Source organism: Pseudomonas sp. NBRC 111124 (assembly GCF_001320245.1).
Lineage (GTDB): Bacteria > Pseudomonadota > Gammaproteobacteria > Pseudomonadales > Pseudomonadaceae > Aquipseudomonas.
This window is the reverse complement of the sequence record NZ_BCBA01000028.1, coordinates 1-54,159: the sequence shown is the minus strand read 5'-3', so window position 1 is coordinate 54,159 and position 54,159 is coordinate 1. Positions and strand designations below refer to the sequence as shown.

The 54,159-nt window shown below is 62.3% G+C and carries 66 protein-coding genes and 1 tRNA gene (1 of these 67 only partly in view); 52 read left to right on the top strand and 15 right to left on the bottom strand.

Annotated elements, in window-relative coordinates:
- The 26 genes from rplB to bfr all read left to right on the top strand — a co-directional run.
- A protein-coding gene (gene rplB, locus APH28_RS12375) for a 50S ribosomal protein L2 (protein ID WP_003255483.1) crosses the window boundary here: on the top strand, positions 1-428 show its 3' portion. 397 nt of this gene lie to the left of the window's left edge; only the last 428 of its 825 coding nucleotides appear in the window; its start codon lies beyond the left edge, outside the window; the stop codon is at positions 426-428.
- 16 nt (positions 429-444) lie between these two features.
- Positions 445-720 (top strand): 30S ribosomal protein S19, encoded by a 276-nt coding sequence (gene rpsS, locus APH28_RS12370; protein ID WP_003255482.1) that lies wholly within the window; start codon positions 445-447, stop codon positions 718-720.
- Positions 721-731: 11 nt separating this feature from the next.
- Positions 732-1,064 (top strand): 50S ribosomal protein L22, encoded by a 333-nt coding sequence (rplV, locus tag APH28_RS12365; protein ID WP_003103908.1) that lies wholly within the window; start codon positions 732-734, stop codon positions 1,062-1,064.
- A 13-nt stretch (positions 1,065-1,077) separates the two neighbouring features.
- The gene (gene rpsC / locus APH28_RS12360; protein WP_003255481.1) at positions 1,078-1,764 is read left to right on the top strand and encodes a 30S ribosomal protein S3; all 687 of its coding nucleotides are present in this window, start codon (positions 1,078-1,080) and stop codon (positions 1,762-1,764) included.
- Between the two features lie 12 nt (positions 1,765-1,776).
- A complete protein-coding gene (gene rplP, locus APH28_RS12355; protein WP_003255479.1) occupies positions 1,777-2,190 on the top strand; it encodes a 50S ribosomal protein L16 in 414 nt (137 codons plus the stop codon).
- Entirely contained in the window at positions 2,190-2,381 is a 192-nt protein-coding gene (gene rpmC, locus APH28_RS12350) for a 50S ribosomal protein L29 (protein ID WP_002555481.1), read from the top strand. Before rplP ends, rpmC begins: the two co-directional genes overlap by 1 nt.
- Positions 2,382-2,383: 2 nt before the next feature.
- Entirely contained in the window at positions 2,384-2,650 is a 267-nt protein-coding gene (gene rpsQ / locus APH28_RS12345) for a 30S ribosomal protein S17 (protein ID WP_008089812.1), read from the top strand.
- 23 nt (positions 2,651-2,673) lie between these two features.
- On the top strand, positions 2,674-3,042 hold the full coding sequence (gene rplN / locus APH28_RS12340) for a 50S ribosomal protein L14 (protein ID WP_008089810.1): 369 nt from the start codon (positions 2,674-2,676) through the stop codon (positions 3,040-3,042).
- An 11-nt stretch (positions 3,043-3,053) separates the two neighbouring features.
- Complete coding sequence (gene rplX, locus APH28_RS12335) at positions 3,054-3,368, top strand: 50S ribosomal protein L24 (protein WP_003255476.1); 315 nt, start codon at positions 3,054-3,056, stop codon at positions 3,366-3,368.
- A gap of 20 nt (positions 3,369-3,388) precedes the next feature.
- Positions 3,389-3,928 (top strand): 50S ribosomal protein L5, encoded by a 540-nt coding sequence (rplE, locus tag APH28_RS12330; RefSeq protein ID WP_003255474.1) that lies wholly within the window; start codon positions 3,389-3,391, stop codon positions 3,926-3,928.
- A gap of 13 nt (positions 3,929-3,941) precedes the next feature.
- Positions 3,942-4,247, top strand: a complete 306-nt coding sequence (gene rpsN, locus APH28_RS12325; protein WP_008089807.1) for a 30S ribosomal protein S14 — start codon at positions 3,942-3,944, stop codon at positions 4,245-4,247.
- 209 nt (positions 4,248-4,456) lie between these two features.
- Positions 4,457-4,849 (top strand): 30S ribosomal protein S8, encoded by a 393-nt coding sequence (gene rpsH, locus APH28_RS12320; RefSeq protein WP_019097628.1) that lies wholly within the window; start codon positions 4,457-4,459, stop codon positions 4,847-4,849.
- A gap of 12 nt (positions 4,850-4,861) precedes the next feature.
- Complete coding sequence (gene rplF / locus APH28_RS12315) at positions 4,862-5,395, top strand: 50S ribosomal protein L6 (RefSeq protein ID WP_054887033.1); 534 nt, start codon at positions 4,862-4,864, stop codon at positions 5,393-5,395.
- Between the two features lie 10 nt (positions 5,396-5,405).
- Positions 5,406-5,756, top strand: a complete 351-nt coding sequence (rplR, locus tag APH28_RS12310) for a 50S ribosomal protein L18 (protein ID WP_003255467.1) — start codon at positions 5,406-5,408, stop codon at positions 5,754-5,756.
- Between the two features lie 3 nt (positions 5,757-5,759).
- On the top strand, positions 5,760-6,260 hold the full coding sequence (gene rpsE / locus APH28_RS12305) for a 30S ribosomal protein S5 (RefSeq protein WP_003255465.1): 501 nt from the start codon (positions 5,760-5,762) through the stop codon (positions 6,258-6,260).
- A 2-nt stretch (positions 6,261-6,262) separates the two neighbouring features.
- Positions 6,263-6,439, top strand: a complete 177-nt coding sequence (rpmD, locus tag APH28_RS12300) for a 50S ribosomal protein L30 (RefSeq protein ID WP_003255463.1) — start codon at positions 6,263-6,265, stop codon at positions 6,437-6,439.
- 3 nt (positions 6,440-6,442) lie between these two features.
- Positions 6,443-6,877, top strand: a complete 435-nt coding sequence (gene rplO / locus APH28_RS12295) for a 50S ribosomal protein L15 (RefSeq protein ID WP_003255461.1) — start codon at positions 6,443-6,445, stop codon at positions 6,875-6,877.
- Complete coding sequence (secY, locus tag APH28_RS12290) at positions 6,878-8,209, top strand: preprotein translocase subunit SecY (protein WP_016393394.1); 1,332 nt, start codon at positions 6,878-6,880, stop codon at positions 8,207-8,209. It abuts the gene before it with no gap.
- 28 nt (positions 8,210-8,237) lie between these two features.
- Positions 8,238-8,354: a 50S ribosomal protein L36 gene (gene rpmJ / locus APH28_RS12285; RefSeq protein ID WP_002555468.1), complete on the top strand. Its 117-nt coding sequence runs from the start codon at positions 8,238-8,240 to the stop codon at positions 8,352-8,354.
- 131 nt (positions 8,355-8,485) lie between these two features.
- Positions 8,486-8,842: a 30S ribosomal protein S13 gene (gene rpsM, locus APH28_RS12280; protein ID WP_003255457.1), complete on the top strand. Its 357-nt coding sequence runs from the start codon at positions 8,486-8,488 to the stop codon at positions 8,840-8,842.
- Positions 8,843-8,860: 18 nt separating this feature from the next.
- A complete protein-coding gene (rpsK, locus tag APH28_RS12275) occupies positions 8,861-9,250 on the top strand; it encodes a 30S ribosomal protein S11 (RefSeq protein ID WP_003255454.1) in 390 nt (129 codons plus the stop codon).
- 15 nt (positions 9,251-9,265) lie between these two features.
- Positions 9,266-9,886 carry a 30S ribosomal protein S4 gene (gene rpsD / locus APH28_RS12270; protein ID WP_027917844.1) on the top strand — a complete coding sequence of 207 codons (621 nt, stop codon included), beginning with the start codon at positions 9,266-9,268 and terminating at the stop codon, positions 9,884-9,886.
- 22 nt (positions 9,887-9,908) lie between these two features.
- Positions 9,909-10,910 carry a DNA-directed RNA polymerase subunit alpha gene (gene rpoA, locus APH28_RS12265; protein WP_003255452.1) on the top strand — a complete coding sequence of 334 codons (1,002 nt, stop codon included), beginning with the start codon at positions 9,909-9,911 and terminating at the stop codon, positions 10,908-10,910.
- A gap of 42 nt (positions 10,911-10,952) precedes the next feature.
- Complete coding sequence (gene rplQ, locus APH28_RS12260; RefSeq protein ID WP_003255451.1) at positions 10,953-11,339, top strand: 50S ribosomal protein L17; 387 nt, start codon at positions 10,953-10,955, stop codon at positions 11,337-11,339.
- A gap of 171 nt (positions 11,340-11,510) precedes the next feature.
- Complete coding sequence (locus APH28_RS12255; RefSeq protein WP_060509676.1) at positions 11,511-12,950, top strand: catalase; 1,440 nt, start codon at positions 11,511-11,513, stop codon at positions 12,948-12,950.
- Between the two features lie 164 nt (positions 12,951-13,114).
- Positions 13,115-13,579, top strand: a complete 465-nt coding sequence (bfr, locus tag APH28_RS12250) for a bacterioferritin (protein WP_003257116.1) — start codon at positions 13,115-13,117, stop codon at positions 13,577-13,579.
- A gap of 74 nt (positions 13,580-13,653) precedes the next feature.
- Here the strand turns inward: bfr and uvrA are convergent, their stop codons facing one another.
- A complete protein-coding gene (uvrA, locus tag APH28_RS12245) occupies positions 13,654-16,488 on the bottom strand; it encodes an excinuclease ABC subunit UvrA (protein ID WP_060509675.1) in 2,835 nt (944 codons plus the stop codon).
- Between the two features lie 129 nt (positions 16,489-16,617).
- On the opposite strand from uvrA, the gene APH28_RS12240 reads away from it, so the two are divergent.
- The 9 genes from APH28_RS12240 (at position 16,618) to APH28_RS12195 (ending at position 28,149) form a co-directional block, all read left to right on the top strand.
- Positions 16,618-18,012: an MFS transporter gene (locus APH28_RS12240; protein ID WP_060509674.1), complete on the top strand. Its 1,395-nt coding sequence runs from the start codon at positions 16,618-16,620 to the stop codon at positions 18,010-18,012.
- A gap of 9 nt (positions 18,013-18,021) precedes the next feature.
- The gene (locus APH28_RS12235; protein ID WP_060509671.1) at positions 18,022-18,570 is read left to right on the top strand and encodes a single-stranded DNA-binding protein; all 549 of its coding nucleotides are present in this window, start codon (positions 18,022-18,024) and stop codon (positions 18,568-18,570) included.
- Between the two features lie 381 nt (positions 18,571-18,951).
- On the top strand, positions 18,952-22,020 hold the full coding sequence (gene fdnG / locus APH28_RS12225; protein ID WP_156340879.1) for a formate dehydrogenase-N subunit alpha: 3,069 nt from the start codon (positions 18,952-18,954) through the stop codon (positions 22,018-22,020).
- A complete protein-coding gene (fdxH, locus tag APH28_RS12220) occupies positions 22,020-22,970 on the top strand; it encodes a formate dehydrogenase subunit beta (protein WP_060509668.1) in 951 nt (316 codons plus the stop codon). Before fdnG ends, fdxH begins: the two co-directional genes overlap by 1 nt.
- Positions 22,967-23,623, top strand: coding sequence for a formate dehydrogenase subunit gamma (locus APH28_RS12215; protein ID WP_060509667.1), 657 nt, complete (start codon positions 22,967-22,969; stop codon positions 23,621-23,623). The genes fdxH and APH28_RS12215 overlap by 4 nt, the downstream gene beginning before the upstream one ends.
- 4 nt (positions 23,624-23,627) lie before the next feature.
- On the top strand, positions 23,628-24,548 hold the full coding sequence (gene fdhE / locus APH28_RS12210; protein WP_060509665.1) for a formate dehydrogenase accessory protein FdhE: 921 nt from the start codon (positions 23,628-23,630) through the stop codon (positions 24,546-24,548).
- A 152-nt stretch (positions 24,549-24,700) separates the two neighbouring features.
- Positions 24,701-26,128, top strand: coding sequence for an L-seryl-tRNA(Sec) selenium transferase (selA, locus tag APH28_RS12205; RefSeq protein WP_060509664.1), 1,428 nt, complete (start codon positions 24,701-24,703; stop codon positions 26,126-26,128).
- Positions 26,125-28,047, top strand: coding sequence for a selenocysteine-specific translation elongation factor (gene selB / locus APH28_RS12200; protein WP_060509662.1), 1,923 nt, complete (start codon positions 26,125-26,127; stop codon positions 28,045-28,047). Before selA ends, selB begins: the two co-directional genes overlap by 4 nt.
- A 6-nt stretch (positions 28,048-28,053) precedes the next feature.
- Positions 28,054-28,149, top strand: a tRNA-Sec gene (locus APH28_RS12195).
- Positions 28,150-28,160: 11 nt separating this feature from the next.
- On the opposite strand, the gene APH28_RS12190 is transcribed toward APH28_RS12195, so the two are convergent.
- A complete protein-coding gene (locus APH28_RS12190) occupies positions 28,161-29,147 on the bottom strand; it encodes an asparaginase (RefSeq protein WP_060509660.1) in 987 nt (328 codons plus the stop codon).
- A 65-nt stretch (positions 29,148-29,212) separates the two neighbouring features.
- A complete protein-coding gene (locus tag APH28_RS12185) occupies positions 29,213-30,655 on the bottom strand; it encodes a sodium:alanine symporter family protein (RefSeq protein ID WP_060509658.1) in 1,443 nt (480 codons plus the stop codon).
- A gap of 179 nt (positions 30,656-30,834) precedes the next feature.
- On the opposite strand from APH28_RS12185, the gene APH28_RS12180 reads away from it, so the two are divergent.
- Complete coding sequence (locus APH28_RS12180; RefSeq protein WP_060509656.1) at positions 30,835-31,644, top strand: helix-turn-helix transcriptional regulator; 810 nt, start codon at positions 30,835-30,837, stop codon at positions 31,642-31,644.
- A gap of 4 nt (positions 31,645-31,648) precedes the next feature.
- On the opposite strand, the gene APH28_RS12175 is transcribed toward APH28_RS12180, so the two are convergent.
- Both APH28_RS12175 and APH28_RS12170 read right to left on the bottom strand, forming a co-directional pair.
- The gene (locus APH28_RS12175) at positions 31,649-32,446 is read right to left on the bottom strand and encodes a TSUP family transporter (RefSeq protein WP_060509654.1); all 798 of its coding nucleotides are present in this window, start codon (positions 32,444-32,446) and stop codon (positions 31,649-31,651) included.
- 16 nt (positions 32,447-32,462) lie between these two features.
- On the bottom strand, positions 32,463-33,524 hold the full coding sequence (locus APH28_RS12170; protein ID WP_060509653.1) for a hypothetical protein: 1,062 nt from the start codon (positions 33,522-33,524) through the stop codon (positions 32,463-32,465).
- Positions 33,525-33,756: 232 nt separating this feature from the next.
- On the opposite strand from APH28_RS12170, the gene APH28_RS12165 reads away from it, so the two are divergent.
- Both APH28_RS12165 and APH28_RS12160 read left to right on the top strand, forming a co-directional pair.
- Complete coding sequence (locus tag APH28_RS12165; RefSeq protein WP_060509651.1) at positions 33,757-34,641, top strand: sugar nucleotide-binding protein; 885 nt, start codon at positions 33,757-33,759, stop codon at positions 34,639-34,641.
- Entirely contained in the window at positions 34,634-35,566 is a 933-nt protein-coding gene (locus tag APH28_RS12160) for an NAD-dependent epimerase/dehydratase family protein (RefSeq protein WP_060509649.1), read from the top strand. Before APH28_RS12165 ends, APH28_RS12160 begins: the two co-directional genes overlap by 8 nt.
- 29 nt (positions 35,567-35,595) lie before the next feature.
- Here APH28_RS12160 and APH28_RS12155 read toward each other — a convergent pair whose 3' ends face one another.
- Positions 35,596-36,039 carry a helix-turn-helix domain-containing protein gene (locus tag APH28_RS12155; protein ID WP_060509647.1) on the bottom strand — a complete coding sequence of 148 codons (444 nt, stop codon included), beginning with the start codon at positions 36,037-36,039 and terminating at the stop codon, positions 35,596-35,598.
- 61 nt (positions 36,040-36,100) lie between these two features.
- Between APH28_RS12155 and APH28_RS12150 the strand changes: the two genes are divergently transcribed.
- A complete protein-coding gene (locus APH28_RS12150; RefSeq protein WP_371263079.1) occupies positions 36,101-37,336 on the top strand; it encodes an MFS transporter in 1,236 nt (411 codons plus the stop codon).
- Here APH28_RS12150 and APH28_RS12145 read toward each other — a convergent pair.
- The 5 genes from APH28_RS12145 to APH28_RS12125 form a co-directional block, all read right to left on the bottom strand.
- A complete protein-coding gene (locus tag APH28_RS12145) occupies positions 37,324-38,007 on the bottom strand; it encodes an OmpW family protein (RefSeq protein WP_060509644.1) in 684 nt (227 codons plus the stop codon). The two genes, APH28_RS12150 and APH28_RS12145, sit on opposite strands and share 13 nt — an antisense overlap.
- A gap of 109 nt (positions 38,008-38,116) precedes the next feature.
- On the bottom strand, positions 38,117-38,632 hold the full coding sequence (locus tag APH28_RS12140) for a DUF3299 domain-containing protein (protein WP_060509642.1): 516 nt from the start codon (positions 38,630-38,632) through the stop codon (positions 38,117-38,119).
- Positions 38,633-38,641: 9 nt separating this feature from the next.
- Positions 38,642-39,907 (bottom strand): ABC transporter permease, encoded by a 1,266-nt coding sequence (locus tag APH28_RS12135; RefSeq protein ID WP_060509640.1) that lies wholly within the window; start codon positions 39,905-39,907, stop codon positions 38,642-38,644.
- Entirely contained in the window at positions 39,907-40,620 is a 714-nt protein-coding gene (locus tag APH28_RS12130; protein WP_060509637.1) for an ABC transporter ATP-binding protein, read from the bottom strand. Before APH28_RS12130 ends, APH28_RS12135 begins: the two co-directional genes overlap by 1 nt.
- 1 nt (position 40,621) lies before the next feature.
- Positions 40,622-41,197, bottom strand: a complete 576-nt coding sequence (locus APH28_RS12125) for a DUF2796 domain-containing protein (protein ID WP_060509635.1) — start codon at positions 41,195-41,197, stop codon at positions 40,622-40,624.
- A gap of 131 nt (positions 41,198-41,328) precedes the next feature.
- Between APH28_RS12125 and APH28_RS12120 the strand changes: the two genes are divergently transcribed.
- Positions 41,329-41,664 carry a hypothetical protein gene (locus APH28_RS12120; protein ID WP_060509633.1) on the top strand — a complete coding sequence of 112 codons (336 nt, stop codon included), beginning with the start codon at positions 41,329-41,331 and terminating at the stop codon, positions 41,662-41,664.
- A gap of 116 nt (positions 41,665-41,780) precedes the next feature.
- Here APH28_RS12120 and trxA read toward each other — a convergent pair whose 3' ends face one another.
- The 3 genes from trxA to APH28_RS12105 are packed head-to-tail and all read right to left on the bottom strand — an operon-like array spanning position 41,781 to position 43,809.
- Positions 41,781-42,665 carry a thioredoxin gene (trxA, locus tag APH28_RS12115; RefSeq protein WP_060509631.1) on the bottom strand — a complete coding sequence of 295 codons (885 nt, stop codon included), beginning with the start codon at positions 42,663-42,665 and terminating at the stop codon, positions 41,781-41,783.
- Between the two features lie 31 nt (positions 42,666-42,696).
- Entirely contained in the window at positions 42,697-43,356 is a 660-nt protein-coding gene (locus tag APH28_RS12110; protein WP_060509629.1) for a methyltransferase, read from the bottom strand.
- Positions 43,357-43,809: a YbaY family lipoprotein gene (locus APH28_RS12105; RefSeq protein WP_060509627.1), complete on the bottom strand. Its 453-nt coding sequence runs from the start codon at positions 43,807-43,809 to the stop codon at positions 43,357-43,359. It abuts the gene before it with no gap.
- A 106-nt stretch (positions 43,810-43,915) separates the two neighbouring features.
- Between APH28_RS12105 and nrdR the strand changes: the two genes are divergently transcribed.
- The 12 genes from nrdR (at position 43,916) to APH28_RS12045 (ending at position 52,747) form a co-directional block, all read left to right on the top strand.
- Positions 43,916-44,380, top strand: a complete 465-nt coding sequence (nrdR, locus tag APH28_RS12100; RefSeq protein ID WP_054886565.1) for a transcriptional regulator NrdR — start codon at positions 43,916-43,918, stop codon at positions 44,378-44,380.
- A 2-nt stretch (positions 44,381-44,382) separates the two neighbouring features.
- A complete protein-coding gene (ribD, locus tag APH28_RS12095; protein WP_060509625.1) occupies positions 44,383-45,513 on the top strand; it encodes a bifunctional diaminohydroxyphosphoribosylaminopyrimidine deaminase/5-amino-6-(5-phosphoribosylamino)uracil reductase RibD in 1,131 nt (376 codons plus the stop codon).
- A 42-nt stretch (positions 45,514-45,555) separates the two neighbouring features.
- A complete protein-coding gene (locus APH28_RS12090) occupies positions 45,556-46,221 on the top strand; it encodes a riboflavin synthase (RefSeq protein WP_016497780.1) in 666 nt (221 codons plus the stop codon).
- Positions 46,222-46,239: 18 nt separating this feature from the next.
- Entirely contained in the window at positions 46,240-47,331 is a 1,092-nt protein-coding gene (ribBA, locus tag APH28_RS12085; protein ID WP_060509623.1) for a bifunctional 3,4-dihydroxy-2-butanone-4-phosphate synthase/GTP cyclohydrolase II, read from the top strand.
- Positions 47,332-47,422: 91 nt separating this feature from the next.
- Positions 47,423-47,899 (top strand): 6,7-dimethyl-8-ribityllumazine synthase, encoded by a 477-nt coding sequence (gene ribE, locus APH28_RS12080; RefSeq protein WP_027917814.1) that lies wholly within the window; start codon positions 47,423-47,425, stop codon positions 47,897-47,899.
- Positions 47,896-48,396, top strand: coding sequence for a transcription antitermination factor NusB (nusB, locus tag APH28_RS12075; protein WP_060509621.1), 501 nt, complete (start codon positions 47,896-47,898; stop codon positions 48,394-48,396). Before ribE ends, nusB begins: the two co-directional genes overlap by 4 nt.
- Before the next feature lie 18 nt (positions 48,397-48,414).
- Positions 48,415-49,383, top strand: a complete 969-nt coding sequence (gene thiL, locus APH28_RS12070) for a thiamine-phosphate kinase (protein ID WP_060509619.1) — start codon at positions 48,415-48,417, stop codon at positions 49,381-49,383.
- Complete coding sequence (locus tag APH28_RS12065; RefSeq protein WP_008092362.1) at positions 49,380-49,883, top strand: phosphatidylglycerophosphatase A; 504 nt, start codon at positions 49,380-49,382, stop codon at positions 49,881-49,883. Before thiL ends, APH28_RS12065 begins: the two co-directional genes overlap by 4 nt.
- Before the next feature lie 16 nt (positions 49,884-49,899).
- Positions 49,900-50,643, top strand: a complete 744-nt coding sequence (locus APH28_RS12060; RefSeq protein ID WP_060509617.1) for an ABC transporter substrate-binding protein — start codon at positions 49,900-49,902, stop codon at positions 50,641-50,643.
- A gap of 258 nt (positions 50,644-50,901) precedes the next feature.
- Positions 50,902-51,519 (top strand): GTP cyclohydrolase II, encoded by a 618-nt coding sequence (gene ribA / locus APH28_RS12055; protein ID WP_060509615.1) that lies wholly within the window; start codon positions 50,902-50,904, stop codon positions 51,517-51,519.
- Positions 51,516-51,935, top strand: coding sequence for a hypothetical protein (locus APH28_RS12050; protein ID WP_060509613.1), 420 nt, complete (start codon positions 51,516-51,518; stop codon positions 51,933-51,935). The genes ribA and APH28_RS12050 overlap by 4 nt, the downstream gene beginning before the upstream one ends.
- The gene (locus tag APH28_RS12045; protein ID WP_060509611.1) at positions 51,935-52,747 is read left to right on the top strand and encodes a cobalamin-binding protein; all 813 of its coding nucleotides are present in this window, start codon (positions 51,935-51,937) and stop codon (positions 52,745-52,747) included. Before APH28_RS12050 ends, APH28_RS12045 begins: the two co-directional genes overlap by 1 nt.
- On the opposite strand, the gene APH28_RS12040 is transcribed toward APH28_RS12045, so the two are convergent.
- The coding region (locus tag APH28_RS12040) for a TonB-dependent receptor domain-containing protein (protein WP_060509610.1) at positions 52,725-54,159 on the bottom strand (1,435 nt) is incomplete at its 5' end. The genes APH28_RS12045 and APH28_RS12040 overlap by 23 nt on opposite strands.

Sequence of the window (54,159 nt, the reverse complement as noted above, 5' to 3'; positions counted from 1 at the left end):
TGCGCAACATTCCAGTAGGTAGCACCATTCACGGCATCGAACTGAAGCCGGGTAAAGGTGCTCAGATCGCACGTTCCGCTGGTGCTTCGGCTCAGCTGATCGCTCGCGAAGGTGTCTATGTGACCCTGCGTCTGCGCTCTGGTGAAATGCGTAAAGTCCTGGCTGAGTGCCGTGCGACCCTGGGCGAAGTCTCGAACTCCGAGCACAGCCTGCGTTCGCTGGGTAAAGCTGGTGCCAAACGCTGGCGCGGCGTTCGCCCAACCGTTCGTGGTGTTGCCATGAACCCGGTTGACCACCCACATGGTGGTGGTGAAGGTCGTACCTCCGGTGGTCGTCATCCGGTATCGCCATGGGGCTTCCCAACCAAGGGTGCGAAGACCCGCGGTAATAAGCGTACCGACAACATGATCGTCCGTCGTCGCAAGTAACTAGAGGGATACGACAGTGCCACGTTCTCTGAAAAAAGGTCCTTTTATCGATCTTCACCTGTTGAAGAAGGTCGAAGTGGCGGTGGAGAAGAACGATCGCAAGCCAGTTAAAACCTGGTCGCGTCGTTCGATGATCCTGCCACAAATGGTCGGTCTGACCATCGCGGTTCACAACGGTCGCCAGCATGTCCCAGTTCTCGTGAACGAAGACATGGTCGGCCACAAACTGGGCGAGTTCGCCGGTACCCGCACCTATCGCGGGCACGTGGCTGACAAGAAAGCCAAGCGTTAAGGGGTAAGGAAATGGAAGTAGCCGCTAAGTTGTCGGGCGCTCGCATCTCCGCCCAGAAAGCCCGCTTGGTCGCCGACCAGATCCGCGGGAAGAAGGTGGGCGAAGCGCTCAACCTGTTGGCCTTCAGCAGCAAAAAAGCCGCTGAAATCATGAAGAAAGTCCTCGAGTCGGCCGTAGCCAACGCCGAACACAACGAAGGCGCAGACGTTGATGACCTGAAGGTCTCCACCGTCTTCGTCAACGAAGGGCGTTCGCTGAAGCGCATCATGCCACGTGCCAAAGGCCGTGCTGATCGCATCGTCAAGCGGTCTTGCCATATCACTGTCAAGGTTGCGGACAAGTAACGGAGTCGATCAGATGGGTCAGAAAGTACATCCCACTGGCATTCGCCTGGGAATCGTCAAGGAGCACACCTCCGTCTGGTACGCAGACGGTGCTACTTACGCAGATTACCTGTTGAAGGATCTGAAAACGCGTGAGTACCTCCAAGACAAACTAAAAAGCGCGTCCGTAAGCCGTATCGATATTCATCGTCCGGCTCAAACTGCACGCATCACCATCCACACCGCTCGTCCAGGTATCGTTATCGGGAAGAAAGGTGAAGATGTCGAGAAGCTGCGTCAGGACCTGACCAAGCAGATGGGTGTGCCTGTGCACATCAACATCGAAGAGATCCGCAAGCCGGAACTCGACGCAATGCTGGTTGCGCAGAGCGTAGCTCAGCAGCTGGAACGCCGCGTTATGTTCCGTCGCGCCATGAAGCGCGCCGTACAGAACGCCATGCGTATTGGTGCCAAGGGCATCAAGATCCAGGTGAGCGGTCGTCTCGGCGGTGCTGAGATTGCTCGTACCGAGTGGTATCGCGAAGGTCGTGTGCCTCTGCACACCCTGCGTGCCGATATCGACTACAACACCTACGAAGCTCACACCACTTACGGTGTGATCGGTGTGAAGGTTTGGATCTTCAAAGGCGAAGTTATTGGTGGTCGCCAAGAAGAACTGAAACCACAAGCACCAGCGCCTCGTAAAAAAGCTGCTAAGTAAGGGGTACGCCAAATGTTGCAACCAAAGCGTACAAAATTCCGCAAGCAGATGACTGGCCACAACCGTGGTCTGGCACTGCGCGGTAGCAAAGTCAGCTTCGGCGAATTCGCCCTGAAAGCTGTTGCTCGCGGTCGCCTCACCGCTCGCCAGATCGAGTCCGCACGTCGTGCGCTGACCCGTCACGTTAAGCGTGGCGGTAAGATCTGGATCCGTGTGTTCCCGGACAAGCCGATCTCCAAGAAGCCTCTCGAGGTTCGTATGGGTAAAGGTAAGGGCTCCGTGGAATACTGGGTTGCCCAGATCCAGCCAGGTAAAGTCCTGTACGAGATCGAGGGTGTTTCTGAAGAGCTGGCGCGCGAAGCTTTCGCCCTGGCTGCTGCAAAGCTGCCTCTCGCCACCTCCTTTGTTAAGCGGACGGTGATGTGATGAAAGCGAATGAACTTCGTGAAAAATCTGCACAGCAACTGAATGAGCAACTGCTCGGCTTGCTGCGCGACCAGTTCAATCTGCGTATGCAGAAAGCAACTGGCCAGTTGGGGCAGTCGCACCTGCTCTCGCAAGTTAAGCGTGACATCGCTCGCGTGAAAACTGTGCTTAACCAGCAGGCAGGTAAGTGATCATGGCTGAAGCTGAAAAAACCGTCCGTACGCTGACTGGCCGTGTCGTCAGCGACAAAATGGACAAGACCATCACCGTTCTGATCGAGCGTCGCGTAAAGCACCCGATCTACGGTAAATACGTTAAGCGTTCGACTAAGCTGCACGCGCACGACGAATCCAACCAGTGCAAAATCGGCGACAAGGTTTCCATCCGTGAAACCCGTCCGCTGGCCAAGACCAAGTCCTGGGCACTGGTTGAAGTCCTCGAACGCGCTGTTGAAGTCTAAGGGCTAGGGGTCGGAGAAATTTTATGATTCAGACTCAATCCATGCTCGATGTGGCCGATAACAGCGGCGCTCGTCGCGTCATGTGCATTAAGGTACTCGGCGGTTCGCACCGCCGTTACGCCGGCATCGGTGACATCATCAAAGTAACCGTCAAGGAAGCAATTCCGCGCGGTAAGGTCAAAAAAGGCCAGGTGATGACTGCTGTTGTCGTCCGTACCCGTCACGGTGTACGTCGCGCTGACGGTTCCATCATTCGTTTCGACGGCAACGCTGCTGTTCTGCTGAACACCAAGCAAGAGCCGATCGGCACTCGCATCTTCGGGCCAGTGACCCGTGAACTTCGTACTGAGAAGTTCATGAAGATCGTCTCGCTCGCCCCTGAAGTGCTGTAAGGAGATCCGACATGCAAAAGATTCGTCGTGACGACGAGATCATCGTGATCGCCGGCAAAGACAAAGGTAAGCGCGGTAAGGTGCTGAAGGTTCTGGCTGATGACCGTCTGGTCATCGGTGGCGTGAACCTGGTCAAGCGTCATACCAAGCCTAACCCGATGGCGGGCGTTCAGGGCGGTATCGTCGAAAAAGAAGCGCCTCTGCACGCTTCCAACGTTGCCATCTTCAACGGCGAAACCAACAAAGCTGACCGCGTTGGTTTCAAAGTAGAAGACGGTAAGAAAATTCGTGTCTTCAAGTCGACCCAAAAAGCGGTTGATGCTTGAACACTGCTAGGTAGAAGACCATGGCACGACTGAAAGAGATTTACCGGAACGAAATCGCTCCTAAGCTTAAGGAAGAACTTAAGCTGTCGAACGTGATGGAAGTTCCGCGCGTTACCAAGATCACCCTGAACATGGGTCTGGGCGAAGCGATCGGCGACAAGAAAGTCATCGAGCACGCTGTTGCCGACCTGGAAAAGATCACCGGTCAAAAGCCGGTCGTGACTTTCGCTCGTAAATCCATCGCGGGCTTCAAAGTCCGTGAGGGATGGCCGATCGGCGTCAAGGTGACCCTGCGTAGCGACAAGATGTACGAATTCCTGGACCGCCTGCTGGCGATCTCCCTGCCTCGGGTACGCGACTTCCGCGGCCTGAATGCCAAGTCCTTCGATGGCCGTGGCAACTACAGCATGGGCGTGAAAGAGCAGATCATCTTCCCGGAAATCGATTACGACAAGATCGATGCTCTGCGCGGTTTGGACATCACCCTGACCACCACTGCTCGTTCGGATGACGAAGGCCGCGCTCTGCTGCGTGCATTCAAATTCCCGTTCCGCAACTGATTGGAGTAGGAAAATGGCCAAGAAGAGCATGAAGAACCGCGAGCTGAAGCGTCAGCTCACGGTAGCCAAGTTCGCCAAAAAGCGTGCTGAGCTGAAAGCGACCATCGTCAACGTGAACGCCTCTCCTGAAGAGCGTTTCGCTGCCGTTGTCGCTCTGCAGAAGCAGCCACGTGATGCGAGCGCTGCGCGCCTGCGCAACCGTTGCCGCCTGACCGGTCGTCCTCACGGTGTATACCGTAAGTTCGGCCTGGGCCGTAACATGCTGCGTCAAGCTGCAATGCGCGGCGACGTACCAGGCCTGGTCAAAGCCTCCTGGTAAGCGCTGCAGGTGTGATCACGGTGGAAGGGGAGCAATCTTCCGACCGCCGGTGACCTCGCCAACAAACAAGCCCCCTCGTGGGGCTTGTTTCGTTTCTGCCTTGTGTCTAGAATGACCGGCTCACCCGAGCCTGGGTTTTTTACCCTGCCCGTTCGGGTGGTTGTGATAGCCGCGAGGCTAAAATTTCTTGTATCAGGAGCATCTAGCCCATGAGTATGCAGGACCCGTTAGCGGACATGCTAACTCGCATCCGTAATGCCCAGATGGCTGAAAAGTCCGTCGTAAGCATGCCTTCCTCCACTCTGAAGGTTGCGGTTGCCAAAGTTCTGAAGGACGAAGGTTACATCGCTGGCTACCAGGTTACTGGTGAAGCCAAGCCTTCCCTGTCGATCGAACTGAAGTACTTCGAAGGCCGTCCGGTCATCGAGGAACTGAAGCGCTCCAGCCGTCCAGGCCTGCGCCAGTACAAGTCCGTCACTGAGCTGCCGAAAGTACGTGGCGGCCTGGGCGTGTCTATTGTCTCCACCAACAAAGGTGTGATGACTGATCGCGCTGCGCGCGCTGCCGGTGTCGGCGGCGAAGTTCTCTGCACAGTGTTCTAAGGGGGGATAGACATGTCTCGCGTCGCTAAGAACCCCGTTAAGCTGCCATCCGGTGTCGAAGTCAAATTCGCCGGTCAGCAGCTTTCGGTGAAGGGTGCCAAAGGCACTCTCGAACTGAACGTTCACTCGTCTGTTGAAGTTACCGAAGAGTCTGGCGAGCTGCGTTTCGTCGCTCGCAATGGTGACCAGCAAGCTCGTGCCATGGCCGGTACTACCCGTGCTCTGGTCAACAACATGGTCCAGGGCGTAAGCCAAGGCTTCGAGCGCAAGCTCCAGCTGGTCGGTGTTGGTTACAAGGCACAGGCTAAAGGCACCGTCCTGAACCTGGCCCTGGGCTTCTCTCACCCAGTGGACTACGAACTGCCAGCCGGCATCACCGCTGAAACGCCTAGCCAGACCGACATCCTGATCAAGGGTATCGACAAGCAGCTGGTAGGTCAGGTGGCCGCTGAAATCCGCGGGTTCCGTCCGCCAGAGCCTTACAAAGGCAAGGGTGTGCGTTACGCGGACGAAGCAGTCCGTCGTAAAGAAGCCAAGAAGAAGTAGGGCCTAGCAAATGACCGACAAAAAAGTTATTCGACTGCGTCGCGCTCGCAAAGCACGCCTCAAGATGCACGAACTCGAAGTCGTGCGCCTGTGCGTGTTCCGCTCCTCGCAGCACATCTACGCCCAGGTCATTTCGGCCGACGGCAGCAAGGTTCTGGCAAGCGCCTCGACCTTGGACAAAGACCTGCGTGATGGCGCCACTGGCAACATCGACGCGGCCACTAAGGTTGGCAAGCTGGTAGCTGAGCGCGCGAAAGCCGCCGGTGTATCTCAAGTTGCCTTTGACCGTTCCGGCTTCAAGTACCATGGCCGCGTCAAAGCGCTGGCTGATGCTGCTCGTGAAGGCGGGCTGGAGTTCTAAGTTATGGCAAATAACGATCAAAAGCGCGACGAAGGCTACATCGAGAAGCTGGTTCAAGTTAACCGCGTAGCCAAAACCGTTAAAGGCGGCCGTATCTTCACCTTCACCGCGCTGACCGTGGTAGGTGATGGCAAGGGTCGCGTTGGTTTCGGCCGTGGCAAGTCGCGCGAAGTACCTGCTGCGATCCAGAAAGCCATGGAAGCTGCTCGTCGCAACATGATCCAGGTTGACCTGAAGGGCACCACCCTGCAGTACGCCACCAAGGCTGCCCACGGCGCCTCGAAGGTTTACATGCAGCCTGCTTCGGAAGGTACCGGTATCATCGCCGGCGGCGCAATGCGTGCCGTCCTGGAAGTTGCTGGTGTTCAGAACGTCCTGGCCAAGTGCTACGGTTCGACCAACCCAGTGAACGTGGTTTACGCCACCTTCAAGGGTCTGAAAGCCATGCAATCTCCTGAATCCATTGCTGCCAAGCGCGGCAAGAGCGTTGAGGAGATCTTCTAATCATGGCAACCGTAAAAGTAACGCTGATCAAGAGCGTCTCGGGCCGCCTGCCTAACCACAAACTGTGCGTTAAAGGTCTGGGTCTGCGTCGCATCGGTCACACTGTAGAAGTCCAGGATACTCCCGAGAACCGCGGGATGATCAACAAGGCTTACTACATGCTGAAGGTCGAGGGCTAATCGATGAAACTCAATGATCTGAGTCCAGCGCCGGGTTCCCGTCGCGAGAAGCATCGTCCAGGTCGTGGTATCGGTAGCGGTCTGGGTAAGACCGGCGGCCGTGGCCACAAAGGTCAGACTTCCCGTTCCGGTGGTTCGATCGCTCCTGGCTTCGAAGGCGGTCAACAGCCGCTGCACCGTCGTCTGCCGAAGTTCGGCTTCGTTTCCCTGAAAGCCATGGATCGCGCTGAAGTGCGCCTGTCCGAGCTGGCGAAAGTGGAAGGCGACGTGATCTCCGTGCAGTCCCTGAAGGATGCCAACGTGATCAACCAGCACATTCAGCGTGTGAAAATCATGCTGTCTGGCGAAGTTACTCGCGCAGTCACCATCAAGGGCATCGCAGCCACCAAGGGTGCGCGTGCGGCTATCGAAGCAGCTGGCGGCAAATTCGAGGAATAAATGGCTAAGCAAGGTGCTCTCTCTTCGCTCGGTAAGGGCGGGATGTCGGAACTCTGGGCTCGTCTGCGCTTTCTGTTCATGGCGATCATCGTCTATCGGATAGGTGCGCATATCCCGGTTCCTGGCATCAATCCAGACCGTCTGGCGGATCTGTTTCGGCAGAATGAGGGGACCATTCTTAGCTTGTTCAACATGTTTTCCGGTGGCGCGCTTGAGCGCATGAGCATCTTTGCACTGGGGATCATGCCGTACATCTCGGCATCGATCATCATGCAGCTGATGACGGCGGTCAGCCCGCAACTGGAGCAGTTGAAGAAGGAAGGTGAAGCTGGCCGTCGCAAGATCAGCCAGTACACCCGCTACGGCACCGTTATCCTGGCACTGGTTCAAGCCATTGGCATGTCCATTGGCCTGGCCAACCAGGGCGTGGCGTTTTCTGTAGGGCTCGGCTTCTATGTCGTTGCCGTCTCCACCTTCGTGGCAGGCGCGATGTTCATGATGTGGCTGGGTGAGCAGATCACCGAGCGCGGTGTGGGTAACGGTATCTCGATGTTGATCTTCGCAGGTATCGTTGCCGGTCTTCCGAGAGCAATCGGGCAGTCTTTCGAGTCTGCACGCACAGGCGATATCAACATTTTCGCCCTGGTCGCAATCGGTTTGCTTGCAGTAGCGATCATCGGTTTCGTGGTGTTCATTGAGCGTGGTCAGCGTCGTATCGCCGTTCACTACGCCAAGCGTCAGCAGGGCCGCAAGGTCTTCGCGGCGCAGACCAGCCACTTGCCGCTGAAGGTGAACATGGCGGGGGTTATCCCGGCCATTTTCGCGAGCAGCATTTTGCTGTTCCCGGCTTCGCTGGGTGCCTGGTTCGGTCAGTCCGAAGGTATGGGCTGGCTGCAGGACATCTCGCAGTCGATCGCTCCTGGTCAGCCGTTGAACATTCTGCTGTTTAGTGCAGGGATCATTTTCTTCTGCTTCTTCTACACAGCGTTGATGTTCAACCCGAAAGACGTAGCGGAAAACCTGAAGAAGTCCGGTGCCTTTATTCCGGGTATCCGTCCTGGTGAACAGTCCGCACGCTACATTGATGGCGTTCTGACTCGTTTGACCATGTTCGGTGCTCTTTACATGATGGCCGTCTGCCTTCTGCCCCAGTTCCTGGTGGTGGCAGCAAATGTGCCGTTCTACCTTGGCGGGACCTCGTTGCTGATTGTGGTAGTGGTTGTGATGGACTTCATGTCCCAAGTACAATCGCACCTCGTTTCGCACCAGTACGAATCCCTGATGAAGAAAGCCAACCTGAAAGGCTACGGTGGCAGCGGTTTGCTGCGCTGATACGCCCCTAAGGTTCGAGGAGTCGGTAATGAAAGTTCGTGCATCGGTGAAAAAGCTGTGCCGTAACTGCAAGATCATCCGTCGCGAAGGCGTCGTACGAGTGATCTGCAGCGCGGAACCGCGTCACAAACAGCGCCAAGGCTGAGTGTGATCTGCGCTTCAAACCCAGCAGCTAGTGTGCTGCTGGGTTGATTATTCGTTTCTACAGCGATATTATCTCGCGCCCTATTTCTTGGCTTCCGGGGCGTAGGTAGCTGTCAATTGGAGTCCCACTGAATGGCCCGTATTGCAGGCGTCAACATTCCAGATAACAAGCATACTGTTATCTCGCTGACCTACATCTATGGTGTCGGTCGCACAACTGCACAGAAGATCTGTGCAGACGCTGGTGTCAACCCAGCCGCAAAGATCAAGGATCTGAGCGACGAGCAAATCGAAACCCTGCGTGGCGAAGTCGCGAAGTTCACCACCGAAGGTGACCTGCGTCGTGACATCAACATGAAGATCAAACGCTTGATGGACCTGGGCTGCTACCGTGGCCTGCGTCATCGTAAAGGTCTGCCGGTTCGCGGTCAGCGCACCAAGACCAACGCACGCACCCGTAAGGGCCCGCGTAAGCCGATCCGCAAGTAACCGCCCGGGAATATAGACATGGCAAAACCTGCTGCTCGTCCTCGTAAGAAAGTCAAAAAGACAGTGGTTGATGGCATCGCCCACATCCATGCGTCTTTCAACAACACCATCGTGACCATCACCGACCGTCAGGGCAATGCTCTGTCGTGGGCTACCTCCGGTGGTTCGGGTTTCCGTGGTTCGCGCAAATCCACCCCGTTCGCAGCCCAGATTGCTGCTGAGCGTGCTGGTCAAGCTGCGCTGGAATATGGTCTGAAGAACCTCGACGTCAACGTCAAGGGTCCAGGTCCAGGTCGTGAATCCGCCGTTCGTGCACTGAACAGCTGCGGCTACAAGATCGCCAGCATCACCGACGTGACGCCAATCCCGCATAACGGGTGCCGTCCGCCGAAGAAGCGTCGCGTGTAATCAGGAGACAGAAGAATGGCACGTTACATTGGTCCAAAATGCAAACTGTCTCGTCGTGAAGGCACCGACCTGTTCCTGAAGAGCGGCGTTCGCGCTCTGGAATCGAAGTGCAACATCGAAGCAGCCCCAGGTATCCACGGCCAGCGCCGTGGCCGTCAGTCCGACTACGGTACCCAGCTGCGCGAGAAACAAAAAGTCCGTCGTATCTACGGTGTTCTGGAGCGTCAGTTCCGCGGTTACTACCAAGCTGCTGCCTCGAAAAAAGGCGCAACCGGTGAGAACCTGCTGCAACTGCTCGAGTGCCGTCTGGATAACGTCGTTTACCGTATGGGCTTCGGCTCGACTCGTTCCGAGTCGCGTCAGCTGGTTTCGCACAAAGCAATCAGCGTCAACGGTAAGACTGTAAACATTCCATCCTACCAAGTTCGTCCGGGTGACGTGGTCGCGGTTCGCGAGAAGTCGCTGAACCAGCTGCGCATTGTTCAAGCCCTTGAACTGTGCGCCCAGCGTGGCCGCGTTGAGTGGGTAGACGTAGATTCCGCTAAGAAGTCGGGCGTTTTCAAGAACGTTCCTGCTCGTGGCGATCTGTCTGCCGACATCAACGAAAACCTGATTGTCGAGCTCTACTCCAAGTAAGGGCTAGAAAATAGGTGCATCCATGCAGATTTCGGTAAATGAGTTCCTGACTCCCCGCCATATTGATGTGCAGGTAGTCAGTCCGACCCGCGCCAAGATTACGCTCGAGCCTCTCGAGCGTGGTTTCGGCCATACCCTGGGCAACGCGCTGCGCCGCATCCTGTTGTCCTCCATGCCTGGCTGTGCAGTAGTCGAGGCCGAGATCGATGGCGTACTCCATGAGTACTCCGCGATCGAAGGTGTACAGGAAGACGTCATTGAAATCCTGTTGAACCTGAAAGGCCTGGCTATCAAACTGCACGGTCGTGACGAAGTTACGCTGACCTTGTCGAAAAAGGGTTCGGGGGTGGTTACCGCTGCCGATATTCAGCTGGATCACGATGTCGAGATCGTCAACCCCGATCACGTAATCGCGAACCTGGCGTCCAACGGCGCCCTGAACATGAAGCTCACTGTAGCTCGTGGTCGCGGTTACGAGCCGGCTGACTCCCGTCAAACCGACGAAGACGAAAGCCGTAGCATTGGCCGTCTGCAGCTGGACGCTTCGTTCAGCCCGGTGCGTCGTATCGCCTATGTGGTCGAAAACGCCCGTGTTGAACAGCGTACCAACCTGGACAAGCTGGTCATCGATCTGGAAACCAACGGCACCCTGGATCCTGAAGAGGCTATCCGCCGCGCTGCGACCATCCTGCAACAGCAGCTGGCCGCGTTCGTCGACCTCAAAGGTGACAGCGAGCCTGTCGTAGTCGAGCAGGAAGACGAGATCGATCCGATCCTGCTGCGCCCGGTTGACGACCTGGAACTGACTGTACGTTCGGCCAACTGCCTCAAGGCGGAGAACATCTACTACATCGGCGACCTGATTCAGCGTACCGAAGTAGAGCTGTTGAAGACTCCTAACCTTGGCAAGAAGTCCCTGACTGAAATCAAGGACGTCCTGGCCTCTCGTGGTCTGTCTCTCGGCATGCGCCTCGACAACTGGCCGCCTGCAAGTCTTAAGAAAGACGACAAGGCGACCGCCTGATCGTCGTAATCACCGAACGTAGTGTTTGGTAAGGAATGAATCATGCGTCATCGTAAAAGTGGACGTCACCTGAGCCGTACCAGCTCTCACCGCAAGGCTATGTTCCAGAACATGGCAGTGTCGTTGATCGAGCACGAGCTGATCAAAACCACCCTGCCGAAAGCCAAGGAACTGCGCCGCGTTGCCGAGCCGCTGATCACCCTGGCCAAGGAAGACAGCGTTGCTAACCGTCGTCTGGCCTTCGACCGTACCCGTTCGAAGTCCGCTGTTGGCAAACTGTTCAACGACCTGGGCAAGCGTTACGCCACCCGTCAGGGCGGCTACCTGCGCATCCTGAAGTGCGGTTTCCGCGCTGGCGACAACGCGCCTATGGCGTACGTCGAGCTGGTTGATCGTCCGGTCGGCGGTGCTGTAGAAGCCGCTGAGTAAGACGTTCTGTCTGCTACAAAGAACCGGGCCTAGTGCCCGGTTTTTTGTGTCTGTACATATTGTTTATTTCTATTGATGCAAGTCATGTAATGAATTTGTTCTGAAACGACCGCTCGTCGATACTCCTTCTCAAGCCGCTTAGCCGGCACCTGAGACCGATAAGGAGAGCCCATGAGCAAGATTCTCACCACCGCCAGCGGTGCACCTGTAGCCGACAACCAGAATTCCCGCTCAGCCGGCCCGCGCGGCCCGCTGCTGCTCGACGATTTTCACCTGATCGAGAAGCTCGCCCACTTCAACCGCGAGAACATCCCAGAGCGCCGTGTGCACGCCAAAGGCTCGGGTGCCTACGGTACCTTCACCGTCACCCGCGATATCACTTCGTATACCAGCGCCAAGCTGTTTGAGCAGATTGGCAAGGAGACCGAGACCTTCCTGCGCTTCTCGACGGTCGGTGGCGAGCGCGGCTCGGCGGATACCGAGCGCGACCCACGCGGCTTTGCGGTGAAGTTCTACACCGAGGAAGGCAACTGGGACATCGTTGGCAACAACACCCCGGTATTCTTCATCCGCGACCCGCTCAAGTTCCCGGATTTTATCCACACCCAGAAACGCCACCCGCAAACCAACTTGAAGAATGCCCAGATGATGTGGGACTTCTGGTCGCACTCGCCTGAAGCCCTGCACCAAGTCACCATTCTCTTCTCGGATCGTGGTATTCCGGACGGTTACCGGCACATGCATGGCTTTGGCAGCCACACCTATAGCCTGATCAATGCCCAAGGCGAGCGCACCTGGGTCAAATGGCACTTCAAGACTCAGCAAGGCATCAAGAATCTGGCCCCGGCCGACGCAGCACGCCTGGCCGGTACCGACCCGGACTACGCCCAGCGTGACCTGTTCGGGGCCATCGAGCGTGGCGACTTCCCGCGCTGGACCGTGTGCATCCAGGTAATGAGCGAGGCCGAGGCGGCCAACCGCGACGAGAACCCGTTCGACGTGACCAAGACTTGGTCGCAGAAGGAGTACCCGCTGATCGAAGTCGGCGTGCTGGAGCTTAACCGCAACCCGCTCAACTATTTCGCTGAAGTGGAACAGGCGGCATTCGGCCCGAGCAATATGGTCCCTGGTGTCGGGCTGTCGCCTGACCGCATGCTGCAGGGCCGCGTCTTCGCTTACGCTGATGCACACCGCTACCGTGTGGGTACCAACCATCAGCAGTTGCCGGTGAACGCCCCGCGCAGCCAGGTGAACAGCTACCAGCGCGACGGTTCGATGGCCATGGGCAGCTACGGCAGTGCGCCGAACTACGAGCCCAACAGCTACACCGATGCGCCGAAGCAGTCGCCACGCCACGCTGAGCCCGCATTGGCACTCAGCGGCGCAGCGGATCGCCATGATCACCGCGAGGACCGCGATTACTACAGCCACGCCGGTGCGTTGTTCCGTTTGATGAGCGAGGAACAGAAGGCACTGCTGATCAGCAATATCGCCGGCACCATGGCGGGGGTGAGTGAAGACGTGATCCAGCGCCAGTTGCAGTACTTCTTCAAGGCTGACCCGGCCTACGGCGAAGGCATTGCCAAGGCGTTGGGCGTGAATCTCGCCTAAGTCGAAGTGATAAGAAGAACCGCCCTCATTTGGGCGGTTTTTCAATGAATATCACTACTGTTTAACCGATTTTTTGCTTCTAATTGCGCGTTTTTCAGTGACCGCGCGGGAAAGCTGGTTCACACTATGTGCATCAAGCCGTTTTCACAGGGAGAATCAGGGCGATGCAAGGTCACCCGGACGTAATCAACTACCTCGTCACGTTGCTGAAGGGCGAACTGGCCGCTCGCGACCAGTACTTCATCCACTCGCGCATGTACGAAGACTGGGGCCTCTCCAAGCTCTACGAGCGTATCAACCACGAGATGGAAGAAGAGACGCAGCACGCCGATGCCCTGATGCGCCGTATCCTGATGCTCGAAGGCACTCCCGACATGCGCGCGGACGACCTGGAAGTGGGCAGCACCGTGCCAGAAATGATCGAGGCCGACCTCAAGCTCGAGTACAAGGTGCGTGGCGCCCTGTGCAAAGGCATCGAACTGTGCGAACTGCACAAGGATTACATCAGCCGCGACATCCTGCGTGCTCAGCTGGCCGACACCGAAGAAGATCACACCTACTGGCTGGAAAAGCAGCAGGGTCTGATCAAGGCCATTGGCCTGGAGAACTACCTGCAGTCGCAGATGTAAGTTATCCACAGCTTCATGAAAAAAAGCCCCTGGCACCTTTGGCGCCAGGGGCTTTTTCATGTCACTGACGGCCCTCAAGCGCGGTCACGCTCCAGCAGTGGCTTGAGGTAATGCCCGGTATACGACTGTTTCATCTTGCTCAGTTCTTCCGGGGTACCGCAGGCAATGATCTGTCCGCCCTTGGAACCACCTTCCGGCCCCAGGTCCACCAGCCAGTCGGCAGTCTTGATCACATCCAGGTTGTGCTCAATCACCACCACGGTGTTGCCGTGGTCGCGCAGACGATGCAGGACGTCCAGCAGTTGCTGGATGTCGGCAAAGTGCAGGCCGGTGGTCGGCTCGTCGAGGATGTACAAGGTCTTGCCGGTATCGCGCTTGGACAACTCACGCGACAGCTTGACCCGTTGCGCCTCGCCACCGGACAAGGTGGTCGCCGACTGCCCCAGCTTGATGTACGACAGGCCCACGTCCATCAACGTCTGTAGCTTGCGCGCCAGCGCGGGCACCGCATCGAAGAACGCGCGAGCATCCTCGATGGTCATTTCCAGCACCTCGTGGATGTTCTTGCCCTTGTACTTGATCTCCAGGGTTTCGCGGTTGTAGCGCTTGCTCTTGCACACATCGCAGGGCACGTAGATGTCCGGTAGGAAGTGCATCTCGACCTTGATCAGGCCGTCGCCCTGGCAGGCCTCGCAACGCCCGCCCTTGACGTTGAACGAGAACCGCCCCGGGCCGTAGCCGCGCGAACGTGACTCCGGCACGCCGGAAAACAACTCGCGGATCGGCGTGAAGATGCCGGTGTAGGTCGCCGGGTTCGAGCGCGGCGTGCGGCCGATCGGGCTTTGGTCGATGTCTACGACCTTGTCCAGGTGTTGCAGGCCGTCCATGCTGCTGTGTGGCGCCGCTTCAAGGGTGCTCGCACCGTTGAGGGCAGTGGCCGCGAGGGGGAACAGGGTGTTGTTGATCAGCGTCGACTTGCCCGAGCCGGATACGCCAGTCACGCAGGTCAGCAGGCCGATCGGCACTTCCAGGTCGACGTTCTGCAGGTTGTTGCCCCGTGCGCCTTTGAGCTTGAGCTGCAGCTTCTTGTTGCGCGGGGTGCGCTTGGCCGGCACGACGATTTTCTTGCGCCCGGACAGGTACTTGCCGGTCAGCGAGTCAGGGTGGTCCATGACTTCCTGTGGCGTGCCTTCGGCAACGATCTGGCCGCCGTGCACCCCGGCCCCCGGGCCGATGTCCACCACGTAGTCCGCCAGGCGGATGGCGTCCTCGTCGTGTTCCACCACGATCACCGTGTTGCCCAGGTCGCGCAGGTGGTTGAGGGTGGCCAACAGGCGGTCGTTGTCGCGTTGATGAAGACCGATGGACGGTTCATCGAGGATGTACATCACCCCGACCAGGCCGGCACCGATCTGGCTGGCTAGGCGGATGCGCTGCGCTTCGCCACCCGACAGCGTATCGGCGCTGCGGTCCAGGGTCAGGTAGTCGAGGCCGACGTTGACCAGGAACTGCAGGCGTTCGCAGATTTCCTTGAGGATCTTCGCCGCGATCTCGCCGCGACGGCCGGTCAGGGTCAGCTCGCTGAAGTAGTTGCTGGCATCGCCGATCGGCAGGTTGGTCACCGCCGGCAGGGTCTTCTCGCCCACCCACACGTGGCGCGCCTCGCGGCGCAGCCGGGTGCCGCGGCAATCAGGGCAGGGCTGGGTGCCGAGGAACTTGGCCAGCTCTTCTCGCACGGTGGCCGACTCGGTCTCGCGGTAGCGGCGCTCCAGGTTCGGCACGATGCCTTCAAACGGGTGCGAGCGCTTGACGATGTCGCCGCGGTCGTTGAGGTACTTGAAGTCGACGCTCTGCTTGCCGCTGCCCTGCAGGATGACCTTCTGGTGCTCGGCCGACAGTTCGCCGAACGGCTCTTCCAGGCTGAAGCCGTAGTGCGCAGCCAGCGAGCCGAGCATCTGGAAGTAATACACGTTGCGCCGGTCCCAGCCGCGGATCGCGCCTTCGGCCAGGGTCAGTTCGCTGTTGACCAGGCGCTTGGTGTCGAAGAACTGTTTCACCCCGAGGCCGTCGCAAGTCGGGCAGGCGCCGGCCGGGTTGTTGAAGGAGAACAGTTTCGGCTCCAGCTCGCTGATCGCATGGCCGCATACCGGGCAGGCGAAGCGTGCAGAGAAGATCATCTCTTCGCCAGGCTCGTCGTCCATCGGCGCCACCAGAGCGATGCCGTCGGCCAGCTTCAGCGCGGTTTCGAACGACTCGGCAAGGCGCTGCTGCAGGTCGGCGCGGACCTTGAAGCGGTCAACCACCACGTCGATGCTGTGCTTCTTCTGCTTGTCCAGCTTGGGCAGTTCGTCCAGCTCGTAGAGCTTGCCGTTGACCCGCGCACGGACGAAGCCTTGAGCGCGCAGTTCGTCGAACACCGCCAGGTGCTCACCCTTGCGCTCGCGGATCACCGGCGCCAGCAGCATCAGCTTGCTGCCTTCCGGGCGCTCCAGTACAAGGTCGACCATCTGGCTGATCGTTTGCGCTTCCAGCGGAATGTCGTGGTCCGGGCAGCGCGGCGTACCGACGCGGGCATACAGCAGGCGCAGGTAGTCGTAGATCTCGGTGATGGTGCCGACCGTGGAACGCGGGTTGTGCGAAGTCGACTTCTGCTCGATGGAAATGGCCGGTGACAGGCCTTCGATGGTGTCGACGTCGGGTTTTTCCATCATCGACAGGAACTGCCGGGCATAGGCCGACAGCGACTCCACGTAGCGGCGCTGGCCTTCGGCGTAGAGCGTGTCGAACGCCAGGGAAGACTTGCCGGATCCGGACAGGCCGGTGATCACGATCAGCTTGTCCCGCGGCAGGGTCAGGTCGATGTTCTTCAGGTTGTGGGTACGTGCCCCACGAATCAGGATCTTGTCCACTGCGGCCTCGCTCGGCGGGCATAAACAAGGAAGTATACGGCGCGCTGCCAGTACGCGGCAAAGCGTCGCGTAGATGCCGTCAAGCTGTCGGACTGATAGAATCGCCGCCGGTTCACACGAGGTTTATCCATGCACGACACCCACAACGAGCGCATGAGCAGCGGCGAAACCCGCGCTGCTAGCGGCCTGGCCCTGGTCTTTGCCTTTCGTATGCTGGGCATGTTCATGGTCTTGCCGGTGCTGGCCACCTACGGTATGGACTTGGCCGGCGCTACCCCCGCGCTGATCGGGCTGGCCATCGGCGCCTATGGCCTGACCCAGGCAGTATTGCAGATCCCGTTCGGGATGATTTCCGACCGCATCGGCCGCCGCCCGGTGATTTACCTGGGGCTGGTGATCTTCGCCCTGGGCAGCGTATTGGCAGCCCAGGCGGACTCCATCTGGGGCGTGATCGCCGGGCGGATCCTGCAGGGCGCCGGGGCGATTTCTGCAGCGGTCATGGCCTTGCTCTCGGACCTGACCCGCGAGCAGCACCGGACCAAGGCGATGGCGATGATCGGCATGAGCATCGGCCTGTCATTCGCCGTGGCCATGGTCATCGGCCCATTGCTCACAAGCCACTTCGGCTTGTCAGGCTTGTTCCTGGCCACTGCAGGACTTGCCCTGGTGGGCATCTTGCTGATCGCCTTCGTCGTCCCCACTACCCACAGCACCTTGCAGCACCGCGAGTCGGGTGTGGCGCGCCAGGCGCTCGGCCCGACCCTGCGTCATCCGGACCTTCTGCGCCTGGATGCGGGTATTTTCATCCTCCATGCCATCCTCATGGCCAGCTTCGTCGCGCTGCCCCTGGCATTCGTCGAACGCGGTGGCTTGCCCAAGGAGCAGCACTGGTGGGTGTACCTGACCGCGCTGCTGATCTCATTTTTTGCAATGATCCCGTTCATCATCTACGGCGAAAAAAAGCGCAAGATGAAACGTGTACTGGCCGGTGCGGTCAGTGTGCTGCTGCTGACGGAAGTGTTCTTCTGGCAGTGGGCTGACGGTTTGCGCGGACTGGTGATTGGCACCGTGGTATTCTTTACCGCATTCAACCTGTTGGAGGCCTCGTTGCCTTCGCTGGTGAGCAAGGTGTCGCCTGCTGGTGGCAAGGGGACGGCGATGGGGGTGTATTCCACCAGCCAGTTCCTCGGCGCCGCCCTGGGAGGAATCCTCGGTGGCTGGTTGTTCCAGCACGGTGGGCTGAACATGGTGTTCCTTGGTTGCGCAATTCTGTGTGCCATCTGGTTGGTCGTCGCCTTGCGCATGAACGAGCCACCCTATGTGACCAGCCTGCGCATGCCGCTGACGCCAGAGGCAGTTCGGGAAGCCGGCTTGACCGAGCGCCTGATGGCCGTGCCGGGTGTGACCGATGCCGTGGTGGTGGCAGATGAAGCCGCCATCTATATCAAACTGGATACGAAAATTTTGGACCGTGCGACCCTCGAGCGACTGGTGAATCCAGCCTCTTCGGCGTGCGAAGCCTAGGAGAACGTTATGGCCCGTGGGGTTAACAAAGTCATTCTGGTCGGCACCTGTGGCCAGGATCCCGAAGTCCGCTACCTGCCCAACGGTAACGCCGTGACCAACCTGAGCCTGGCCACCAGCGAGCAGTGGACCGACAAGCAGTCGGGCCAGAAGGTCGAGCGTACCGAGTGGCACCGTGTGTCGCTGTTCGGCAAGGTTGCCGAAATCGCCGGCGAGTACCTGCGCAAAGGTTCGCAGTGCTACATCGAAGGCAAGCTGCAGACCCGTGAGTGGGAAAAGGACGGCATCAAGCGCTACACCACCGAGATCATTGTCGACATCAACGGCACGATGCAGCTGCTCGGTGGTCGTCCGCAGGGCCAGCAGCAGGGCGGCGACCCGTACAGCCAGGGTGGCGGCAACTACAACCAAGGTGGTGGCCAGCAGCAACAGTACAACCAGGCTCCGCCACGCCAGCAGGCCCAGCGCCCGCAGCAGCAACAGCGCCCGGCGCCGCAGCAGCCAGCACCGCAGCCGGCGGCTGACTTCGACAGCTTCGATGACGACATTCCGTTCTGATTGAACAGTTTGGCGCCTAGCTAGATCGGAAACCCAGGGCATTTGCTCTGGGTTTTTTTATGGCCTGTGCGCATGCCAGAAGAGCCAGAAGAGAAGGTGAAGGCTTCCGACTGCTCGCCACAACCCTTGCAGCGCCCATGAGATCGATTGCGCCCCGCGCAGCGTTCGGTCTCACAGGCGCCATAGAACTCAAGGCATGCAACAGGCAGCCCCAACGCAACCCCCAGACACAATCAATCCTCACACCTCCTGATCCACGTCATCGCACCTTCTCGTTTCTTGACTAGTCTTACCTATTGGCGGCCATCAATCAGCCGCCACCGTGACTACCAAGAGGCGCCGGCCATGTTCCGTGCGTCCAAACCTGATCAGGAGTGCACGATGGATCTCAACCGTCGGCAGTTCTTCAAGGTCGCCGCCGTCGGCCTTGGAGGCTCGAGCCTGGCGGCGTTGGGCATGGCCCCGACGCCGGCCTTCGCTGAGCAGGTGCGCCACTTCAAGCTGGCGCACACGAAGGAAACCCGCAACACCTGCCCCTACTGCTCGGTCGGCTGCGGCCTGATCCTGTACAGCCAGGGCGACGCGGGCAAAAACGTCAAACAGAACATCATCCACATCGAAGGCGACGCCGATCACCCGGTCAACCGCGGCACCCTGTGCCCGAAAGGTGCCGGCCTGCTCGATTTCATCCACAGCCCGAGCCGCCTCAAGTACCCCGAGATGCGCAAACCGGGCAGCAATGAGTGGGTGCGGGTCAGCTGGGATGAAGCGCTGGACCGCGTCGCCGACCTGATGAAGAAGGACCGCGATGCCAACTTCATCGAGAAGAACGCCAAGGGGCAAACGGTAAACCGCTGGCTCACCACCGGTTTTCTCGCTGCCTCCGCCGCCTCCAGCGAGGCTGGCTACCTGACCCACAAGGTCGTCCGCGCAACCGGCATGCTGGGGTTCGATAACCAGGCACGTGTCTGACATGGCCCGACGGTGGCAAGTCTTGCCCCGACGTACGGCCGTGGTGCCATGACCAACCACTGGTCCGATATCGCCAACGCGAATCTGGTCCTGGTGATGGGTGGCAACGCAGCAGAAGCGCATCCGTGCGGCTTCAAATGGGTGACCGAGGCCAAGGCGCACAACCAGGCGCGGCTGATCGTGGTCGACCCGCGGTTTACCCGTACCGCTTCGGTGGCGGACTATTACGCGCCGATCCGTACCGGGACCGACATCGCCTTCATGGGCGGGCTGATCAATTACCTGTTGAGCAATGACAAGATCCAGCACGAGTACGTGCGCAACTACACTGACGTGTCGTTCATCGTCAAAGAGAACTATGGCTTCGAAGACGGGCTGTTCAGCGGCTACGACGAGGCCAAGCGCGTGTATGCGGATAAATCCGGTTGGGGTTACGAACTGGGCGAGGACGGCTTCGCCAAGGTCGACCCGACCCTGCAGCACCCGCGCTGCGTATTCCAGTTGATGAAGCAGCACTACAGCCGCTATACCCCAGAACTGGCCAGCATGACCTGCGGCATGCCGCAAGACGCCATGATGAAGATCTGGGAAGAGATCGCCACGTGCTCGGTACCGGGCAAGACCATGACGATCCTCTACGCACTCGGCTGGACGCAGCATTCCATCGGCGCGCAGATCATCCGCAGTGCGGCCATGGTCCAGCTGCTGCTGGGTAACGTCGGCATGCCGGGTGGCGGGGTCAACGCCCTGCGCGGGCATTCCAATATCCAGGGCCTGACCGACCTCGGCCTACTGTCCAACTCCCTGCCGGGCTACCTGACCCTGGCTGGCGACGCCGAGCAGGACTATGCCGCCTACATCGACAAGCGTGCCTCGAAGCCGCTGCGCCCGGGGCAGCTGTCGTACTGGCAGAACTACGGCAAGTTCCACGTCAGCCTGATGAAAGCCTGGTACGGCGCCAACGCCACTGCAGAAAACAACTGGGGTTACGACTGGCTGCCCAAGCTCGACGTGCCGGCCTACGACGTGCTGCGCATGTTCGAGATGATGGGTCAGGGCAAGGTCAATGGCTACGTGTGCCAGGGCTTCAACCCGATCGCTGCGCTGCCGGACAAGAACCGCGTCACTGCGGCGCTAGGCAAGCTCAAGTGGCTAGTGATCATGGACCCGCTGGCCACCGAAACCTCGGAGTTCTGGCGCAACGCCGGGCCGTTCAACGACGTCGACACGGCCAATATCCAGACCGAGGTGATCCGCCTGCCCACCACCTGCTTCGCCGAGGAGGACGGTTCGCTGGTCAACAGCAGCCGCTGGCTGCAGTGGCACTGGAAGGGCGCCGACGGCCCGGGCGAGACCCGCACCGACGTGCAGATCATGAGCGAGCTGTTCATGCGCCTGCGTCATCGGTATCAGACCGAGGGCGGTGCCTACCCCGATGCGCTGCTGAACATCCATTGGCCGTACAAGATCCCCGAAGAGCCGTCGCCCGAGGAGCTGGCCCGGGAGATGAACGGCTGGGCGGTGACCGACGTCACTGACCCGACCGGCGCAGTGATTAAGGCCGGCCAGCAACTGTCGGGCTTTGGCCAGATGAAGGACGACGGCAGCACCGCGTCCGGCTGCTGGATCTTCGCCGGCTGCTGGACCGAGCAGGGCAACCAGATGGCCCGCCGCGACAACAGCGACCCGTACGGCATGCACCAGGTGCAGAACTGGGCCTGGGCCTGGCCGGCCAACCGCCGCATCCTCTACAACCGCGCGTCCAGCGACCCGCAAGGCAAGCCGTGGGACCCGGACAAGAAGCGCCTGGTGTGGTGGAACGGCAAGGCCTGGACCGGTACCGACGTGCCCGACTTCAAGGTCGATTCGCCGCCAGAGGCGGGGATGAACCCGTTCATCATGAACCCCGAAGGTGTGGCGCGGTTCTTCGCCATCGACAAGATGGCTGAAGGCCCGTTCCCCGAGCACTACGAGCCGTTCGAAACGCCGATTGGCATCAACCCGCTGCACCCGCAGAACAAGAAGGCCATCAGCAACCCGGCCGGGCGGATCTTCGATTCGGTGTGGGACACCCTCGGCAAGCACGACGAGTTCCCGTATGCGGCGACCACTTACCGGCTGACCGAGCACTTCCACTTCTGGAGCAAGCACTGCCGCCTCAACGCCATCGCCCAGCCCGAGCAGTTTGTCGAAATCGGCGAGGTGCTGGCCAATGAGAAAGGCATCAAGGCCGGCGACCGGGTGCGGGTATCGAGCAAGCGTGGGCACATCGACGCGGTGGCCGTGGTGACCAAGCGGATTCGCCCGCTGCAGGTCAACAACCAGACCGTGCATCAAATTGGCATCCCGCTGCATTGGGGCTTCACCGGGGCCACGCGGCATGGCTACCTGACCAACACCCTGGTGCCGTTCCTCGGTGACGGCAACACCCAGACGCCGGAGTCCAAGTCGTTCCTCGTCAAAGTGGAGAAACTCTGATGGCCAGCCAAGACATCATCGCCCGCTCGGCCACCACCACCGTTCCGCCCTCGGTTCGCCAGCTGGAGGAGGTCGCCAAGCTGATCGACACCACCAAATGCATCGGCTGCAAGGCCTGCCAGGTGGCATGCTCGGAGTGGAACGAACTGCGTGACGAGGTTGGCCATAACCACGGCACCTACGACAACCCCCAGGACCTCACCGCCGAGACCTGGACCCTGATGCGCTTCACCGAGCACGAGCGCGACGACGGCAACCTGGAGTGGCTGATCCGCAAGGATGGCTGCATGCACTGCGCCGACCCAGGTTGCCTGAAGGCCTGCCCGAGCCCAGGGGCGATCATCAAGCACGCCAACGGCATCGTCGACTTCAACCAGGACCACTGCATCGGTTGTGGCTACTGCATCACCGGCTGCCCGTTCAACATCCCGCGCATCTCGCAGAAGGACCACAAGGCGTACAAGTGCACCCTGTGTTCCGACCGTGTGACCGTGGGCCTGGAGCCGGCCTGCGTGAAGACCTGCCCGACCGGGGCGATCGTGTTCGGCACCAAGGACGAGATGAAGGTGCATGCCGCCGAACGCATCGTTGACCTCAAGTCGCGCGGTTACGACCAGGCCGGGCTGTACGACCCGGACGGCGTCGGCGGCACCCACGTGATGTATGTGCTGCACCATGCCGACACACCGAAGCTGTATGCCGGCCTGCCGGACCAGCCAGTGATCAGCCCGCTGGTGGGCTTGTGGAAGGGCTTTACCAAACCGCTGGCGCTGCTGGCCATGGGCGCGGCGGTGCTGGCCGGGTTCTTCCACTACGTGCGGGTTGGCCCACAGCGGGTCGAGGAAGACGACCACCCGACACCACCGGACAACAGCGTGCACAAGGTGGACCCTGCGGTGCATGTCTATGACCCGACCAAGCCCGGTGGGCAAGGGGAGCAGCGGCCATGAACGACGAAAAACCCATCCTGCGCTACAACGCCAACGAACGGACCAATCACTGGATCGTCGCGCTCCTGTTCATGACGGCGGGGCTCTCTGGGCTGGCGCTGTTCCACCCGGCGCTGTTCTGGCTGAGCAACCTGTTCGGCGGCGGGCCGTGGACGCGCATCCTGCACCCGTTCCTGGGCGTGGCGATGTTCGTGTTCTTCCTTGGCTTGGTGTTCCGCTTCTGGCGGGCCAACTTCATCACTGCCAACGACCGCCTGTGGCTGCGCCGCGTGGACCGGGTGATGCTGAACCAGGAGGAGGGCGTGCCTCCGATCGGCAAGTACAACGCCGGGCAGAAGTTGCTGTTCTGGACCCTGTTGGCCTGCATGCTGGTGCTGTTGCTCAGCGGCGTGGTGATATGGCGCGCGTACTTCAGCCACCTGTTCGGCATCGAGGTCATTCGCCTGTCGGCGCTGGCCCATGCTCTGGCAGCGTTCGTGCTGATCCTCAGCATCATTGTGCACATCTACGCCGGTATCTGGATCAAGGGTTCGATTGGCGCCATGATGCATGGCTGGGTCAGCCGCGCCTGGGCACGCAAGCATCATGAACTGTGGTACCGCGAAGTGACCGGCGACAAGACTCCGGGCAATCACCGACGCAAAGAAGGATGAACGCTTGAGCACGATACTCGAACCCGGGCAGATCGAAGCGTCGGCAGTGATGCCGCCGTTTCTGCATCTGCCGCCCGCCAATCTGTTTGCACTGCGCGCCGCGCGCCTGGAATACCTGGCTGAGGGCAACGCGCTGGGCGATTACCTGCGGCTGATCGCGCAGTTGTGTCACGTTCAACAGCAGCTTGTGGATAACCCTCCCGGCGGATTACCGGTGGCCGAAGAACGTCAACGGCTGTGCATAAGTCATGGCCTGCCGCCGCTGGCAGCTGACAGCCTGGTGCGTGAAGGGCCGTGGCTGGTCTGGTTGCAGGCCCTGCTTATGCACTTGGACAGTGAGGCCAGTGGCGCACTGGGCGAGGCGCTGCAAGCCCTGCGCGACAGTGACGACAGTCAGCGCAAGGGCTGGGGTATTGCCTTGCTCGGCGGGCAATACGATGCGGTGCCGGCGGCGCTGGTGCCGTTCATTGGCGCGGCCTTGCAGGCCGCCTGGGCAAGTTGGTTGCTGGCGCTGCCGGCCACCGAGCTCAAGCCCGCCGACAGCCTGGCCCAGTGCCCGGCCTGCGGTTCGCCAGCGATGGCTGGCGTGGTGCGCAATCGTGGCAAGCACAACGGGTTGCGTTACCTGGCCTGTTCGCTGTGCGCCTGTGAGTGGCATGTGGTGCGGGTCAAGTGCGTGTATTGCGAGTCGAGCAAGGATTTGCGCTACAGCAGCCTCGAAGATGACCGCCATGCACCGGGCAAGGCGCCGCTGCGCGCCGAATGCTGCCCGGGGTGCGAGAGCTATCTGAAACAGAATTACCTGGAGAATGATGCGGCGGCCGAGCCGCTGGCCGACGACCTGGCCAGCCTGGCACTGGATATCCGCCTGGACGAGGAGGGCTTCCATCGCCTGGCACCCAACCTGATGCTCGCGCCAGGGTAGTGTCTACACTGTAATACCGAGTCGCCTGTTTCGCGGGTAAACCCGCTGCCACTGGCACAGCGCAAGTTTGAAGGCTGGCGCTGTATCTGTGGCAGCGGGTTTACCCGCGAAGAGGCCAGTACAGACAACGGATCAGTCCAAGGTAGTACCGAATGCCCTCCAGCCTAGCCAGCGACACCCCACGCCTGCCGTCCATCGATACCCTTCTGCGCCATCCGGCCTGCCTCCCGCTGATCGCCCGCCACGGCCGCGATGCCGTACTGGCCACCCTGCGCGGGTTGCTCGACGACCTGCGAGGCCCCGCGCGCAATGGCCACCTCGGCAGCGCCGAACTGGCCCCTGAAATCCTCCTTGGCCGTACCGGTGAACGCCTGTCGATCCAGCAACGCAGCCAGGTCCGCCGCGTGTTCAACCTCACTGGCACTGTGCTGCACACCAACCTCGGCCGCGCGCTGTTGCCCGAAGAAGCCGTCGAGGCCATGCAGACTGCCGCCCGCTACCCGCTCAACCTGGAATTCGACCTGGCCACCGGCAAACGCGGCGATCGTGATGACCTGATCGAAGGCCTGATCCGCGAGCTGACCGGTGCCGAGGCCGTTACCGTGGTCAACAATAATGCCGCCGCCGTGTTGCTGGCGCTCAACAGCCTGGGCGCGCGAAAGGAAGGCATTATCAGCCGTGGCGAACTCATCGAGATCGGCGGTGCCTTCCGCATCCCCGACATCATGGCCAGGGCCGGGGTGAAGCTGCACGAGATCGGCACCACCAACCGCACCCATGCCCGCGACTACGAAGCTGCCATCGGCCCGCGCACCGGCCTGCTGATGCGCGTGCATTGCAGCAACTACAGCATCCAGGGCTTCACCCATCAGGTACCGACTGCCGAGCTGGCGCGTATTGCCCACCAGCATGAGCTGCCGCTGCTTGAAGACCTTGGCAGCGGCAGCCTGCTCGACCTCACCCGTTGGGGCCTGCCCGCCGAACCGACGGTGCGCCAGGCCCTGGCTGACGGCGCCGATATCGTCACCTTCAGCGGTGACAAACTGTTGGGTGGGCCGCAAGCCGGGATCATCGTCGGCCGCAAGGAACTGATCGCCAAGATCAAGAAGAACCCGCTCAAGCGCGCGCTGCGCGTCGACAAGATCACCCTTGCCGCACTCGAGGCGGTGCTGGCGCTGTACCGCAACCCCGACCGTCTGGCCGAGCGCCTGCCGAGCCTGCGCCTGCTCACCCGTAGCCAAGCCGAGATCCAGGCCCAGGCAGAGCGCCTTGCGCCCGAGCTAACGGCACATCTGGGTGAGCAATGGCTGGTCAGCGTCGAGCCAGCGCTGGGCATGATCGGCAGCGGCAGCCAGCCGGTGGCACGCCTGCCCAGCGCGGCGCTGTGCCTGCGCCCGCAGGTGTCGAAGAAGCTGCGCGGGCGCAGTCTGCATGTGCTGGAGCGGGCCCTGCGCGACTTGCCAGTGCCGGTGCTCGGGCGCATCGATGACGATGCCCTGTGGCTCGACCTGCGCCAGCTTGACGACGAGGCCCAGTGGCTGGCGCAGCTGCCGGCCTTGCAACTGGGGCCAGTGCAGTGATCGTCGGCACAGCCGGCCACATCGACCACGGCAAGACCGCGCTGCTCCAGGCCCTCACCGGCCAGGCCGGTGACCAGCGCCAGGAAGAACGCGCCCGTGGCATGACCATCGACCTCGGTTACCGCTATGCGGCGTTGGCCGAGGGGGCGGCGTTGACTGGCTTCATCGATGTGCCGGGCCATGAGCGGTTTATCCACAACATGCTGGCCGGCGCCCATGGCATCGACCTGGTGCTGCTGGTGGTGGCCGCCGACGACGGAGTCATGCCGCAGACCCGTGAGCACCTGGCGATTATCGAGCTGCTGGGTATTCCCCAGGCGTTGGTGGTCATCAGCAAATGCGACCGGGTCGAGCCTGCGCGACTGGCAGAGGTGCAGGCGCAGGTCAGGGAATTGCTGGCTGACGGGCCTTATGCCAAGGCACGACAGTTCCCCGTGTCGAGTATCACCGGGCAGGGTATCGAGGTGCTGCGCCGGGCCTTGCTGGAAGCCGAGGTGCGGGTGCGCCAGCGCAGCGCGCGCGGGGGCTTTCGCCTGGCGGTTGATCGCGCCTTCGCCGTGACCGGCGCCGGGGTGGTCGTGACCGGCACGGCACTGGCCGGGCGCGTCAGTGCTGGCGATACGTTGCTGCTCGGCAAGGCAGGCAAGCCAGTGCGGGTGCGGGGCCTGCACGCGCAGAACCAAGTTGCTTTGGTGGCCGAGGCCGGCCAGCGGGTGGCGTTGAACATCGCCGCCGAACGCCTGGCGGTGGAGCAGGTGCACCGCGGCGACTGGCTGGTGCCCGAATGGCTGCATGCGCCCAGCGTACGGGTGGATGTCGAGCTTTGCCTGCTACCCGGTGAAACCCGCACGTTCGAACATTTCAGTGCCGTTCATGTGCACCTCGGTACCCAGGATGTGACGGCCCGTGTGGCCTTGCTCGAGGGCGAAACCCTTGCCGCTGGCCAGCGCATGTTTGCCCAGCTGCTGCTCAACGCGCCGTTGCAGGCGGTACATGGTGATCGTCTGGTGCTGAGGGACCAGCGTGCCCAGCGCACACTTGGCGGTGGCAAGGTACTCGACCCATTCGCGCCGAGTCGGCAGCGCCGCAGTGAGGAGCGCCTGCGCCAGCTGCAGGTGTTGCGCGATGCAGATGGCCTGGAGGAGGCACTGCCGGGCCTGCTCGCCAGTGCCCTTGGTGGCCTCGACCCGCAGCGCCTGGAGCGCCAGTTCAATCGCCAGCGCGAAACCTGGTTATTGCCCAATGATGTGCAGGTGATAGCCACGCGTCATGGCCAGCTGCTGTTTGCCAAAAGCCAATGGCAGGCACTGAGGCAGCAGGTGCTGGAGCAGCTGGCGCGGTTCCACGAACAGGAGCCCGACCAGCTCGGCCCGGACCGCGACCGTCTGCGCCGCTTCGCCGCCTTGCCGCTCGAGCGCCCGGCATTTGTCAGCTTGCTCGACGAGCTGCTCAACGATGAGGTGATCACCAGTAGCGGCCCCTGGCTGCATCTGCCTGATCACAAGGTGCAGTTGAGCGAAGCCGACAGTGCCCTGTGGGCACGGCTGCAGCCGAAGTTGCTGGCAGGGCAGTATGACCCGCCCTGGGTCAGGGCCTTGGCCGCTGAAGAAAACTGCGCGGAGGCAGATGTTCGCCTGTTGCTGCGCAAGTTGGCCCGGCTGGGCCTGGTGCATCAGGTGGTGCGCGATCTGTTCTACCCTGAGCTGACGCTACGGCGCATGGCAGAGCTGCTGCTGGCGCAGGCCAGCGACACGCCGATAGTGCAGGTTGCCGCGTTTCGCGATATGTTGGGCATCGGTCGCAAGCGCAGCGTGCAGATTCTCGAATACTTCGACCGCATCGGCCTGACCCGTAGGGTGGCCGACCAACGCTACATCCGAGCCGACAGCGCCCTGGCCCAACAGCAGGCCAGGCACTGAGTTCAAGGAAGGCAATCGCGCCCGGTGGCGCGGCCGGGCTTCAAACCCGGTTGGGGACGGCAGCCGTTCCCGGGCAGGTTCGACTCCCGCTGCCTTCCGCCATTTTCCCGGTTTTAAGCCCGCTCCCCGCAAAGATCCAGCGCGAACCATTGCTCCGCCGCCTCTACATCCAGCCCTGCACCGAGCAGCGCAAACATCTTGCCCAGCGCCGCCTCGCGGGTCATGCCGCCCCCACTGACCAGTCCGGCTGCGCGCAGGCGATTGCCCGCCGCGTAGGTATCGAACACCACCGACCCTTCCGGGCACTGGCTGATGGCAGCCAACAGCACACCGCGCTGGCGCGCTGCACGCAGCACCTCCAGCAACGCCAGGTCATCCGACGGCCCGGTACCACTGCCATAGCACTCCAGCAGCAACCCTTGCACGCCACTCTCTAGCAGGGCCTTCAAGTGCCCGGCCTGCAGGCCTGGGTACACCGGCATCACCGCCAGGTTGACCGGCTGCCGCTGCTGGCGATAGCCCAAGGCAGCAGGCAGTTCGGCGGCGCGCTCGCCTTCACGATGGCGTGGTAGCGCGGCGAAGGCGTCGAAAGCCTCGCTGCGCAGTTTCGACGTCCGGCAGCCATGCAGCAGCTGGCCGTGGAAGTACAGCTGCACGCCAGCTTCAAGGCCCTGTTCAACCTGGCGCAGGGCGCCGCACAGGTTGTCCCAGGCATCGCTGCCCGGCGCGCCGGCCGGCAGCATCGAGCCGGTCAGCAGCACCGGCACCGGCAGGCCCAGCAGCAGGAACGATAACGCTGCGGCGCTATAGGCCAGGCTGTCGGTGCCATGCAGCACCAGCACGCCGTCGTGGCCGGCGTCCACTGCCGCGACGATGGCATCGCGCATCGCCAGCCAGTTGTGCTGCTGCATGTTGGCGCTATCGAGCAGCGGGTTCATTTCCTGCAGCGTCCAGTGCACCTGGGGCGCATCGGCCAGCTGGGCGAGGTGGTCGCGCATCCGCGCATCGAAACCACCGGCCGGCGCCAGGCCTTCGGCGGTTTCGAGCATGCCGATGGTGCCACCGGTGTAGAGGACGAGGAGATTCTTGACTGCACGCATGGAAAGCATCCGTAGCGGAGGTAGAGCAGCCGCCCACGGACGGGGCGGCTGGGCAGGGCAGGATATCAGCGCTGAGGCTGAGCTTGGCCGACTGCTTTGTCAGTGGCTGTTTCCACCTGCGGATTGGCAGGCCAGGCGTTGCGGTCCAGGTCCAGGTCGGCGAACTTCGACGCGTCGAACACCGGCTGCTTGATGCCTGCCTTGCGCTGGTCATCGTAGTCGCGCATCACCCGCAGGCCGACCTTGAACAGCAGGGCCAGGGCGACCAGGTTGACGAAGGCCAGGCAGGTCATGGTGATGTCGGCGAAGGCGAACACGGTCGACAGGTCCTGCATCGAACCCCACACCACCAGCGCCAGTACCAGGGCGCGGAACGCCAGCAGCACGATGCGGTTGCGGCTGAGGAACTGCAGGCTGTTCTCGCCCAGGTAGTAGTTGTAGAGGATGCAGGTGAACACGAACAGCGACAGCGCCACGCTCACGAACAGACGGCCCCAGTCACCGACCACGGCGGCCAGCGAGTTCTGGGTCAGGACGATGCCGTCACCTTCGAAGCCCGGGGTGTAGAAGCCCGACAGCAGGATCAGCAGCGCGGTGCAGGTGCAGATCACGAAGGTATCGAGGAACACGCTGAAGGCCTGGACCACGCCCTGGGCGCCCGGATGTTTCACGGCAGCCACGGCAGCCACGTTCGGCGCACTGCCCAGGCCCGCTTCGTTGGCGAACACACCACGCTTCACGCCCATAACGATGGCGCTGCCGAGCAGGCCGCCGAACGCCGGGTCGAGGCCGAAGGCGCTCTTGAAGATGGTTTCCAGCATGGCCGGCACGTGTTCGATCTGGGTGCCGATCACGTACAGGGTCACGCCGATGTAGGCCAGGGTCTTGATCGGTACCAGCAGGTCCGACACCGCCGCGATGCGCTTGATGCCACCCAGGAAGGTGATGGCCAGCAGCACGGCCAGGACGATGCCGGTCTGGCGCGGGTCGAAGGCAAAGGCGTTCTGCAGCGAGTGGGTCACGGTATACGACTGCAGGCCAATGAAGGCGAAGCCGTAGGTAACCAGCAGCAGGATCGAGAACACGATGGCCATGCTCCTGCGCTTCAGGCCGTGCTGGATGTAGTACGCCGGGCCGCCGCGGTACAGGCCGTCGCCGTCGGCGCGCTTGTAGACCTGGGCCAGGGTGCATTCGAAGAAGCTGCTGGCCATGCCGACCAGGGCAGTGACCCACATCCAGAACACCGCGCCTGGGCCACCCAGGGTCACGGCGATGCCGACACCGGCGATGTTACCGGCGCCCACGCGACCGGCGAGGCTCAGCATCAGGGCCTGGAAGGAGCTCAGCTGGCCTGCCTGGCCACGCAGCGATTCCTTGAATACGGCGAACATGTGGCCGAAGTGGCGGAACTGTACGAACCGCGAACGGATGGTGAAGTAACCGCCGAGACCGACGATCAGCACGATGAGGAGTTTCCCCGAAAGGAAATCGTTGAGTGCTTCGAGCATTGGAAAATGACCTCGATTCTTATTCTTCGCATGGAATGAACAGCGGACGGCAGGCGTATCGCTATTCGTTGGCGCGCATGGTTGGCCATGACAAAGGTGGTTACAATTTCGCGGGTTGCTCTAATTTGGTGCGACTTGATGCTACACTGGCGTCAATCGCGTCACCCGAGCCCCTAAGCATGAGCGATCATTTCGCTACCAATCTCAAACTGGCCTGCAGCCACTACCGCTCTATCTCCGAAGTTTGCCGCCAGCTTTCGATAAACCGCGCGCAGTTCAACAAGTATTTGAGCGGGCAGAGCCGTCCGACGGCTTACAACCTCAAGCGCATCGGGGATTTCTTCGGCGTTGAGGATTACGAACTGAACTTGCCGCCCGAGCAGTTCAGCCGCCTGATCGGTGCCCGTGCCACGACCCCGGCCGAGCAGGCCGGGGACCCGATCAGCGAACTGTTCCGTCCACTGCACGACCACGCCGGCAACCTGTCGCGTTATTGCGGTTACTACCTGGAGTACTCCAACTGCATGTCGGTCCCGGGCACCATCCTGGTATCGTTGGTGCACCTGTGGGAGGAGCGTGGCCGCTACCTGTTCGAGCGCCAGGAGCGCCAGGAGCGCTCCAGTGCCACTGACCCGCATGCCGAGGTGCGGTGCCGCTATCTGGGTGCAGCGTTCCAGTTGCAGGACCGCATGTTTCTGGTCGACTACGAGTCGCTGACCTTCAACGAGATGAGCCAGACCATCCTCATCCCTAGTTTCAAAAGCCGCATCACCCGCCTGAACGGCCTGAAGGCCGGCGTATCCAGCGGCGACCGGCGCAACCCGGCCTGTACGCGGGTGGTGTGGGAATACCTGGGGGAGGAGATCAACCGCATCAATGCCTACCGGCAGGTCAGGCTGTACCAGCCGGAGGATCCACGGATCGATGACGATGTGCGTGAGCGGTTGAGTGTGGGGCCATTGCGTAACAGCTTGTTTGAGATTGAGTGAATATCTAGCGCAGCGCTGTGTAAGCGCGTAGCCATTCAGCTACCGGATGACCATCACCCAGCAACAACTTCACTGCCATCAGGCAACACACTGTGATCAACAGTGGTTTGATCAATTGCGGCCCGAAGTAGAGGGCGCAACGAGCACCGAGTTGAGCGCCGAGGATGGCGCAGGCTGCCATGGCCAGCGCCAAAGGCCATATGATGGCCCCACCGAAGGCAAACACCGACAACGCTCCAAGGTTGCAAGATGCATTGAGCAGTTTGCTGCTACAGATTGCCTGCATGAGATGCTGCCCCAGCAGCAGTGTGAAGGCGACCATGAAGAATGAACCGGTACCCGGGCCAAAAATCCCGTCATAGAAACCAATGCCTGGAGCAACCACGAGCGCAAAGTAGAAATACGACAGCCGCCGCTTGCGGTCCTGATCTTCAAGCTTGGGGCTGAGTGCAAAGTAGGCAGCGACTGCTATCAGCAAGAACGGCACAGTTGCTTCTAGGACCGCTCTGTCGAGCAAGGTGATCGACAAGGCCCCTGCCACACCACCTGCGAATGACAGCAAAGCCATTGGCCAGTCTGTTCGCCATTGGATCATTCGCTTGCGGGCGAACGCCCAGACTGCCGAAGAACTGGCCGAGGAGGCCTGGAACTTGTTGGTAGCCATTGCCGCCAGCGGATCGACTCCAGCAATGAATAACGCCGGAAGCGTGAGTAAACCACCGCCGCCTGCGATGGCGTCGAAGAAGCCTGCCAGCAATGCAGTGGCGGCCAGGATCAACAAAGTTGAAGTTTCGATTTCCATACTTGGTTATCCAGTCTTATCCGCGAACGACGAGTGGGTCTGATTGAAGTACCAGAGGCTCCGTGTGAGGTGCATATGCAAACAGCCGAACCAGAAGCCTCCTGTTATCAAGAATGGTGTCCCGAGAATGCAGGGCCTGGCTGTTGTTGATCAAAAGCGCTGAGCTTGAGTCCAGCACAAATACTTTGGGTTCTATTTCGCTGACTAATCCCGCTAATGCCTTCAGTGCGTGCTGCGCAGGGATTGAAGCCTCTGAATCCAACGAATAGCGGTAAGTGCTGTAGCGCAAGGTAAACCCTTCCATTCTGTCGAACTGCAATATGGAACTTGCACGAGGCGGCGGACTGTCGTCCTTGATGAAGCATTCGCTTCGGCTGAAGCGAAACGAGCGTGATGTGAGCGCCAGTGCCTCGATACCGTTCAGTTTTCTGATTGCTGCGCGCATGGGTGTTAACCGTGTCGGCTCTCGCTGTGGGTTCCATCTTGCGGTCAGGATCAGCGCGCTCGGTGCTGGTGAGTGTTCGTCTTCAGCCTTGACCGAACAGTTGTAAGGGGGCTCTGTATGGGGGCCAAGGCTGACGCCTGCATGGGAGCTCAATTCGGCCGTTCGGTCTTGTTTTTCCTCAACAAGCGGGACCTTTCCACCACCTTTGAAGTTACCCACAAGTCGCGTTTGTCTCCCCTCGTTATCAATATCAAATGCGAAGGATCGGTATCCGACGAGGCTCAGCAGAATCTGATGTCTGGACGCCAGATAAATAACAGCGGGCGCGGTGCTCAGATTCTCATGCGGTGGCATTACATCAGGGGGTGGGTCACTGGGCAATGGCAGCATGTTGCTGAACTCAATTGCACAAACCTGGCCAGATGTGAATGCATCAAGAAGTCTTTGCTGTTGAGCTGTGATCTCCTGTTTCAGCCGCTCAGCATAGTGCTTGGATAATGCTGCAGTGCCCGCAGCATCAGGTCCCCCCTCAGCGGTCACACGAAGGCATGCTTCATCCAGTCTACGAGCTTGATCTGGCTCGAAGTTAAAATGAGCAACATCGTTTAATGCTTCGCTATAGCTCCCTGTCATTGTTTTGTCCTTGCCTATAGGGCTTCTGTGAAACTTTCGAAGATACGGAGCTATTTAGGCAACTTCTTTTGATGTTGGATGCAGGACCTGGCCACTTGAAGGTGTAGGAATTTTCCTGCGTGGTGGCTCCGAGGCGAATTAGTAGCAGCGCACCCTAGGGTTGGACTTCCCCGCCCGGAAACCGCAAAATGACTCCTTTCCTTCTATCAACCTGTTCGGATCTGCTGACTCTATGCGTATGCGCCTGATGCTGTTGGGTGGTGGCAATGCCCTCGGGCAAGCGCTGATTCGTCTCGGGGCCGAGGAGGACATCGCATTCCTGGCACCGCGCCCGCCGGAAGACGGCTGGGCCCCGGCCAGCCTCACTCAGCTGCTTGACGATCATCGCCCCGATGCCTTGGTCAACCTGGCCTATTACTTCGACTGGTTCCAGGCCGAGTCGGTCAGCGAACAGCGCCTGGCCCAGCAGGAGCGCGCGGTAGAGCGGTTGGCCGAGTTGTGCCAGCACCACCAGATCACCCTGGTGCAGCCTTCCAGCTACCGGGTGTTCGACGGTTCGCGGGCCACGGCCTACAGCGAGAAGGACGAGCCGGTGCCGCTGGGCCAGCGTGGCCAGGCCTTGTGGCGTATCGAGCAGAGCGTGCGTGCGGCATGCCCGCAACATGTGCTGCTGCGCTTCGGCTGGTTGCTGGACGAAAGCATCGACGGTGCCTTGGGCCGCTTCCTGACCCGCGCCGAGCAACCCCAGGAACTGCTGCTGGCCGATGACCGCCGCGGCAACCCGACGCCGGTCGATGACGCTGCGCGGGTGATCCTGTCGGTGCTCAAGCAGCTTGATTGCAGTGCGCCGCTGTGGGGCACCTACCATTACGCCGGCAACGAGGCGACCACGCCGCTGGCGCTGGGCCAGGCGATCCTCAGCGAGGCCGGGCAGTACCGTCAGCTGGCCGTGCAGGCGCCGACCGCGCAGGCGCATGCCGCACGGCCGGATGCCAGCGAGGAGCCGCAGCACGCGGTACTGGCCTGCAAGAAAATTCTTCACACCTTCGGCATCAAGCCGCGTGCCTGGCGCGCGGGCTTGCCGCCTCTACTGGATCGATTCTACCGCCATGGCTGATGCCCCCATCCTGATCACCGGCGGTGCCGGCTTTATTGGCTCCCACCTGTGCGATGCGTTGCTGGCCAAGGGCTATGCCGTACGTATTCTCGACGACCTTTCCACGGGCAAGCGCGACAACCTGCAGCTGGATAACCCGCGCCTCGAGCTGATCGAAGGCGATGTCGCCGACGCCGCGCTGGTTCAGCGTGCCGCTGCCGGTTGCCGTGCCGTGGTTCACCTGGCTGCAGTGGCGTCGGTGCAAGCGTCGGTCGAAGACCCGGTGAAGACCCACCAGAGCAACTTCATCGGCACCCTCAACGTCGCCGAGGCCATGCGCGTGCATGGCGTGCGCCGAGTGCTGTTCGCATCGAGCGCAGCGGTATACGGCAACAATGGTGAAGGTGAGTCGATTGCCGAGGACACGCCCAAGTCGCCGCTGACGCCCTATGCCGTGGACAAGCTGGCCAGCGAGCAGTACCTGGACTTCTACCGTCGCCAGCATGGCCTGGAGCCGGTGGTGTTCCGCTTCTTCAACATCTTCGGCCCACGCCAGGACCCTTCCTCGCCGTACTCCGGTGTGATCAGCATCTTCAGCGAGCGGGCGGTCCAAGGCTTGCCGATCAGCGTGTTCGGCGATGGCGAGCAGACCCGTGACTTCCTCTACGTCGGCGATCTGGTGCAGGTGATGGTGCAGGCACTGGAGCAAGCGCAAGTGGAAGAGGGCGCGGTGAATGTCGGCCTGAACCAGGCGACTTCGTTGAACCAGATGCTCAAGGCACTGGAGCAGGTGGTGGGCAGCTTGCCGGCGATCAGCTACGGGCAGGCGCGTTCGGGTGACATTCGCCATTCACGGGCGGACAATCAGCGTTTGCTGGCGCGCTTCGACTTCCCGCAGCCGACCCCGATGGTCGAGGGTTTGGCCAAGCTGCTCGGCAAGGCTTGAGATAGCTGGGGCCGCAGAGCGGCCCCAGCTCACGTATGCCGCACAACCTTGCGCAGGCAATCTTCCGCTGCCAGAAGCCTGCCATCCTCGGCCCGCACCTGCAGAGCCCCTATCGGCCGCCCCTTGGCACTGTCCACCAGTTCCGAGCGCGCTTCCCCCGGCTCGAAGAGAAAGCGCTCCCCCCACTGGCGCAACCCCACCACAATCGGAAACACCGAGCGCCCCTTTTCGGTCAGCACATATTCCTTGTAGGCACTGCCATCCGACGCCGGCTGCAAGCCCAGCAATCCACTTTCCACCAGCAGCTTCAGCCGCGACGCCAGGATGTTCTTCGCCAGCCCCAGGTTTTTCTGGAACTCGCTGAAACGGCGCAGGCCATCGAAGGCATCGCGCAGGATCATCAACGCCCAACGGTCGCCCAGCACTTCCAGCGCCCGGGCCACGGGGCATTGCGTGTTCACTTCATCGAGCATTGGCGGCACCTGGATGGTTTATCTGGTTGCAGATTAAAACTACATTTGCTAAATATCCAGCATGTGGTTTCTATTTGAAACCAGTTATCAAGGAATCAGCCCGATGAATCGCTGGATAACGCTGTTGCTTGCCGCCACCTGCGCCATGGCCGTGGCCACGGTCTATTTCGCCCAACCTTTGCTCGAGTCGATAGCCTGCGACCTGGGCGTGGCGCAGCAGCAAATCGGTTGGGTAGTTGGCGCGACGCAGGCGGGCTATGCCTTGGGGCTGATGCTGATCGTGCCCCTTGGCGACCTGGTCGAGCGCAAGCGCCTGCTGTTGGGGCAGCTGCTGGTTGCCGCCCTGGCCTTGATTGGTGTTGGTCTGGCGCAGCAGTGGCTGGTTCTGCTGGCCGCCCTGGTGCTGGTCGGGCTGATGGCGGTCATGGTGCAAGTGATGGTCGCCCACGCCGCCACCCTGGCCGCCCCGGCCAGTCAGGGGCAGGCGGTGGGCACGGTCACCAGCGGGGTGGTGCTGGGTATTCTGCTGGCACGGCTGGTTTCCGGAGCGCTCGCCGACCTGGCCGGATGGCGCAGTGTGTACTTTGTAGCGGCCGCTGCGCTCATGTTGATGGCCGCGGTGCTCTGGCACTGGCTGCCAGCGAGCAAGTTGCCCGCGCAAAGGCTTGGCTACCGGCAACTGATCGGTTCGTTGTTCACCTTGTACCGGCACGACAGCCTGCTGCGCCGGCGTGGCGTGTTCGGCCTGTTGATCTTCGCCGCGTTCAGCGTGCTGTGGAGTGCCATGGTGCTGCCCCTGAGTGCGCCACCGCTGGCGCTCAGCCATACCGAGATCGGCCTGTTCGGCCTGGCGGGTATTGCCGGCACCCTGGCGGCGTCGCGGGCCGGTCGGCTGGCTGATCGGGGGCTGAGTGAGCGTACTACCGGCCTGGCGCTTGGCCTGTTGACCTTGTCATGGTTGCCGACAGCCTTTGTTGGGCACTCGCTGGCTGTGTTCGTGCTGGGCGTAGTGACGCTGGACTTCGCCGTGCAGGCGGTGCATGTGACCAACCAGAGCCTGTTGCTGGCGGGGCGTGGCGCGATGGCCAGCCGCTTGATCGGCGCCTACATGTGTTGCTACTCGATCGGCAGTGGTCTGGGGGCGGTACTGGCGAGTTGGGCCTATGCGCGCTGGGGCTGGACGGCGGTATGTGCGCTGGGGATGGTGATCAGTGCGCTGGCGCTGGGGTACTGGGCGTGGGGGCAACGGCAAAGGGCGACCGAAGCCGCCCTGCCGTGTTCAGGTCAGAACTTGTAGCCCAGGCCGACCATGTACACCCAAGGGTCGACATCGACGTCGACCTTGGTCTTGCTGTAGCCCAGCGCGGTTGGGCCGTTGACGCTGGCCTTGGTGTCGATGTCGACATACCAGACCGAGGCGTTCACCAGCAGGTTGTCGGTGATCATGTAGTCCATACCCAGCTGGCCGGCGATACCCACCGAATCCTGCAGCTTGAGGTTGCTGAAGCCCTGTTGCTTGCGCTCGCTGGTCAGGTCTTCGTCAAAGAACAGGGTGTAGTTGATGCCCACGCCCGCATAGGGCTGGAACTTGGAGTTAGGCTCCATCGGGTAGTACTGCACGGAGAGGGTCGGTGGCAGCTGTTTGATGTCGGCCAGCTTGCCGTCCAGCCCGCCGCCCAGGCCTTTGACGCCTACGCTGTGCTTGAACGGGGTGGCGGCCAGCAGCTCCAGGCCGATGTGGTCGGTGAGCATGTAGGCGAAGGTCAGGCCCAGCTGGGTGTCGCTGTCCAGGGTTGCCTTGGTGCCCGACACCTTGTTGCCGTCGAATTTCAGGTCACCGCTGTTTTCGTTCGGAGCAGTGGTGATGGCACCGGCACGGACGATGACATCACCCGCTTGGTGGGCGTGGGCGACAGGGGCGGCGAGCGCAAGGGCCACAAGCGAGGCGCCGAGCAAGGACTTGTTCATGGAAGCTCCCAAAGGACGTGAGTAATCGAGTAGTCCAATGGTACGGATGCGTCTAAGACGAAAGTTTGACCCAGCTCAAAGAAGCGTCGTCACAAATTCGAAACAGTTCTCACTTGAGCACATAAGCGTATATTTTCTCCGCTTCCATCTGGTATCCGGCGTCGGCCAGTTCGCTGCTGGAGGCTTTAACCTGCATCTTTCCCTCGATCCAGTAAGGTTGGTAGAGGTCCTCCACGCGCACACCCATTTCGCTGAAGATGTGCACGATCTGGTTCGACGGCGGGGGTGGCACATGGATGCAGGCGCCGTAGTAAGGCACCAGCAAGAATTCCGTGGTGCGGCCTTCTTCGCTCACTTCCAGCGGCACGATATAGCCGGGGATCTTGACCTGCTGGCCATCGAGGCTTTTCACCACTGGGGCATTGGGCGCCTGTTGTTGTGCCGGTGGCGCGGATTCGGCCGACAGCGCGTTGCTCAGCTGCGACATGTCGTGCAGCGGTGCCAGTTGTGGCGGGATGACCGGCGCGCCTTCGGGAATCAGCGCAGGCCAGTCCAGTTCGCGCACCTCGCCCGCCCACACAGGGGCGGCGAGGAACAGGATCGATAGCAGTAGTACGCGGAGCATGGTGCGTTCTCAAAGGTGAATGGACAGGCCATCGGCCAGCGACTGCCGGTAGGCCCGCCAGGCCGGTACGCTGCCCATCAGCAGCGCTGCGCCAAGGATGATAGCCAGCAGCGTCCATTCATGTGCACTGGGCAGGGCCAGGGGCAGGTACAGCCCGTAGTTGGCCTGAACGTAGCCCTGGGCCAGGGCGATGCCCGCATACAGCAACCCAAGCCCCGCCACGATGCCCGTCAGCGCCAGCGCCAGTGCTTCGAGCACCAGCAGCCCGGCGATATGCCACGGCCGTGCGCCTACCGAGCGCAGGATCGCCATTTCCCGGCGGCGTTCGTTGAGGCTGGTGAGGATTGCCGTGAGCATGCCGATCAAACCGGTCAGCACCACGAACAACGACACCACGAACAGTGCCTGTTCCGCAGTGCCCATCAGGCTCCACAGCTCCTGCAAGGCAACCCCAGGCAGGATCGCCAGCAACGGCTCGCTGCGGTACTCGTTGATCTCGCGCTGCAGGCTGAAGGTGGCGATCTTGTTGTTCAGGCCGAGCATGAATGCGGTGATCGCTGCTGGCTGCAGGTCCATGGTCCGCGCCTGTTCGGCACTGATGCGCCCGGCACCGCGGGCGGGTACGCCGTTGTGCCAGTCGATGTGGATGGCCTCCATGCCGCCGAGGCTGATGTGCAAGGTACGGTCGACCGGCGTGCCGGTGCGCTTGAGCACGCCGACCACGGTGAACGGTTTGTCGTCGTGCTTGACCAGGCTGATCGCGGCGACACCGTGCGCCAGTACCAGCTTGTCGCCGAGCTTGTAGTGCAAGGCGTCGGCCACTTCGGCGCCGAGCACCACCTCGAACGGGTCGCTGGCGAATTCACGGCCCTGGCTCAGTTCCAGATGTTGCTTGCGGCCGTACTGGTAATGGCTGAAGTAATCGGTAGTGGTCCCCATCACCCGATAACCACGGTGCGAATCGCCCAGCGAGATGGGGATCGCCCACTTCACCCTTGGGTCCTGGGCATAGTGCTGATAGCTGTCCCAGCGGATGTTGTTGGTGGCATTACCGATGCGGAACACCGAGTACAGCAGCAGGTTCACCGAGCCCGAGCGGGCGCCGACGATCAGGTCGGTGCTGCTGATGGTGCTGGCAAAGCTGGCGCGCGCTTCGGTGCGCACGCGTTCGACGGCCAGCAGCAGGCACACCGACAAGGCGATGGCGAAAGCGGTGAGGAATGCGGTGAAGCGGCGGTTGGCCAGGCTGGCCAAAGCTAGGCGGAGCAGATACATCAGGCCTCCCGGGGGGGCTTGGCGGCGCGGTTGAGTTCGGCCAGGGACAGGTGACGGTCGAACAGCGGTGCCAGGCTCTGGTCATGGCTGACGAACAACAGGCTTGAGCCGGCCGCGCGGCACTCGTCGAACAGCAGGCGAATGAAGACTTCGCGGGTGTCGGCATCCAGCGCTGAGGTTGGCTCGTCGGCAATCACCAGTTCGGGTTGGCCGATCAGTGCACGTGCCGCGGCGACGCGTTGCTGCTGGCCGATCGACAGGCTGCCGGCGCGCCGCGCGAGCAGCGCCGGGTCGCCCAGGCCCAGGTGCGCCAGCAGTTCGCTGGCGGCCTGGTCGACGCTGCCGTGGCGCTGGCTGGCGCGCTCGGCGCGGCTGCGCGAGAAGCGGCAGGGCAGCTCGACGTTCTCGCGCACCGAAAGGAACGGCAACAGGTTGAACTGCTGGAAGATGTAGCCGGTGTGGTCCACCCGGAAGCGGTCACGGGCACCTTGGCCGAGCAAGGCGAGGTCTTGCCCAAGTAGTTGGATACGCCCCTGGTCCGGCCGGTTGACCCCGCCGAGCAGGCCCAGCAGGGTGGTCTTGCCACTGCCGCTGGGGCCCTTGAGGAACAGCGCTTCGCCGGCCTCCAGGCGCAATGCCGGAATATCCAGCAGCGGCGCCTGGCCGGGCCAGGCGAACACCAGGTCCTGCAGTTCAATCAACGCCTGGCGCATTTCAGAACGCGACCACGGCCTTGGCCGGCGAGGTCTCGACGCCTTTCTGGCCGTTCGGGCCGATCAATTGCACGTTGATTTTCTGGGTGGCCGGGAAGGCCTTGTACAGCGGGGTGAGGTCGATCTGGGCAAGTTTTTCGGGGGTGGCGCAGGTCAGCTGGTAGTGGGCATTGATGTCGCTGTGGACGTGACCTTTTTCATGCTCGTCGCCGTCGTCGTCAGCCTTGGCCGCATCGCCGAACAGCGGGCTTTCCAGTTCTTGCTGGTCTTCCTTGCAGCCGGCGGCCGAGGCCAGGGCGAACAGCTTCAGGGGCTGTTCGAGCTGCTGGCGCACGGCGGCAACCTTGGCCTTGTCAGCGTCGCTGCTGGCCATGTGCTCGAAGCCGACCAGGTTCATCGCCGGGCTGTCCAGTTCCAGTTCCAGGGTGTTGCCGTCGAGTACGGCATTGAGCTTGGCCACGCCATGCTCGTGGGCGCCAAGGGTGCCGTGGGCGTGATCGTGGTCATGTTCGTCGTGGGCATGGGCCACGGCCAGGGGCAACAGGGCGAAGGGCAGGGCGAGCAGCAGACGACGCATGGACGACTCCGGGAGCGAGCTGGAAGATAGGGTTATGTTATAACAACTTTTCTTCGTGCCGCCAGCCTGTGTGGCGCAGGTTTCATGTTGCGGTAGCATGGCTGCATTGAACTGAGCTCAAGGAACGCATCGTGAGAATTCGTGGACAGATTGGTGACTGGCCAGTAGACCTGACCATCGAGCTGGAGCCGCAGGAGTGGGCGCAGTTGGGGCGGCAGATCGAAGTGCCCGTGGCTCAGCCGGTAGCCACCGCAGCGGCACCACGCCAGGATGACGGGCAGTGGCATGCGGCCCGTGAGGTGCTGCGCCTGGCAGGGCAGATGAGTGGGCCGGAGTTGCTCGACCGGCTGGAAGGGTTGGCCGGCAGTACGGCAGCGGGCAAGCGGCTGCTGGTGCGCTTGAGGCACAGCAGCGAGGTGAAGGTAGAGAGCGGCGTGGATGCGCCGGTGTATCACTGGGTGGGGTGAGCCTGTCTGTTCGGGCCCTTTCGCTGGGCAAGCCAGCTCCTACAGGAATATGCGTACCTTTGTAGGAGCGGGCTTGCCCCGCGAACGAGGGCGAAGCCCTCGCAACGGGTTTCAGGTCAGAACATCGCCGAAGACAAGCGCCGGCGATACACGCCCACCAGCGGATGATCACTGCCCAGCAGCTCGAACACCTGCAGCATCGCCTTCTGCGGCAAGCCGTTCTCATACCCGCGATTACGCTGGAACAGCTTCAGCAACCCGTCCAGCGCCGCCTCGTACTGCTGGCGTGCCAGCTGCTGGATGCTCAGCTGGTAAGCCGCCTCGTCATCCTGTGGGTTCTGCGCCAGGCGGCTCTTCAGGTCGGCGACTTCCGGCAGGCTGGCGGCCTGGCGCAGGAAGGTCAGCTGGGCCTTGGCACCGGCCAGTGCAGCCTTATGCTCATCAGTCTTGACCGCATCCAGTACCACCTGGGCCTCGCCCAGCTCGCCACGCTCGGCCAGGCAGCGGGCATAGTAGATCAGCGCTTCGGCATTGCTGTTGTCTTCACCCAGCACTGCTTGCAGCAGGGCCTCAGCCTCAGCGAAACGGCTTTCGGCGAACAACGCCTTGGCCTGCTCCAGTGGCGAAGCGGTCGGTGCGGCCGGCAGCTGCACATGCGGTTCGAGCATGGCGCGGATCGCCGACTCCGGCTGGGCGCCGGCAAAACCGTCCACCGGCTGGCCATCCTTGAACAGCACCACGGTCGGCAAACTGCGGATGCCGAACTGGGCCACCACCTGCTGCTCGACGTCGCAGTTGATCTTGGCCAGCAGCAGCTCGCCCTGGTAACCCTCGGCGATCTTCGCCAGCAGTGGCATCAGCGCCTTGCAGGGCGCGCACCACTCGGCCCAGAAGTCGACCAGTACCGGCTTGTGGAAGGAGTTCTCGATCACCAGTTGCTGGAAGGTGGCATCGGTGGCATCGAAGATGTAGGGCAGATCTTTACTAGCAGCTTGGCTCATCGCGACTCTCGCAAATCCGTGATTCGCACCACTATAAAGGCTCGCGGCTGGCGTGGTACAGGCTGACCCGGCGGAATTCGTGCGGCTCGGCCAGGTCCGGCAAGGTCAGGGCTTCGAGCACGCCAAGCTGGCGGTACAGCGGGTGGCTGAAATCACGCACACGCGAGTCGGCCACCAATGCCTGGCGACCACGGCCAATGAAGGCATCGAGCAACGGCAGATTGGCGCGGTCGTATAACACGTCAGCGACCAGGATCAGGTCGAAGCGGTCGGCTTCGGCGAAAAAATCGCGGCTATAGCCTAGCTCGACAGCGTTGAGCTGAGCGTTGGCGCGGCAAGCTTCCAGGGCCAGCGGGTCAAGGTCACAGGCGACCACTTCGAGCGCTCCGGCGCGGGCGGCGGCGATCCCGGCGATGCCGGAGCCGGCACCGAAGTCCAGCACACGCTTGCCGGCGACCCACTCGGGGTGCGCCGCCAGGTAGCGGGCCATGGCCAGGCCGCTGGCCCAGCAGAAGCTCCAGTACGGCGGTTCTTCGAGGATGCGCCGGGTTTCCTCGCTGCTGAAGGCGCGGTCCATGTTCTGATCATCGATCAGCCACAGCTTCAGTTCGCACTCAGGCAGCTCGCTGACGACGAGGCGCGCTTCGCCGATCAGGCCGCTGAGGGCCTGTTGCAGGGCAAGCGGCGCCACTTACGGCGTCTTCTCGAAGCGCAGCGGGCCGGTGGCTTGGGTCTGGGCCTGGATGATGCGCACGGGGGGCAAGTGCATGATCAGCTGACCAGAGCTGCTGGCACGGCCGCGCAGCTCGACGCGGGCGCCGGCGGGGAAGGCCTCGGGGTTGAAACGCAGGTGGTAGGGCAGGGCCTGGCCGGTGCCGGTCAGGGTGCTGCTGGCCAGCAGCTGTTGCGGGCGGTCGCGGTCGTCGATCACCAGCAGTGCCAGTTCCACGTCGGCGCCGGCGGGAATTTCCAGCAAGGTGCCGCTCAATTCACGCTGATAGGCCGGCAGCGGCCCAAGCGGTTCGGCGTTTTTCGCCACCTTGGCCACTACTGGCGCGGGGACTGCTTCGGTCTTGGGGCGGTCACTGCCGCAGGCGGCGAGCAGGGAAGCGCAGCACAGCACGACGAGCGCACGAAGATGCATGGGTGGGTCCTTCACGGGCAGAATTGTATGGATGTTAACCCCTTTGGCTTGTCTTGCCAGTGCAATGCGCTACCATGGCCCTCCCTTTTTTTGTTGCCTGCCCACCATGCACTGTCCCTTTTGCGGTGCCAACGACACCAAGGTCATCGACTCGCGTCTGGTCGCCGAGGGCGAACAGGTGCGCCGCCGCCGTGAATGCGTCGCCTGCGGCGAGCGCTTCACCACCTTCGAAACCGCCGAGCTGGTGCTGCCCCGGTTGATCAAGCAGGACGGCACGCGCCAGCCCTTCGATGAAGAGAAGCTACGGGCCGGCATGCAGCGTGCGCTGGAGAAGCGCCCGGTCAGCATCGAGCGCCTGGAAGCGGCGCTGGCGCATATCAAGAGCCGCCTGCGCGCCACTGGCGAGCGCGAGGTCAAGTCGCTGGTAGTGGGCGAAATGGTCATGGCCGAGCTGCGCAAGCTCGACGAAGTGGCCTACATCCGCTTCGCCTCGGTGTACCGGCGCTTCCAGGACCTCGACGAATTCCGCGAAGAAATCGACCGCCTGGCCCGCGAGCCAGCTAAAGAGTGAGCATGCCCAGCCAGACCGCGATCCTCGATGCCCATTACATGGCCCGTGCGCTGGAGTTGGCGCGCAAGGGCGTGTACACCACCCACCCCAACCCGCGTGTGGGTTGCGTGATCGTCCGCGATGGCGAGGTGGTCGGTGAGGGCTGGCACGTTCGAGCCGGCGAGCCCCATGCCGAAGTGCATGCCCTGCGCCAGGCCGGTGAGCGGGCCCGCGGTGCCTGCGCCTACGTGACCCTGGAACCGTGCAGCCACCATGGCCGCACCCCGCCGTGCGCCGAGGCGCTGGTCAAGGCTGGTGTGGCTCGGGTGGTTGCCGCCATGCAGGACCCCAACCCGCAAGTCGCAGGCCAAGGCCTGCGGCGCCTGGCCGATGCCGGCATCACCGTGGCCAGCGGCGTGCTCGAAGCTGAGGCTCGCGCCCTCAACCCTGGCTTCCTCAAGCGCATGGAGCATGGCCTGCCGTTCGTCCGCGCCAAGTTGGCGATGAGCCTGGATGGCCGCACCGCGATGGCCAGCGGCGAAAGCCAGTGGATCACCGGGCCTGCTGCCCGCTCGGCGGTGCAGCGTCTGCGCGCCCGCTCCAGCGTCGTGCTGACCAGTGCGGCCAGCGTGCTGGCCGACAACGCGCGGATGACCGTGCGTGGCACCGAGCTGGGTCTGGACGCCGAAACCACCGCCCTGGCGCTGAGCCGCACGCCGTTGCGCGTGCTGATCGACGGCCGCCTGCGCCTGCCGCTGGACGCACCGTTCTTCCAGGCCGGCCCGGCGCTGGTGGTGACCGCTGTCGCGGATGACCCGCGCTATGCCGCTGCCGGCCACGAATTGCTCAGCCTGCCAGGCGACAATGGCCAGGTCGACCTGCCAGCGTTGCTGCAGGCACTGGCCGCCCGTGGCGTCAACGAGATCTTGCTGGAAGCCGGTGCCGGCCTGGTCGGCGCCTTTGCCCAGCGGGGCCTGATCGACGAGTACCAGCTGTTCGTCGCCGGCACCTTCCTCGGCTCCCAGGCCCGGCCGTTGCTGGACTGGCCGCTGGATACGATGAGCCAGGCACCGCGGCTGAAAATCACCGAAATGCGCGCAGTGGGCGATGACTGGCGGGTCACGGCCATCCCGCTGCCGACGCCCGGCGTATAATGCCGGGCTTGCCCCGCGCAACCCGTTTCTGAGGAAGTCCCCATGTTCACCGGCATCATCGAATCCATCGGCACCATCCGCAGCCTGACCCCCAAGGGCGGTGACGTGCGCGTCTACGTCGAAACCGGCAAGCTCGACCTGGGTGACGTCAAGCTCGGCGACAGCATTGCCGTCAACGGCGTGTGCCTGACCGCCGTCGAGCTGCCGGGCAATGGGTTCTGGGCCGACGTCAGCGTCGAGACCCTCAAGCGCACCGCGTTCATCGACCTCAAGAGCGGCAGCAAGGTCAACCTGGAAAAAGCCCTGACGCCAACCACCCGCCTGGGCGGCCACCTGGTCAGCGGCCACGTCGACGGCGTCGGCGAAATCATCTCGCGCAGCGATAACGCCCGCGCCATCCAGTTCCGCGTGCGTGCGCCCAAGGAACTGGCCAAGTACATCGCCCACAAGGGTTCGATCACCGTCGACGGCACCAGCCTGACGGTCAACGAGGTCAATGGCGCCGAATTCGAGCTGACCATTGTCCCGCACACCCTGTCCGAAACCATCATGGCCGACTACCGCGCAGGGCGTCGGGTCAACCTTGAGGTCGACTTGCTGGCCCGTTACCTGGAGCGTCTGTTGCTGGGCGACAAGGCTGCCGAACCGAGCAAGGGCAGTGGCATTACCGAAAGCTTCCTGGCCGCCAACGGCTTCTTGAAATCCTGATTGAGAAGGGGGTGCCGAGTGGCGCTCAACAGCATCGAAGAACTGGTCGAAGATATCCGCCAGGGCAAAATGGTCATCCTCATGGATGACGAAGATCGCGAGAACGAAGGCGACATCATCATGGCAGCCGAATGCTGCCTGCCTGAGCACATCAACTTCATGGCCAAGCACGCCCGCGGCCTGATCTGCATGCCGATGACCCGCGAGCGCTGCGAGACCCTGAAGCTGCCGCTGATGGCGCCGCGCAACGGCTCGGGCTTCGGCACCAAGTTCACCGTGTCGATCGAAGCCGCCGAAGGCGTCACCACCGGCATCTCCGCTGCTGACCGCGCGCGCACCGTGCAGGCTGCCGCCGCGAAGGACGCCAAGGCCGAAGACATCGTCAGCCCAGGCCACATTTTCCCGCTGATGGCCCAGCCAGGCGGCACCCTGGCCCGCGCCGGCCACACCGAGGCTGCCTGCGACCTGGCGCGCATGGCCGGCTTCGAGCCGAGCGGCGTGATCTGCGAAGTGATGAACGACGACGGCACCATGTCGCGCCGCGCCGAACTGGAAGTGTTCGCTGCCGAGCACGGCCTGAAGATCGGCACCATCGCCGACCTGATCCACTACCGTATGATCCACGAGCGCACCGTGCAGCGTGTCTCCGAGCAGCCAGTGGAAAGCGAGCTGGGCGAATTCAACCTGGTCACCTACCGTGACGCGGTGGAAGGCGACGTGCACATGGCCCTGACCCTGGGCAAGATCTGCGCCGAAGAGCCGACCCTGGTGCGCGTGCACAACATGGACCCGCTGCGCGACCTGCTGCTGGTCAAGCAACCGGGCCGCTGGAGCCTGCGTGCGGCCATGGCCGCCGTGGCCGAGGCGGGCAGTGGCGTGGTGCTGCTGCTGGGCCACCCGCTGGACGGCGACGTGCTGCTGGCGCACATCCGCGAAAGCGCAGGCGATGCACAGGCCAAGACGCCGACCACCTACAGCACCGTCGGTGCCGGTTCGCAGATCCTGCGCGACCTCGGTGTGCGCAAGATGCGCCTGATGAGTTCGCCGATGAAGTTCAATGCGATATCCGGATTCGATCTGGAAGTTGTAGAATACGTGCCCTCCGAGTGACTTGAGGCGGCATTGACGCCCTCTGCTCGAGTCCAGACCCCTGTCGAGGCCGCTTGTATGCGGCCTCGCTCTTGAAGATGAGAATATCGGAATGACCCTGAAGACCATCGAAGGTACCTTCATCGCCCCCAAAGGTCGCTATGCTTTGGTGGTTGGCCGCTTCAACAGCTTCGTCGTCGAAAGCCTGGTAAGCGGCGCTGTTGATACCCTGGTACGCCACGGTGTCAGCGAAAGCGACATCACCATCATCCGTGCCCCGGGTGCGTTCGAAATCCCGCTGGTGGCACAGAAAGTCGCCCAGCAAGGCGAATACGACGCGATCATCGCCCTGGGCGCCGTGATCCGTGGCGGTACCCCGCACTTCGAATACGTGGCGGGCGAATGCACCAAGGGCCTGGCCCAGGTGTCCATGGAGTTCGGCGTACCGGTGGCCTTCGGCGTTCTGACCGTCGACTCCATCGAACAAGCCATCGAGCGCTCCGGCACCAAGGCTGGCAACAAAGGCGGTGAAGCTGCCCTGTCCGCTCTGGAAATGGTCAGCCTGCTGGCGCAGTTGGAGGCCAAGTGATTAGCGACGAAAGCGATCGTTTCAACCCGCGCGATCCAAAACCTGCGGATGCCGGCAAGCCATCGAAGAGCGCCAAGCGCCGCGAAGCCCGCAAGCTCGCGACCCAGGCCCTGTATCAGTGGCACATGGCCCAGCATTCGCTGAACGAGATCGAAGCGCAGTTCCGGGTCGATAACGATTTCACCGATGTCGACGGTGCCTATTTCCGCGAGATCCTGCATGGGGTTCCGGCAATCAAAGGCGAAATCGACGGCGCGCTGAAGCCGTGCCTGTCCATCGCACTGGAAGAGCTCGACCCGGTCGAGCTGGCCGTGCTGCGCCTGTCCACCTGGGAGCTGATCAAGCGCGTCGACGTACCGTACCGCGTGGTAATCAACGAAGGCGTGGAACTGGCCAAGGTCTTCGGTGCCACCGACGGCCATAAGTTCGTCAACGGCGTGCTGGACAAGCTTGCTCCGGCCCTGCGTGAAGCAGAAGTCAAGGCGAACAAGCGCTGATCCTGGCGCTGCCGGCCCATGGGTGAGTTCGAGCTGATCAACCATTACTTCGCCGCCGCGCCCTGTGCGCAGGGCGGTGAGGGCGTGGCCCTGGGTATCGGCGACGACTGTGCCCTGCTGGACCTTCCACCCGGTGAACAGCTGGCGGTATCGACCGACACCCTGGTCGCCGGTGTGCATTTCCCCGCTGTCTGCGATCCGCAGCTGCTTGGCCAGCGCTCGTTGGCCGTGGCGGCCAGTGACCTGGCAGCCATGGGCGCAACGGCGATCGGCTTCACCCTCGCCCTGACCCTGCCTGATGTCGGCCCCGATTGGCTGGCGGCCTATGCCAACGGCCTTAGCCGCATGGCTCACCGTTGCCGCATGAGCCTGATCGGTGGTGACACCACCCGTGGTCCGCTGAGCATTACCGTCACCGTGTTCGGCCGCGTGCCGGCCGGCCAGGCGTTGCGCCGCAGCGGCGCGCGGCCGGGCGACCTGCTGTGCGTCGGCGGTTCGCTGGGCAAGGCGGCAGGGGCATTGCCGCTGGTACTGGGTGAGCGCGAGGCACCGGCCGAGCAGGCCCAGCCGCTGCTCGACCACTACTGGTCGCCGATGCCGCAGTTGAACCTTGGCCAGTTGCTGCGCGGCCGGGCCACGGCGGCGCTGGACATTTCCGATGGCCTGCTCGCCGATTGTGGGCATATCGCCAAGGCGTCCGGGGTCGCACTCGAGGTGAACCTGGCGCAAGTGCCAGTGTCTCCTGCTCTTGAGGCTTTCCTCGGCCACGATGCGGCCCTGCAGGCAGCGCTGACCGGCGGCGACGACTACGTACTGGCTTTCACCCTGCCGCCTGCAGCGCTTGCTCTGCTGACCGACCTCGGTTTCGCCGAAGTGCACGTCATCGGTCGTGTGCTCGAAGGCCAGGGCGTGACCCTGCGCGACCCGCAGGGCCAGGACATCACCCCGGTTCAACGGGGCTATCAACACTTTAGGGAGACACCGTGACCGACCACCCCAACCAGGTGCCTGCGGAGTTCGTTCCGCCATCGGTCTGGCGCAATCCGTGGCACTTCATCGCGTTCGGCTTCGGCTCCGGCACCCTGCCCAAGGCCCCCGGCACCTGGGGTTCGATGGTAGCCATCCCGTTCATCCCGCTGTGGCAGATGCTGCCCGACTGGGGTTACTGGCTGCTGCTGGGCGTGACGATGCTGTTCGGCTTCTGGCTGTGCGGCAAGGTCGCCAACGACTTGCGCGTGCACGACCATGAGGGCATTGTCTGGGACGAGATGGTGGGCATGTGGATCACCCTGTGGCTGGTGCCGGAGGGGTGGCAGTGGATCCTCGCCGGGTTCCTGATGTTCCGCTTCTTCGACATCCTCAAGCCATGGCCGATTCGCTGGATCGACCGGCATGTGCATGGCGGTGTCGGGATCATGCTCGACGATATCCTGGCCGGTGTATTCGCTTGGCTGGGCATGCAGCTTCTGGTGTGGGCGGTAGGCTGATTCAGGGAGCGTTTCGATGGCCATAAGGACTGTGCTGCTGGCAATGATGCTGAGCTTTGCCCCCTGGGTAATGGCGGCTGAGGCGCTACCGAAGCAGATTCACCTGGTCAGCGAAGAATGGATTGACTACACCAATGCCGATGGCACTGGCGTGGCCTGGGATGTGCTGCGCAAGGTGTTCGAACCTGCCGGGGTCAAGGTGGTGCCCCAGAGCGCGCCATACAGCCGTGCGGTTGGCCTGGTCAAGCGTGGCGAGGCGGATGCCTGGGTTGGGTCGTACAAGGAAGAAAACGACGACAACCTGTACCCGCGCTGGCATTTCGATATGGACCACATCTACGCCCTGGGCCTGGCCAGCAAGCCCGTGCCGACCCTGGCCACCGTGGGTCAGTACCGCCTGGCTTGGGTGCGCGGCTATGACTACAGCGGTTACCTGCCCAACGCGCACAACTTCCGCGAAATCCAGCGCCGTGAAGGCATCTTGCCGATGCTTGAGCATGAGCGGGTGGATTTCTACATCGATGCGCAGACCGAAGTCGACTATGTACTCGGGCAGGCCTCGCAGCCGAAGCGTTTTCGCAGTACCCATGTGGCCGAACTGCCGTTGTACCTGGCGTTTTCCAAGAACGAACGCGCCAAGGCCCTGCGCGACTTGTTCGACAAACGCATGGCCGAACTGGTGCACAGCGGCGAGTTGAAGCCGATCTTCGAGCACTGGAAGCAGCCGTATCCGTTCACGATTGATAGCAAGCCGCAATAAGGCCTCTTTCTGATGGCCTGCGCGGTCCCCTGTGGGAGCGGGCGAGCCCGCGAAGCAGGCGACACAGTGCATGGCACCGGCTCTCCCGGTGTTCGCGGGCACGCCCGCTCCCACAAGGATCGTGCAGGGCTCGAAGCCCAGCCCCGACTAAGCATCGAACTTTTCGATCTTAAGCCGCGGTATTCAACGAGCGCACACGCGGCGACCTGCTGATACAATCGGCGCACGAGAAATTTCCTACTTATCCAGGAGCACAACGTGCCCGTCGTCTTTGTTGCCGCCTCGAAACTCCCGACTCCCTTTGCGATTTTCACCATGCATGGCTTTCTTGACGAAGCCACTGGCCGTGAGCACGTGGTGCTCAGCCTGGGTGATTTCGCCGACGGCGAGCCGGTGCTGGGGCGCCTGCATTCCGAGTGCCTGACCGGCGACGCCCTGTTCAGCCAGCGCTGCGACTGCGGTTCGCAGCTGGAAGCCGCGCTGCAGGCAATCGCCCGCGAAGGCCGTGGCGTGCTGCTTTACCTGCGTCAGGAAGGCCGTGGCATCGGCCTGTTGAACAAGATCCGCGCCTATGAGCTGCAGGACGGTGGAGCCGACACCGTCGAGGCCAACGAGCGCCTGGGCTTTGCCGCCGACCAGCGCGACTACGCCATGTGCCTGCCGATGCTGGAACACCTGGGCGTGAAATCGCTGCGCCTGATGACCAACAACCCGCGCAAGGTCAAGGCACTGACCGACATGAACATCAAGGTCGCCGAGCGCGTGCCGCTGCACACCGGGCAAAACCCGCACAACCGTTACTACCTGGCGACCAAGGCCGGCAAGCTCGGTCACATGCTGGGTAACGAACACCAGGGCGAGGTGCCTCAGGCGTGACCCGCGGCGAGGTCAAGCGGCGCCTGGCGCTGGCTTGGTGGCAGTACCTGGCGGTCGGCCTGGTGCCGCTGCCGGTCATGGCCTGGGCCTTTGGCGGCGGCGATGCGCTCATCCCGGTGCTGGCGATGCCGCTGTTCATCGCCGGTGCCGCAACCATGTTCCTCAGCCTGCCGCGCTTCGGCGCCTACAAGCGCGCGTTGATCGCCACCTCGAAGGTGCTGGGCACGGCTGAAGAACCTGCCGCCTGGATCACCCTGGCGCGGGTGCGGCGCACGGCCATGCTGTTCGCCTGCTTCCCGGCCTGGGTCGCTGCGCTGTCGGTGCTGGTCGGGTTGGAGGCGGTGCCGCAGATTCTCCTGGCGTTGTCCACCGTGGTGCTGCTTTACCTCTACCGCATTCCGCGTCAGCTGGGCTGATGCGCATCCTGCTTTGCCTGCTGGCGCTGCTGGCTCTCACTGCAAGGGCTGGCGAGCCCTTGCGCGTGGTCAGCCTCGCGCCGTCCATGAGCGAAATCATGCTCGAACTGCACGCCGACGACCTGCTGGTGGGTGTGCTCGATGGCGGCGAGCGACCGCAAGCGCTGCAACGGCTGCCCTCGGTCGGCCGCCAGGGCCAGCTGGACATGGAAACCTTGCTCAGCCTCAAGCCCGACCTACTGCTGCTCTGGCCCGGAAGCGTGGCGCCGGCCCAGCGCGACCAGCTCAAACGCTTGGGCATTGCCACTTACAGCGCCGAACCCCACGACCTGAATCAGCTGCTCGAGCAGATCGAGGCGATTGCCGTGCGCGTTGGGCGGGGCGAGCAAGGCCGGCCCCACGTGCAGGCCCTGCGCGAGCGCCTGCAGCAACTGCGTCAGCAGTACCGGCGCGAGCAACCGTTGCGGGTGTTCTACCAAGTGTGGGACCGGCCACTGTACACCCTGGGCGGGCAGCAGGTGGTCAGCGATGCCCTGGCGGTGTGCGGGGCGCGCAATATCTTTGCCGACCTGAGTCAGCCCGCACCGCAGGTGAATGTCGAGTCGGTGCTGATGCTGGACCCGCAGGTGATCCTGGCGGGTGACGAGGCGCAGCTGGCGAGCTGGAAGGCCTGGCCACGGCTGAGCGCTGTGGCAGGCAATGGCTTGCTGGTGGTGCCGGACAAGGGCCTGGAGCGGCCCAGCGGGCAGATGATCGAAGCCACCGCCCGCCTGTGTGCGCTGCTGGCGGCTAGAGCGCCGGCGTCCAGGTGACGCTGAACAGCGCGGTGCGGCCTTCTTCGCGGTAGCCGTAGCTGGCCCCGTCGAAGCTGTACAGTGCCCGGCTGTAGTCCTTGTCCAGCAGGTTATCCAGCTTCACTTCCAGTTTCAGTTCCCCAGTTGCCATCCAGCCTGCTCGCAGGCCCAGCAGGCCGTAGCCGCCAAGTCGATTGCGGTTGGCTTCGTCATCGTAGCTGGCGCTCACGGCCTGCCAGCTGGCGCCTACATTGAAGCGTTCGAACTGGCGGTCCAGATCCAGGCTCAGGGTGCGCCGAGCGCGGCGGGCGAGGGTATGGCCACTGTCGCGATCGCGTGGGTCGATCAGCGCCAGCCCAAGCTGGCTGCGCCATGCACCCCATTGCTGGTCGAGTGCCATTTCCAGGCCGTTGATGCGCGCCGAAGCCACATTCTGTGGGATCGAGTCCTGGCCGAAGATGATTGCATCGCGCAGGTCGGTGCGGTACAGCGAGGTTTCCAGGCGGCTGTCGTGGGTGAGCTGGCTGCGCCACTGCACTTCATAGCTTTTTGAGCGTTCGGGCTTGAGGTCCGGGTTGCTGAACTGCGGGTAGTACAGGTCGTTGAACGTCGGGGCACGGAAGCCTTCGCTGTAGGACAGCAGCACATCGTTGCGGGCATTCAACGGCACGGTGAGGCTGCCGCTCCAGGTGGTCTGGCCGCCAAACTGCTGGTTCTGGTCGCGCCGAACGCCAACCTCGGTAGAAAAGTCTTCGCCGCTGTAGCGATGCTGGATGAAGGCCGCACGGTTCCAGCGGCTGTCCTCGGTAAAGTCGGTGCTGCCATGCACGCGGTCTTCGTACCAGTCACCGCCCAGCAGCAGGTTGTGCCGATCGGCCAGGGCCAAGTCGTTCTGCCAGGTGACCTGATCGCGGTAGGTGTTGAACACGAAACGCTCGTCGCTGAGCTTGTCGCGCTTGTCGTCACGGTTTTCGCTGTGGGCAAGTTCCAGGCGCGAATGCCAGAGGTCGTTGAGCTGAGCATCGAAATAGCTGCCCAGGCTGCTGACGCCGAAGTCGGTGTAGGGTTTTTGTCCGAAGCTCTGGAAGGTGACCGGGTCGAAGCGGCCGAACGGATTGTCGTATTCGCTGCGGCCGCGGCTGTCGAGCAGGTTCAGGCCGGCTTCGAAGCGCTCGCTAAAGGTATGGCTCAGGCTCAGGTTGAGCGATTTGTTGCGGTAGGCGTCGTGGTCGCCGTCACTGGCAAACGACGGCCCGGTCGAGTCGATTCCTGCGGTCTCATCGAGGCTGGCGCCAAGGTTGAACCGTGTGGCGTCGTCGCCGCCGGACAGCCCCAGGCTACGCTGGAAGGTCTGGTTGCTGCCCGCCGCCAGGCGCAGGCGCGGTTGCAGGCCAAGGCCGCTGCTGCGGCGGGTGAAGATCTGGATCACC

Coding starts and splice junctions, on each gene's coding strand:
- nrdR (WP_054886565.1), top strand. CDS start 43,916: ATGCACTGTCCCTTTTGCGGTGCCAACGACACCAAGGTCATCGACTCG.
- APH28_RS12135 (WP_060509640.1), bottom strand. CDS start 39,907: ATGTATCTGCTCCGCCTAGCTTTGGCCAGCCTGGCCAACCGCCGCTTC.
- bfr (WP_003257116.1), top strand. CDS start 13,115: ATGCAAGGTCACCCGGACGTAATCAACTACCTCGTCACGTTGCTGAAG.
- rplQ (WP_003255451.1), top strand. CDS start 10,953: ATGCGTCATCGTAAAAGTGGACGTCACCTGAGCCGTACCAGCTCTCAC.
- rpsH (WP_019097628.1), top strand. CDS start 4,457: ATGAGTATGCAGGACCCGTTAGCGGACATGCTAACTCGCATCCGTAAT.
- APH28_RS12215 (WP_060509667.1), top strand. CDS start 22,967: ATGAACGACGAAAAACCCATCCTGCGCTACAACGCCAACGAACGGACC.
- rpsD (WP_027917844.1), top strand. CDS start 9,266: ATGGCACGTTACATTGGTCCAAAATGCAAACTGTCTCGTCGTGAAGGC.
- APH28_RS12185 (WP_060509658.1), bottom strand. CDS start 30,655: ATGCTCGAAGCACTCAACGATTTCCTTTCGGGGAAACTCCTCATCGTG.
- rpmC (WP_002555481.1), top strand. CDS start 2,190: ATGAAAGCGAATGAACTTCGTGAAAAATCTGCACAGCAACTGAATGAG.
- ribD (WP_060509625.1), top strand. CDS start 44,383: ATGCCCAGCCAGACCGCGATCCTCGATGCCCATTACATGGCCCGTGCG.
- APH28_RS12125 (WP_060509635.1), bottom strand. CDS start 41,197: ATGCGTCGTCTGCTGCTCGCCCTGCCCTTCGCCCTGTTGCCCCTGGCC.
- APH28_RS12140 (WP_060509642.1), bottom strand. CDS start 38,632: ATGCTCCGCGTACTACTGCTATCGATCCTGTTCCTCGCCGCCCCTGTG.
- rplN (WP_008089810.1), top strand. CDS start 2,674: ATGATTCAGACTCAATCCATGCTCGATGTGGCCGATAACAGCGGCGCT.
- rpsN (WP_008089807.1), top strand. CDS start 3,942: ATGGCCAAGAAGAGCATGAAGAACCGCGAGCTGAAGCGTCAGCTCACG.
- APH28_RS12045 (WP_060509611.1), top strand. CDS start 51,935: ATGCGCATCCTGCTTTGCCTGCTGGCGCTGCTGGCTCTCACTGCAAGG.
- APH28_RS12235 (WP_060509671.1), top strand. CDS start 18,022: ATGGCCCGTGGGGTTAACAAAGTCATTCTGGTCGGCACCTGTGGCCAG.
- APH28_RS12170 (WP_060509653.1), bottom strand. CDS start 33,524: ATGACAGGGAGCTATAGCGAAGCATTAAACGATGTTGCTCATTTTAAC.
- rpsK (WP_003255454.1), top strand. CDS start 8,861: ATGGCAAAACCTGCTGCTCGTCCTCGTAAGAAAGTCAAAAAGACAGTG.
- ribE (WP_027917814.1), top strand. CDS start 47,423: ATGACCCTGAAGACCATCGAAGGTACCTTCATCGCCCCCAAAGGTCGC.
- APH28_RS12240 (WP_060509674.1), top strand. CDS start 16,618: ATGCACGACACCCACAACGAGCGCATGAGCAGCGGCGAAACCCGCGCT.
- rpsM (WP_003255457.1), top strand. CDS start 8,486: ATGGCCCGTATTGCAGGCGTCAACATTCCAGATAACAAGCATACTGTT.
- trxA (WP_060509631.1), bottom strand. CDS start 42,665: ATGAGCCAAGCTGCTAGTAAAGATCTGCCCTACATCTTCGATGCCACC.
- APH28_RS12150 (WP_371263079.1), top strand. CDS start 36,101: ATGTGGTTTCTATTTGAAACCAGTTATCAAGGAATCAGCCCGATGAAT.
- rplO (WP_003255461.1), top strand. CDS start 6,443: ATGAAACTCAATGATCTGAGTCCAGCGCCGGGTTCCCGTCGCGAGAAG.
- rpmJ (WP_002555468.1), top strand. CDS start 8,238: ATGAAAGTTCGTGCATCGGTGAAAAAGCTGTGCCGTAACTGCAAGATC.
- rpmD (WP_003255463.1), top strand. CDS start 6,263: ATGGCAACCGTAAAAGTAACGCTGATCAAGAGCGTCTCGGGCCGCCTG.
- rplF (WP_054887033.1), top strand. CDS start 4,862: ATGTCTCGCGTCGCTAAGAACCCCGTTAAGCTGCCATCCGGTGTCGAA.
- rplR (WP_003255467.1), top strand. CDS start 5,406: ATGACCGACAAAAAAGTTATTCGACTGCGTCGCGCTCGCAAAGCACGC.
- rplE (WP_003255474.1), top strand. CDS start 3,389: ATGGCACGACTGAAAGAGATTTACCGGAACGAAATCGCTCCTAAGCTT.
- fdxH (WP_060509668.1), top strand. CDS start 22,020: ATGGCCAGCCAAGACATCATCGCCCGCTCGGCCACCACCACCGTTCCG.
- rpsE (WP_003255465.1), top strand. CDS start 5,760: ATGGCAAATAACGATCAAAAGCGCGACGAAGGCTACATCGAGAAGCTG.
- rplV (WP_003103908.1), top strand. CDS start 732: ATGGAAGTAGCCGCTAAGTTGTCGGGCGCTCGCATCTCCGCCCAGAAA.
- secY (WP_016393394.1), top strand. CDS start 6,878: ATGGCTAAGCAAGGTGCTCTCTCTTCGCTCGGTAAGGGCGGGATGTCG.
- APH28_RS12060 (WP_060509617.1), top strand. CDS start 49,900: ATGGCCATAAGGACTGTGCTGCTGGCAATGATGCTGAGCTTTGCCCCC.
- APH28_RS12155 (WP_060509647.1), bottom strand. CDS start 36,039: ATGCTCGATGAAGTGAACACGCAATGCCCCGTGGCCCGGGCGCTGGAA.
- selA (WP_060509664.1), top strand. CDS start 24,701: ATGCCCTCCAGCCTAGCCAGCGACACCCCACGCCTGCCGTCCATCGAT.
- APH28_RS12180 (WP_060509656.1), top strand. CDS start 30,835: ATGAGCGATCATTTCGCTACCAATCTCAAACTGGCCTGCAGCCACTAC.
- APH28_RS12105 (WP_060509627.1), bottom strand. CDS start 43,809: ATGCATCTTCGTGCGCTCGTCGTGCTGTGCTGCGCTTCCCTGCTCGCC.
- APH28_RS12130 (WP_060509637.1), bottom strand. CDS start 40,620: ATGCGCCAGGCGTTGATTGAACTGCAGGACCTGGTGTTCGCCTGGCCC.
- rpsC (WP_003255481.1), top strand. CDS start 1,078: ATGGGTCAGAAAGTACATCCCACTGGCATTCGCCTGGGAATCGTCAAG.
- APH28_RS12175 (WP_060509654.1), bottom strand. CDS start 32,446: ATGGAAATCGAAACTTCAACTTTGTTGATCCTGGCCGCCACTGCATTG.
- APH28_RS12165 (WP_060509651.1), top strand. CDS start 33,757: ATGCGTATGCGCCTGATGCTGTTGGGTGGTGGCAATGCCCTCGGGCAA.
- rplP (WP_003255479.1), top strand. CDS start 1,777: ATGTTGCAACCAAAGCGTACAAAATTCCGCAAGCAGATGACTGGCCAC.
- thiL (WP_060509619.1), top strand. CDS start 48,415: ATGGGTGAGTTCGAGCTGATCAACCATTACTTCGCCGCCGCGCCCTGT.
- rpoA (WP_003255452.1), top strand. CDS start 9,909: ATGCAGATTTCGGTAAATGAGTTCCTGACTCCCCGCCATATTGATGTG.
- APH28_RS12255 (WP_060509676.1), top strand. CDS start 11,511: ATGAGCAAGATTCTCACCACCGCCAGCGGTGCACCTGTAGCCGACAAC.
- APH28_RS12190 (WP_060509660.1), bottom strand. CDS start 29,147: ATGCGTGCAGTCAAGAATCTCCTCGTCCTCTACACCGGTGGCACCATC.
- APH28_RS12090 (WP_016497780.1), top strand. CDS start 45,556: ATGTTCACCGGCATCATCGAATCCATCGGCACCATCCGCAGCCTGACC.
- rpsQ (WP_008089812.1), top strand. CDS start 2,384: ATGGCTGAAGCTGAAAAAACCGTCCGTACGCTGACTGGCCGTGTCGTC.
- rplX (WP_003255476.1), top strand. CDS start 3,054: ATGCAAAAGATTCGTCGTGACGACGAGATCATCGTGATCGCCGGCAAA.
- APH28_RS12145 (WP_060509644.1), bottom strand. CDS start 38,007: ATGAACAAGTCCTTGCTCGGCGCCTCGCTTGTGGCCCTTGCGCTCGCC.
- APH28_RS12160 (WP_060509649.1), top strand. CDS start 34,634: ATGGCTGATGCCCCCATCCTGATCACCGGCGGTGCCGGCTTTATTGGC.